Consider the following 48,621-nt stretch of genomic DNA (forward strand, 5'->3'; position numbering starts at 1 on the left):
TGTCGGTGATCTGGGTGAGGAAGCCGACGCCGCGGGGGCGGGCCCAGGCGTCGACGGTGGCCTGGAGTTCGCGTGCCCGTTCGACCTGGCCGCGCATCGCCGCGAGCAGGCCGAGATAGGCCCGGGTGTGATGGGCGAGCAGCGCGTATCCGTGGGACGACGTCAGCTCCAGGTCGCGCTGTCCGGTCCGCTCGGCCTCGTCCCACTCGCCGACCGCCATCTGGTCGAGCATGATCAGGTGCAGCATGGTCATGCTGTTGCGGACGAAACCCGTCTCGGCCTCGCGGTCGACGGTGCGCTGGAGGTGCGGCCGGTAGTGGCTGAGGGTGTCCACGTGGTAGGCGGCGACCGACAGACGTGTGATGTCCCAGGGCTCCATGGCCGACAGATCGGTGAACTCACGTTCCACCCGCTCCGCCACACCCGCACCGTGCCGGACCACGTCCCCCCACGCGTCCTGGTAGATCAGCGAGCGGGCGGGAACCGGATCGCCCAGTGAGCCGAGCAACGCCCGGGTCTCCTCCCACTGGGCGGGATCGCCCGCGTACTGGTCGATCGCGAGCAGCAGGTTCACCAGCCGGGTGAGTACGTCGGACGCCTTCCCCGGCTCCCGCTCGCCCAGGTTCTCGATCGCCGTCACCACCTGCCGGTGCGAGTGCCGTACGTCCCCGTCCTCGAAGAACGCCAGATAGGCCGAGGTGACCACGGAGGCGGGGGGCTCGTCCGTGCCCGCCGCGTGATCGGAGCGGACGAGGCGCTGCGCCTGTTCGAAGAGCCCGGCGTGCCCGGCGGCGAAGGCCGCGTCACCGAGCCTGCGGGACCGGTCCTCGCGGTTCTCGCTCAGCTCCGCGGCCCGGGTCAGCCAGGCCACGGCGGCCACGGCGCTGCCGCGCCGGGTCGCGGATTCGGCCGCCGCCTCCAGCGCCGCCGCCACCTCCTCGTCCGGGTCGACCGTCGCGGCGGCCAGGTGCGTGGCGCTCCTCTCGACGTCGTCGCGGTGCACACGTGCGAGGGCCGCGTGGGCGGCCCGGCGCTCGTTGGGCGTCGCCGTCTGGACGACCGTCGAGCGCACCAGGGGATGCCGGAAGACGAAGTCGCCGCTGACCGGGTCGATGCTCAACAGGCCCGCCGCCAACGCCTCTTCGGCGTCGCGCATGCGGTAGCGCCTCGAACCGGGCGCGAGCGCGGTTCCCGGCGTCGCTCCGACACCGTCGAGGGCGCCGCGCAGCAGTTCCTGACGCACGTCGTCACCGAGGGCTTTGATCCGGGTGCCGTACACGTGTTGCAGACGCCGGGGCACCGGCAGCCGTACCGAGGCATCGGGCGAGCCGAGGAGCCGCGCGGCCCCGCCTCCGGTGCGGTCGCCGTCGATGTCGGCGGAGAGTTCGAGCAGTGCCAGTGGGTTGCCCCGGGCCTGGTCCAGCACCAGACGGCGGACGTGTGTGTCCAGGCCCGGGCGGCGCAGGTCGAGCAGGCGTCGCGCGGCCTCGTCAGGGAGGGAGCCGACCGGCAGTACGGGCAGGGCGGCGGTGTCGAAACCCGACGCCACGTCCGAGCGCAGGCCGACGAGGAGCTTCACCGAGCCGCCGTTGAGCCGGCGCCCCACGAACCCGATCACCGCGACACTGGAGGCGTCCAGCCACTGGCCGTCGTCGAGGAGCAGCAGCAGCGGCTTCGCCGAGGAGACCAGGGACAGCAGGTCGAGGACGGCGATGCCGAGCGACATCACGGACGGTGGCTTTCCACCACTGCGCCCGTAGACGGTGGCGAACACGTCGCGGTGCACCTGGTCAAGGCCGTCGACGGAGGGAAGCAGGGGATGGACCAGCTGGTGCAGGCCCGCGAACGGCAGACCGGACTCCGCCTCGACCCCCGCGGCCCGGATCACTCCGTGTCCCGCCCCCGATGCCAGCTTGGCGACATGGTCGAGCAGGGCGCTCTTGCCCACCCCCGTCTCCCCTCTGAGGACGAGGGCCTGCCTCTCCGCGGCCGTCACGAACGCGGACAGCTGCCGCAGCTCGTCGTCCCGGCCGATCATCGTTACGAGCGACTCCACGGCGCCCCACTCCCTTTCCCACCGGACCCGCCTCGTGCGTTCACTTTCCGAGCCTATGTGTGCACAGTCCTGATCTCACGGCGAACAGTCCTGCTCTCCTGGTGAAGAGAACGGAAATACGTAGGCGCGGATCGCGTGAGCGAGTGTGACGCGATGGTGTGAGCGACTGTATGGGGATGACGTGGGAGCGGTGGGACGGCAGCGGGCTGCCGTACGTTGTCGGCCACCGACAGGTCGGGTCCGAGGGCCGGCAGTGGACGGCCGACGCGAGCAACGGCTACCTCGTGAACGCCGCGTCCGGCCTGTGCCCGGAGAACTCCAACGGCGGCACGGCGGACGGCAATCCGCTGATCATCTGGGCCTGCAACAACGGCGAGGGCAGGTTCCGTCGGATGCGGTGTCGGGCCCGCCGGGTCGTATCGCGGGTTACAACGGCAAGCCTCCGCCAACCAGCTCTGGAAACTCCCTGTCTGATCCGCACCTCCTTCGGCGGACGCCGGGCCCGAGCCATGTCACCGTCCGGACCTCCGCCTCAGGACGCTCCCACGCCGTGCAGGAACGTGTCGACCACCACGTCGGCGGCCTTCCCGGGTGCCAGGTGCTTCTGCTGGTGCGCCACCAGGTTCACCAGTTCGGGCAGCAGCGGCCCCGCCCATCCTTCCGGCTGGTCCCGGCGCAGGAGCCCTTCGTCGGTGGCCCGGCGCAGAAAGGCGTCGACCTCTGCGATACAGGCGTCCCGGCGCCGGCGGATGGTGTCGTCGGCGAGCATGCGGGCGAGGTCGACGGGCCAGGTGCGGTTGACGGCGATGATGTTCTCGACGTAGCGGTGCAGGGCGACGGCGACGGGTGCCTCGCGCAGCCGGGCGTCCTCGATGGCCCGCTCGATGGCGGTGACGCGCGACTCGTAGATGGCGGCGAGGAGATCCTCGCGGCAGGCGAAGCGCCGGTAGACGGTGCGCCGGTCCACGCCCGCCTCGGCGGCGATGCTCGCGATGCTGGCGCCGGGGTCGGCGGCGAGCATGCGGGCTCCGGTGGTCAGAACGGCTTCCAGGTTGCGTGCAGCGTCGGCTCTCATCCCCTAAGAGTATCTCCAGTGAGGCCAATCGGAACTATGTCACCACGCTTATGTGCAGCTAACCAAGACAAGTGCTACATTGAAGTGGCGGTTGGACGAGAGGTCCGAACGAACCGAGAGCACGGAAGAGAGAAATCGCATGATCACCTACGACCGGCTTTTCATCGCAGGCTCCTGGGTCGAGCCGAGCAGCCCGGAGCTGCTCGACATCGCCTCGCCGCACGACCAGTCGGTGGTCGGCCGTGCCGCCCAGGCGCGGCCGGCGGACATCGACCGTGCGGTGGCCGCGGCACGGAAGTCGTTCGACGCGGGCGAGTGGCGTCTGACCCCGCCGGCGGAGCGGATCGCGGTCCTGCGGCGCTTCAACGCGCTGCGCGAGGAGAACGCGGAGAAGATCGCACAGCTGATCTCGCTGGAGAACGGTTCGGCCGGCTGGTTCACCCGCGCCGGACAGCCCGGCCTGACCAGGCAGGCGAACGCCTACCTGAAGGCGGCGGAGGAGTTCGGCTGGGAGGAGACGCTCGTCCCCTCCGACCCGGCGTCCCCGGTGCGCAGCGTGGTGCGCCGTGAGGCGGTCGGCGTCGTGGCCGCGGTGATCCCGTGGAACTCGCCGTTCTCCTCGGCCACCTCCAAGATCATCCCCGCGTTGGTCGCGGGCAACTCCGTGGTCCTCAAGGTCTCCCCGGAGAACTCGCTGAGCATGGGCTTCCTGGCCGAGCTGCTGGAGCGGGTGGGCCTGCCCGAGGGCGTGATCAGCGTCCTGCCCGCGGACCGGGAGACCAGCGAGTACCTGGTCTCGCACCAGGACGTCGACAAGATCGCCTTCACCGGCTCGACGCGGGCCGGGCGCCGCATCGCCTCGATCGCCGGTGAGCAGCTCAAGCGGGTCAGCCTGGAGCTGGGCGGCAAGTCCGCCGCCATCATCCTGCCGGACGCCGACATCGAGAAGGCGGTCGCGGGCCTGAAGTTCGCCTCCCTGCTCAACAACGCGGAGTCCTGCATCGCCCAGACCCGCGTGCTGGCCCCCCGCGAGAAGTACGAGGAGGTCGTGACCGCGCTGAAGGAGCTGGTGGAGTCCCTGAAGGTCGGCGACCCGAACGACCCCGACACCTTCATCGGCCCTATGATCCGCCCCGACCAGCAGCAGCGGGTGCGCGACTACATCCAGCTCGGCATCGAGGAAGGCGCCCGTCTGGTCACCGGCGGCCCGCAGATCCCCCAGGGCCTGGAGAAGGGCAACTACGTCACGCCCACCGTCTTCGCCGACGTCGACAACTCCATGCGGATCGCGCAGGAGGAGATCTTCGGCCCGGTCCTGGTGGTCATCGCCTACGACGACGAGGACGACGCCGTCCGCATCGCCAACGACTCCGAGTACGGCCTCTCCGGCGGCGTCTGGTCCTCCGACGAGGAACACGCCCTGGCGGTCGCCCGCCGGATCCGCACCGGCACCATCACGGTCAACGGCGCCTCCGTCGCCTTCGACGGCCCGTTCGGCGGCTTCAAGGCCAGCGGCATCGGCCGCGAGTACGGCGCGGTCGGCCTCGGCACCTACACCGAGTACAAGACCATCACCGTCTGACTCCGGTCGTACGGCCCCGACGACGGCGGAAACCGCCGGCGGACGAGCCACGGACCACGGACGAACCACGTAAACGACCGCCGGCGGCGGCAGGTGGATCCGGCCACCTGCCGCCGGCGCGGCGTTTGCGGTTGCCTGCGAACGCCTCAGGTCTGCGGGCTGTTCCGGGTGGCGCGGGGCCACCTGTCGGTCGCCGGGGGCCGTGACCGCCGGGTGGCGCGGTGGCCACCTGCCGGTCGCCGGAGGCCGTGACCGCTTCCGTTGGGGCGGGCCCGAAAGCGCGGCGCGGGTCAGGCCGGGGGCAGTACCTGACGGCCCCGGTAGGTTCCGCAGTGCCGGCAGGCGGCGTGCGGTGGGGTCGGCAGTCCGCAGGCGGAGTTGGCGCACTTCACGAGCACCGGCGAAGCCGCCTTCCAGTGGGCTCGGCGGTGACGTGTCCGTGCGCGGGACTTCTTGTGCATCATGGGCGATGGTCCGATTCCGTGTGTCATCGCTCTGACCGGGCAGGGCACGCCGGAATCCGACGGGCCGCGCACACATGTTCCTCAGGTGTCCTGATCGGACACGTTGTCCTGAGGTGGCGCGAAGGCTCGTGGGAGCAGGGGCCGGTGAAGGTCAGAGCCGCTGGGCGCGGGCACAGTGAGCCCGCCGGGCGTGGGCGAGTGAGCGCGCGTCCGCCATGGCCGGGTCCTGACAGGGTTTCGGCCGTCCGCCACCAGTGGGGGAAACCCGCGACGCGGGCGAGGTGTGCGAAGCGGCTGGGCTGTCCTCAACCGCTGGTAACCAGCGTGAAGCCTGGACCGGCGCCGATGGGCGGTGGGCTCAGGCTAGGCTCTGTCGACTTCGATCAGCACGTCGACGAGGCTAGCAACTGCCGGGCGTGCCCGCAAAACACGCACACTCTCCTGCTCGGCAGGCGCCCGTACGGGACCTCTCCGCCACCCGCACACGTTCTCCCGCGTCGAGTGTCCCCATGGCGCCGACCATCCTGTCTGAACACACTGTATGGTTGCCCGCAGATGTCTTGGCGGAAGCGGCACGTGTGCGACTCAGGCCACGTGTGCGACGCACGCCAAGCGAGACCACCCTTCTGAAAGCAGGGCACAGGTATGACGCTGACAACCACTCCGTTCGGAATGCGCGCCACCGCCGCGGAGGTACTCAACGGAGTCGATCTCGGCGGGCGCCGGATGATCGTCACCGGAGGGTCCTCCGGTCTCGGTGTCGAGACGGTGCGCGCGCTCGCCGGGGCCGGTGCGCAGGTGACCGTCGCCACCCGGAACCCCGCCGACGCCGAGCCGCTGGTCAAGGAGTTCCCGGGCACGCGGGCCGTCGCGCTAGACCTCGCCGACCTGGCTTCCGTCCGTGCCTTCTGCGACGCCTGGAGCGGGCCGGTCGACGGCCTCGTCGCCAACGCCGGCGTGATGATGCTCCCGACCCGCGAGGTCAACGCACAGGGCTGGGAGATGCAGCTCGCCATCAACTACCTCGGCCACTTCGCCCTGGCCGTCGGCCTGCGCACCGCGCTCCAGGCGGCCGAGAAGCCGCGCGTGGCCGTGGTCAGCTCCGGCGCCCAACTGCGGGCGGGGTTCGACTTCGACGACCCGCAGTTCGAGCGACGCCCCTACGACCCGTTCGTCGCCTACGCGCAGTCGAAGACCGCCGACGTGCTGCTCGCCGTCGGAATCAGCCGTCGGTGGGCCGAACACGGCATTGCCGCCAACGCCTGCGCGCCGGGGTGGATCCACACCAACCTGACACGCCACCTCGACGCGGCGACCATGCGGGCTTTCGGTGCCATGGACGCGGACGGAAACCTCCTCACCCCCGACTACTACAAGACCCCGGCCCAGGGTGCCGCCACCACGGTGCTGCTGGCCGCGTCCCCGCTCCTCGACGGTGTGACCGGGCGGTACTTCGAGGACAACCAGGAATCGGAGGTCGTCGACGGGGGCCCCGACGTGATGGCGGGCGTCGCCAAGTGGTCGGTCGACCCTGCCGCCGCGGACCGGCTGTGGGACCTCGCCCTCACCGTGGTGAGCTGACCCCCGCGACCCCTGTCGACCTACCCCTGTCGACGACGCGGGCCGGACCCCCACGGCCGCGTGGACCGGAGGAACGAGATGAAGGAAACCGCGGGACGCCCCCGGCTCCTCCTGGCGCGCGGGGCATGGCACGGCTCATGGTGCTGGCGGGAGCTTCAGGACGTCCTCGCCGACCGGGGCTGGACCAGCCACACGGCCGACCTGCCGAGCGTCGTCCCGGAGGGGTCCGGCGGGAGGCTCCCCGGTCTGGACGAGGGGGAGAGCCTGATGACGTGCTTCGGCGGCGAGCAGCCGGACCTCGCCGCGGTGGAGGGCGTCATCCCCGTCCGGGAGGACCCGGCGGAGACGCTCCACCACGACGTGCCCGAGGACAAGAGGAAGGCCGCTGCGGCCCGGCTGCTGCCCCAGAGCGCGCTCTCCTTCGCCGAGCCGGTGAGCCGGGCCGGCTGGAAGACCGTTCCCACCGGCTACGTCCTCTGCGACGACGACCGCAGCCTCCCTCCGTCCTACCAGGAACCGTTCGCCGAGCGGGCCGGTGCCGTCCACCACCTCCCCAGCGGCCACACCCCGCTGCTCTCCCTGCCCGGAAATCCGGCTGATCTCCTGGAACGGATCGCGCACGGCGGCCCGGCATAGGGTGCTGGAGCGGCCTGCCGAGCCGCGGAACCGCACGATGACGGAAGGTGCCCGATGAGACCCGTGACCCGCCGCCAGGCCGACCACCATGCCGCGCGGTCGGCCGCCACCCGGGCGCAGGTGATGTCCACCCTGGAGCGGCTGCTCGATTCCGGCGAGGCCTTCTCCGAGATCAGCGTCCAGCGGATCCTGGAGGAGGCGGGCGTGTCCCGGGCCACGTTCTACGCGCACTTCCAGAGCAAGTCGGACGTCCTGGTGCGGCTCACCGACGAACTGCGGGAGTCGCTGCTGACGCTGGCACGGCAGTGGGACCCGGGCGCCGGTGCGGACCGGTTCGCCCGGTTCTTCGAGGAAGTGATCAAGATCCACCGCGCCCATCAGGGTGTGCTCACCGCGGTCCGCGAGGCGGCGTCCTACGACTCCGCGGTGGGCGATTTCTACACCGCCGATCTCGAAGGCTTCGACGAGGCGGTGCTGAGGACCCTGCTGTCCGAACAGGCCGCGGGCGCGACGCCGGCCGACCTCGACGCCGTCGCCGCGAGCCGGATCATCGTCTGGGGAGGCGCTCAGGCCATCGCGCACCACATCCGTGTCGACGACGGCAGCGGCGACGCCGTCTTCGCCCGCGAACTCGCCCGCATCTGGTGGCACGGCGCCTACCGACGCCCGGCGGGGGCCCGGTAGCGCCTCGTCAGGCCGTGGTTCTCGACGCAGCCCTCACGGTCGGCGAAGTCACGGCGGACCGGGCCCTGGAGGTCCTTGGTCCGGTCGCCGCGGACCGCGTTCCGCGGCCCACACACCCTGTGGTGCACACATGGACGGCCGGCGGTGTACGGCACGGCCAACCCTCCCTCACCGCCCGGCGGTTCCTTGACAGCGGGGTCTGACGTGGAGATCCTCGTTACCACTTAGAGCGGTGACGCATGGCAGGTGTGCACATGTGTCTCGCACGCTCCGGACCGAACGCGAGGAAGCGACATGATCAGCAGGCGGAGACTGACCCAGGCCATGACAGCGGCAGCGGCGACGGGGGCCGCCGGTCTCGCCGGGGCCGGCCAGGCATCGGCGGACACGGGCACGGCAGCCGTCAAGGCGTCGACCGGACCGACCGCGGACGGCCTGGGACCGGTGCGCACCGTGCGCACCGACGTCCTGGACATCGCCTATCACGCGGTCGGCCCGGCCCACGGGAAGCCGGTGATCCTCCTGCACGGCTGGCCGTTCAGCCCCGTCGGCTCCTACGCCGAGGTGGCCCCCGCGCTCGCCCGGCGCGGATACCGCTGCTACATCCCCTACCTGCGCGGCCACGGAGAGACCCGGTTCCTGCACGACGACACCTTCCGGTCCGGTGAGCAGGCCGCGCTCGGCGCGGACCTCGTCGCCTTCATGGACGCGCTGCGCATCCCGCGGGCCCTGTACGCCGGGTACGACTGGGGCGGACGGGCCGCCGACGTCGCCGCCGCGCTGTGGCCGGGGCGCTGCACCGGCCTGGTCTCCGTGAACGGCTACCTCGTCCAGAACCTCGCCGTCGCCGAGGAGCCGCTGGCCCCCTCGATCGAGTCGGGCTACTGGTACTTCTTCTACTTCCTCACCAAGCGGGGGCGGAAGGGGCTCCTGCGCAACCGGGAGGACCTCGCCCGCGTCGTCTGGCACCGCAACTCGCCCGAATGGCAGTTCACCGAGGCGGAGTTCGCGCAGGCGGCCGAGCTGTGGACCAACCCCGACTACGTCGACGTGGTGATCCACAGCTACCGGCACCGCCTGGCCGACGCCCCGGGCGACCCCCGGTACGCCGAACTGGAGCGCAGGCTGCTGGACCAGCCGAAGATCACCGTCCCCACGGTCACCCTGGACGGGCAGGCCGACGGCGTCATCCCGGCGACCGACGGCAGCGGCTACGCCGCCCACTTCACGGGCCCCTGGACGCACCACGTCGTCCCGGGCGCCGGCCACAACCTGCCCCAGGAGCGGCCCGAGGCGTTCACCGCCGCGGTCCTGGAGGTCGACGCCATGAGGTGACCGGCGGCACATGCGTCACCGCCTTGACAGGTGACGGGAGGCGGTGCACGCTGATAGTCGTCCCCGGCAGGAACGAGGACGACATCCACGATCGACGAAGTGGAGCACGGTCATGAACAAGGAACTCACCAGCGATGCCGCCGCCGCGGCGGTGCGGCAAGCCCGTTTCGGCCGGCTTCCCGAGCGCATCCGCTTCGAGGACATGACCCAGGAGGTGGAGGTCGAGAAGGACAGCGGGGCCAACTCGTACAACCCCGAGGGCTCGTGGCAGTACTACTCGTGCCTCGCGTTCGACCTGGGGCTGTAGACCGGTCCCAGTGCCCTCCCCGGGAGCGGCCCCCCACCGAAGCGACGGTCGGCGCGCCACCGCGTCGCCCGCCGCGTCGGCGAGGACACGGCCGCACACACCCGGCCCGCGTCACCGGCGACATACCGATACGTCAGGTCGCCAAGCGGACACACGGGGCCGGATGATCGGCTACGCTGTCGGGCCGCATGTTTACACTGAGTGAACCGATGTACAACACGGGGCTTCCCTCTTCCTCGCGACCCTTGGAGACAGCAGCCCGATGAGCGACCTGGACCACCCGGCCGCTCCCGCCGCAGGACGGCTGATCGGGCGGGACCGGGACCTGGAGTTCATCCGGTCCCACCTCAACGGTTCCGCGGTCCACGGCGCGTCCCTGCTGCTGTCGGGCGAGGCGGGCATAGGCAAGACGGCACTCCTCGACGCGGTGGCGGCGGAAGCCAGGCAGCTGGGCACCCGCGTACTGCGGGCGAGCGGCGTGCAGTTCGAGGCGGACATCGGCTACGCCGGTCTCAACCAGCTGCTCGTGCCGCTCTTCGACTCCTTCGACCTGCTGGACAGCGCCCACCGCGACGCCCTGCGGGTCGCCGTGGGCATCGGCAGCGGCCCGCCCCCCAACCGCCTGCTCACGTCCACCGCGGCCCTGATGCTGCTGCGCCGGATCGCCGACGACACGCCGTTGCTGATCGTCGTCGACGACCTGCCCTGGCTGGACCGGGCCACCACCTCGGTACTGGGCTTCGTGGCACGGCGGCTCATCGGCAGCTGCATCAGCTTCCTGGCGGCCTCCCGCGTCACCTCCGACAGCTTCTTCGAGTCGAGCGGCCTCACCGAACACCGGCTCCAGCCACTGGACGAGGCGTCGTCGGCCGAGCTGCTCCATCGCACGCACCCCGAGATGTCCCTCGCGGTGAGGCGTCGCGTCGCGGCGGCGGCACACGGCAACCCCCTCGCGCTGCTGGAGCTGTCCGCCGCCCTGGAGGCCGAACAGCGCACGGCACCGACGGCGGTGCCCTCCGTCCTGCCCCTCAGCGAGCGCCTCCAGACCCTGTTCGCCGCGCGCGTGGCCGATCTGCCGGAGCCGAGCCGGGAGTTGCTGCTGATCGCGGCGCTCGAAGGCACGGGCGACCTGGCCGTGATCGAGGCCGCCGGGACCGGACGTGCCGTGATCGACGACCTCGAACCCGCCGAACGCGACCGGCTGATCACGATCTCCGCCCCCTCCCGGCGGCTGTCCTTCCGGCATCCGCTGATCGGTGCGGCGGTGGTGGCACAGGCGACAGCCGCGGACCGCCGCCGGGCGCACCGGGCGCTCGCCGCCGTGCTCACCGACCAGCCGGAGCGCCGCGCCTGCCACCTCGGAGAAGCGGCGACCGGCCCGGACGAGACGGTCGCCGGCCTGCTGGAACAGGCCGCCCTGCTGCGCCTGGCGCGCGGGGACGCACTGGGCGCGGTAGCGGCGCTCACCCGCGCCGCGGGGCTCAGCCCCGCGCCGGCCGACGAAAGCCGCCGGCTGGCCCAGGCCGCCTACATCGGCGCCGACTCCGGCGGCGAGCTGGCGGACGCCTCACGCCTGCTGGCCGGAGCCCGGCGGGCCGATCCCAGCGCCGGGGAATCGCTGTACGCGGCAGCGGCGTTCGCACTCCTGCTGATCAACAAGGAGGGCGACATCGACACCGCGCACCGGCTGCTGGTCGGCGCGATCGAGACGGGGGGACACGGCTGGGACGCGTCCGACGGCGCCCTCGTCGAGGCCCTGTTCACCCTGATCACCCTGTGCTGGTCCAGCGGCGACCCGCAGAAGTGGCGGCCCCTGTTCCGGGCCCTCGACCGGCTCACTCCCGGACCCCCCGACCTGCTGTGGGTGTGCGCCCAGACCGTGGCGGACCCCGCTCGCACCGGGCACCGGGCGCTGGAGGCGCTCGACGCGCTGCTGGCGGACGTCGGCGAGAACGCGACCCGCGTCACCCGCATCGGCACCTGCGCGACGTACCCGGAGCGGCTGGCGGACGTGCGGGAGGCGTGCCAACGCCTGGTCGAACAGGGCCGGGCCGGCACCGCACCCGCCCGCCGGCACCTGGCGGCCCTGCTGCACCTGTGCACGGACCACTACCGCACGGGCCGCTGGGACGAGGCCGTACACCTGGCCAGTGAGGGCCTCGTCCTGTGTGAGCAGCACGGCTATCGCTTCTTCGCCCGCAAGTTCCAGTACGTGCAGGCACTGGTGGCCGGGGCACGCGGCGACACGGAGACGAGCACGGCCCTGTCCGAGGAGGTCGTCGGCTGGGCCGTCCCGCGCGGCGCCCATGGTGTACAGGTCCTCGCCTTCCACACCCGGGCGCTGACCGCGCTCGGCGCCGGCGACTTCGAGGCCGCCTACCGGCACGCCACCGCCCTCGGCCCGCCCGGAACCCTCCCTCCCTACCTCCCGCAGGCCATGGCCGTCACCCTGGACCTGGTGGAGGCGGCCATCAGGACCGGGCGCCCCGCCGAAGCCGCCGCCCACGCCGCGGCCGTGCGGGAGTCGGCGATGGCGGACCTGGCGCCGCGCCTCGCCATGCTCGTGCTCGCCTGCGAGGCCCTGACCACGCCCGGCGACCACGCCTTCGACCTGTTCGACCAGGCGCTGCGCCGGGCCGAACCCGGCGCCTGGCCGTTCGACGTCGCACGGATACGCCTCTTCCTCGGCGAGCGCCTTCGACGCCGGCGCTTCACGAAGGAGGCCCGCGAGCAACTGGCCCAGGCGTTGCGGGCGTTCGAGAAGCTGGGCGCGGCCCCCTGGGTGGCCCGTGCCACGGCCGAACTGCGTGCCGGGGGCCCTGGCGCGTCGGCCACCGCGCAGCCGGGGAAGGGCGCACTGACCGCCCAGGAGTGGGAGATCGCCACCCTGGCGGCCACCGGGCTGACCAACAAGCAGATCGCCGAACGGCTTTTCCTGTCGCATCGCACCATAGGCACGCACCTGTACCAGATCTACCCCAAACTCGGGATCAACTCCCGAGCCGCGCTGCGCGACGCCCTGGCCGGTCTCGACCTGGACGACGCCGACTGAGGGGCCCGTACGACCGTACGGTGACGGGACGGGCGCGACGGGCGTACCGGACTCAGCCGGTGGTCAGCAGGACGCCCGCGTACGACAACCCGGCCACCACGACCCAGGACGCCGCCCCGAGCACCAGCATGCGCCGGCCGGACGTGCTCGCGAGGGTGCTCGGGTTCACCGCCGCGCCGAGGCCGAAGAGAGCCGAGGCCAGCACGAAGTGCTGCACCGCGGCGGCGTGTTCGAGCACCGCGGCGCCGAGCAGCCCGGTGCTGCGCAGCAGGATCATCGCCAGGAAGCCGGCCACGAACAGGGGGAGCGCCGGAGGCCGCTCGCCGCCCGCGTCCGCCCCCGCGCCCCGGGACCGGCGCAGGACGACGGCCGTGCCCGCGGTCAGCGGGGCGAGCAGGACCACCCTCATCAGCTTGACCAGGACGGCGTCGCGCAGGGCGAGCGGACCGGCGGTCTGCGCGGTGGCGACCACCTGGCCGACATCGTGGACACTGGCCCCCGCCCACCGGCCGAACCGCACGGGGTCCATGCCGAGGACGGTGTGCAGCACGGGCAGTACCGCGATCGCGAGTGTGCCGCACAACGTGACCAGCGCGACCGCGCCGGCGACGTCGTCCTCCTCGCTCCTGGCCACCTGGCCCACCGCGCCGATGGCCGAGGCACCGCAGATCGCGTAACCGGCGGCCACCAGCAGCGGGACATCGCCGGGCAGGTCCAGCCGCCGGCCCAGCCAGTAGGTACCGCAGAAGGTGGCGATGACGACGCACACCACCATTCCCAGCGTCGGCAGCCCGAGCCCCGCCACATCGGCGAGCGAGAGCTGGAGCCCCAGCAGGACCACACCGACCCGCATCAACCGCTTCGCCGCCACGGCCAGTCCGGCCTTGGCCGACGTCCGGACGAAGACCCGGATCCCGGGCAACTGGCCGGCCGCGACACCGAGCACCACCGCGATGGTGAGCGTCGGTACGGCGGGCAGCGCCCCGTGCAGCGCCGTCGCCAGCAGCACCCCGGCCGCCGCCAGCGCCAGACCGGGCACGGCGCGATGCCGGGACCACTTGCCGCACACGTACGGGATGAACGATCTGTCGTGGATTCCGCTCACGGCGTCAGTCGCGCTCGCCGGCAGGGCGCTCGTACACGCGTCGCACACTGCTGCCCAGACGCACCACGTCGGCGCCGTAGACGTGGAGGGAGATCGCCGTGCCGGTTCCGCAGTTGTGCACCTCGTGGATGTCACCGGGCGGGGCGAAGCCGCAGACGGAGCCCACCGGGTTGGTCACCACCTCCGTGGCGACCAGGCGGGCGCCCGCGCCCTCGGGCACGAGGCGGTAGCGCTGCTCGCTCTCCGTCCCCTGGTGGACACCCGTCACGCACCAGGAGACGTGGTCGTGGACCGGGGTGCGCTGACCGGGCAGCCAGACGAGCGCCACCACCGAGAAGCTGCCGTCCGGTTCGGCGTGCAGCACGTGCTGCGTGTAGCGCTCGGGCGAACCGACGCACTGTTCGGCGGTGAGCAGTCCGGGATCCGCCAGGTAGCCGCGCAGCGCCCGGGCGGCCAGGCCGGCGGACCGCGCGGGACTCAGGCCACGCGCCACCACGGCCCGGATGTCCGCCGTCAGGGCCGCCGCCGTCTCGGTGATGCGCGCACTGCCGGTCGTGTGAGCGGTGGTTGTTGTCATGTACGGCAGCTTCGGGGCCGTCGCGCACCGGCGTCCAAGCAGCGTTTCTTCGCTCGTCCCAACCACCGCTTATGCGAGCCGGGAGGTGGCGGGCGCCGAGCCGGTCATACGCCGGCCGGGCGGACGGTCGTCGTGGTGGGGTCAGCGGCCATTCCCGGCGGAGGGGTGCCTGGTGGGGTCAGCGGCCGTTCCCGGCGGAGAGGTGCCTGGTGGGGTCAGCAGCCGTTCCGGGCGGCGGCGGCCGAGCGTATGTGCTCCAGCACCAACTCGGCGGCCGGCAACTGCACATGCTCGCGCAGCGCGTAGGCACTGACCCGGCGGAACACGTTCGGCTCGACCAACCGGCCGGTCACCTGGCGGAGGTTGAGGAAGGAGAGCACCAACGAGGGGACGACCGCGATGCCCACCCCGGCAGCCACCAGGCTCTGCAACGCGAGATTGTCGTCGGTGGTGAAGACGACGTCCGGTTCGAACCCTTCCTCGGCGCAGATCTGCAGTAAGTTCGCCCGGCACCGGGAGCACCCCGCCACCCAGCGCGCCTGGGCCAGCTCGGCGAGGCGCACGGCACGCCGGCGGGCCAGCGGGTGGCCGACCGGCAGCAGGACCACCAGCCGGTCCTCCAGGAGGTCGATCTCCGCCAGCTCGGGCGGGACTTCGGGGCGCAGCCCCGGATAGCTGAAGGACAGGGCGATGTCGCAGGCGCCGGACAGCACCCGGTGCAGGGACTCGGGCGGCTCGGCCTCCTGCAACTCCACCCGTACGGCGGGGTGGTCCGCCAGCAACCCGGCCACCGTTTCCGGGATCAGTGTCGCGTTGGCGCTGGGGAAGGCGCAGACGCGGACGCGGCCGGCACGCAGTCGCGCCAGTGCCTGGAGCTGCTGCTCGGCGTCGCGCAGTCTGCCCAGGATCTCCTCCGTGTGACGGGCCAGCGTCCGCCCGGCCTCGGTGACGTACATCCGGCGGCCCTTGCGGGTGAAGAGCGGTACGCCCGCCTCCCGTTCGAGCGCCCGGATCTGCTGTGTGACAGCGGGCTGGGTGTAGCCGAGGGAGCGTGCGGCGGCGGTGAACGAACCGGTGGTGACCACCTCGTGGAAGGTGCGGAGGCGTCGGGAGTCCAGCATGCGCCGATCATAAGCAGAAGTTTGGCGGCGGCGACCGAACATGTGCTCCGGCGATGCCTGCACGCTCCCTGTCCGTCAGGGCGTCGGACCGCGGACGAGGCGTTCCGAGGCGCCCGCGCCGGGCGGCGCGGACGATTTCTCGCCGCCGTCACGAGCAGGGATGTCCGAAACACCTATGCCACTGGATCACCTTGACGCAGATATGTTCCAACATAGGATGTGTGTCGGTGCACGCTTCAGGGCGGCTCGCGCGGAATGGCCCGGCCTGGCGCCACGCGTAGAACACACGTGAGGGACCACTCAGCGAGGAGCGAGCTTTGCCCGAGAACAACCAGAGGCCGTTGACCACGGCTGCCGGCGCACCGGTTCCCGACAACCAGAACTCCCTGACGTCCGGTCCGCGTGGCCCCATGCTCCTCCAGGACGTGTGGTTCCTGGAGAAGCTCGCTCACTTCGACCGCGAGGTCATTCCGGAGCGCCGTATGCATGCCAAGGGCTCCGGCGCGTTCGGGACCTTCACGGTGACCCACGACATCACGCGGTACACGAGCGCGAAGATCTTCTCCGAGGTCGGCAAGAAGACCCCGCTGTTCGCCCGCTTCTCCACCGTCGCGGGCGAGCGCGGCGCGGCCGACGCCGAGCGTGACATCCGCGGCTTCGCCCTGAAGTTCTACACGGACGAAGGCAACTGGGACCTGGTCGGGAACAACACCCCGGTGTTCTTCTTCCGCGACCCGCTGAAGTTCCCCGACCTCAACCACGCGGTCAAGCGCGACCCGCGCACCAACCTCCGGGACCCCGAGAACAACTGGGACTTCTGGACCAACCTCCCCGAATCCCTGCACCAGGTCACGATCGTGATGTCCGACCGGGGCATCCCCGCCTCGTACCGGCACATGCACGGCTTCGGCTCCCACACCTACAGCCTGGTCAACGCCGAGGGCGAGCGGTTCTGGGTCAAGTTCCACCACCGCACCCAGCAGGGCATCAAGAACCTCACCGACGCCGAGGCCGAAGCCCTCATCGGCAAGGACCGCGAGTCGCACCAGCGTGACCTCTTCGACGCGATCGAGAGGGGCGACTTCCCGAAGTGGAAGCTGTTCATCCAGGTCATGCCGGAGGCCGACGCGGAGAGCTACCGCTTCCACCCCTTCGACCTCACCAAGGTCTGGTCGAAGAAGGACTACCCGTTGATCGAGGTCGGCGAGTGGGAGCTCAACCGCAACCCCGACAACTACTTCGCGGACGTCGAGCAGGCCGCCTTCAGCCCGGCGAACGTGGTTCCGGGCATCGGCTTCTCCCCCGACCGGATGCTTCAGGGCCGTCTCTTCTCCTACGGTGACGCCCAGCGCTACCGCCTCGGCGTGAACCACCACCAGATCCCCGTCAACGCCCCGAAGAACCCGGTGAACTCCTACCACCGCGACGGCGGCATGCGCGTCGACGGCAACCAGGGAGCGACGCCGGGCATCGAGCCCAACTCCTACGGACGCTGGCAGGAACAGCCCGCCTACCGTGAGCCGAGCCAGGCTGTGGGCGCCGTGGCCGACCGCTTCGACTTCCGCGCGGACGACGCCAACTACTTCGAGCAGCCCGGCGACCTGTTCCGCCTGATGAGCCCCGAGCAGCGGCAGGCCCTCTTCGAGAACACGGCCCGCGCGATCAACGGCGCGTCCCGGCCGACCGTCGAACGGCACATCGCCAACTGCACCCAGGCCGACCCGGCCTACGGCGAAGGGGTCCGCAAGGCCATCGAGGCGCTGGCCGCCGGCGACCTCTGACCCCTGCGCCCCAGACATCGCCCCCCCCGGCCCGGTGCGAGCACGGAACACGCTCACGCCGGGCCGGGGCATGAGGGGAACCGCCGGGACCGCACGATCCGGAGAAGGGGTACATGACCAGCGGTGGACTGACTCCTGAGCAGACGCGACGCGTCATGGCCATCGCCATGGACCTGGCCCGGGAGGGCAGCACCGGAACACTGGTGGAGTTCGTGGAGCACGGGCTCCCGGTGGACGCCCGCGACGAGGCCGGCAACACCCTTCTGATGCTCGCCGCCTATCACGGCCACGCCGACACCGTACGGGCCCTGATCGCGCTCGGTGCCGACCCGGACCTGCGCAACGCCCGCGACCAGTCACCCATCGCCGGCGCCCTGTTCAAAGGCGCGGACGACGTCGTGGGGGTACTGCGGCAGGCCGGCGCGGACCTGGACTCCGGAACGCCGACCGCGCGGGCGGCAGCCGCCCTGTTCGGCCGTGCCCACCTGCTGGCGGACTGATCCGCGAACGCACCGGCACGATGGACCGGCTGTTCCATTCCCCGGGGTTCGGTATCGGGACGCCCGGCAAATCCTGGACTTGCCGGTCCAAAAAGTGCTCTCTACGCTCACATCCGTGATGCAGGCGGGCCGCCGCGGCGAAGACGCGGCGGGACCGCCCTCTTCGCTCACGACCCCGAGACAACGAGGCCCCGTCCGATCGGCGGATTCCAGGGGCCCTCCGACACGCTCGACCGCCGACCGGCGAGCGTACCCACGGAAAGAGGTGAGCACCATGCGGGCTGTGGTGGTGGAAGAGCTGGGCGGGCCGGAAGTGCTCCGGTTGAAGGAGTGGCCCGACCCCGTGCCCGAGCGGGGTGAACTGGTGGTGGACATCGACTTCGCCGGCATCAACTTCATGGACACCGGCACCCGCGCCGGCTTCTCGGTGCCCGGCGAGCCGCCCTTCGTTCCCGGGGTCGAGGGCGCCGGCCGGGTCAGCGCCATCGGAGAGGGCGTCAGCGGGTTCGCGATCGGCGACCGGGTGGCCTGGGTCTCGGTCTACGGCAGCTACGCCGAGAAGATCGCCGTCCCTGCCGACCTGGCCGTTCCCGTCCCGGACGACATCCCGAGCGACATCGCCGCCGCCACGATGATGCAGGGACTCACCGCGCACCACTTCGTCACGGAGTCCGCGCCCCTGGCCGAGGGCGAGACCGCGCTGGTCCACTCCGCCGCCGGCGGTGTGGGAGGCATCGTCACCCAACTGCTCGCACTGCGCGGCGCACGGGTGATCGGCCTGGTCTCGCGGGAGGAGAAGGTCGCTGCCGCGAAGGCGGCCGGCGCGGACGAGGTGCTCGTCTCCTCCGGCGGCGACTTCGTGGACCGGGTCAAGGACCTGACGGACGGCGAGGGAGTGCACGCGGTCTTCGACGGCGGTGGCGCCACCACGTTCCGTCCCTCGCTGGAGGTGCTGCGCAGGGTGGGCACCCTGGTCTACTACGGCCCGCTGATCGGCGACATCCCCACCGTGCGCATGCTCGACCTTCCCAAGAGCGTCAGGATCACCTACGCGGTGTACGCGGACCACATCCACAACCGGGAGCTGCTGCTCCGGCACACCGGGGACCTCTTCGACAAGATCCGTGAGGGCAAGCTGCGGATCGACATCAGCGAGCGCTACCGGCTGGGCGCCGCCGCCCAGGCACACGCGGACATCGAATCGCGGCGCACCTCCGGCAAGCTGCTGCTCGACCCGAGCCGCTGAACCGACCGCGCGCCGACCGCCCTTCGCCCACGGCTCCCCCTCGGCTCCCCCTCGGCTTCCCCGAGCGGGCTCAGAAGCCCGGGCGGGTCAGGCCGGTGCGTTTGACGGTGGCCAGGACCGGGGTGGTGTCGACCGAGGTGATCTGCTTCATCGCTCCGATGGTGTCGGTGAGGAAGCGGTAGAGCGCGTCCAGGTCGGTGGTGGTGACCATGACCAGGAGATTGGCGGGTCCGGTGGTCGCGGCGGTGAAGCGGACGGCGGGTTCGCGGCTGAGCTGCTCGCCGGCGGCCTGGAGGGCGCTGGGTTCGACGGACAGCCACAGTTGGGCCTTGGTGCGCAGTCCGAGCAGGGCCAGGTCGGTCTCGGTGACCAGCCGGACCGTGCCGTCGTCCAGCAGTGCTTCCAGGCGGCGCCGTGCGGTGCGTGGTGTGGTGCCGGACCGCTCCGCGAGCGTGGCGTAGTCGGCACGGGCGTTCTCGGTCAGGGCCTGGATCAGGGCCAGGTCCGCGGAGGGCAGAGGAGCCGGTGGCGGGGAGCTCAGCGGGAACGGCCGCACTCCGAGGCGCGCGGCCTCCTCGTCGTCCAGCAGTCGGGCACCCCAGTTGAGGGAGGCGGGGAAGACCCGCAGCAGGGTGTGGGAGGTCCAGCCGTGGACGGCGTCGGTGGCCGGCAGGTCGCGCAGCAGGAGGCGATTGCGTGCCTCGGTCCCGTCCAGGAAGACGATGGTGCTGATCTCGTCGCCGCCGTCGAGGATGTCGACCCAGAGGGTGTCGGTGCGGCGCGCCAGGGTCGAGGCGACCGTTCTGATGCGCTCGGGGCGGCAGCGGATGCGCAGGGCCATGGGCACCAGGTGGGGGAAGCGGATCGGATTGCGCTCCGCGGTGGCGCGCAGCGTGCCATCGGCGTACAGCGGGCCGGCGCGGCGGACCACGGTGCGTTCGGACAGCCCCAGGCACGCGGCGACGGCCCGCCAGGAGGCACGCGGTGAAGCGATCAGAGCGGCGGCGATCCGCTGATCCGTCTCATCCAGGCTCTGGCGCACAATCGGCATTCTATACGGCCTACTTGGCGCCCCATATGAATTTCGAAGGCCGGTTCTGGCGTTGTATCGCCGTGCCGTCGAGGATGGATCACGCGCAGGCCGATGGGCCCGCACACCACCGACCATCCGTCCCCGCCGCGGCACACCCGGCACCTCCCGGCCCCCGGACACGGCCACGAGGTGACCCCCGTTGCGGCCGCGGACGGCCCGAACCGCGAAGGAGACACCGTGACCCCCCTCAACGTCCTCGCCATCTCGGGGAGCCTGCGCCGCGACTCCCTGAACACCACCCTGCTGCGGGAGGCCGAGCGTCTGGGCCCGCACCACCGCTTCGACCACTACGACGGGCTCGGCCGTCTGCCCCACTTCAACGAGGACGAGGAACACCCCGCGCCGTCCGCCGTCAGCGACCTGCGCCGCCGCGTCCAGGAGGCGGACGCGGTGCTGATCGCCTCACCCGAATACAACGCCTCGGTACCCGGAGCGCTGAAGAACGCCCTCGACTGGCTCTCCCGCCCGGCCGGTGACGACGGCCCGGCGCTCGCGCTGAAGCCGGTCGCCGTCGTCGGGGCTTCCCCCGGTCCTTTCGGCACCGTCCGGGCGCAGCTGGCCCTGCGCCAGGTGCTGCACAAGATGAACGCCCGCGTCGTGCAGCAGCCCGAGTTCCTCCTCTTCCAGGCCCACCAGCAGTTCGACGACGACGGCCGCCTGCCGGAGGACTCCCCGGCCCAGCAGCTGCTGCGCGCGGTGCTCGACGCCCTCACCCAACTCGCCGCCAGCGAGCGGCAGCAGGCCCTGACGGGCGCATCCGTCCACTGACCTCGGTGCGGCCCCGTCGCGGCCCGGCACGGGAGGGCGGAGCCGATGACCCGCACAAGGAGGGGAAACGACATGCACATCGGAACGCTGAACCGGCAGTCCGCCGTCCGGTCGCTCGTACTGGGTGACGTACGTCTGACCTATGTCGTGGACGGCGCGATGGCCATGCTGCCGTCGGGTTTCTTCCCAGGTTTCGCCGAGGACTACTGGGACGCCCACCCGGAGCTCCTCGACGAGGAGGGCCGGGTGGCCATGTCGGCGGGCGGCCTGCTGGTCGAACGCGACGGCCGCCGCCTGCTCATCGACGCCGGCATGGGGCCCGTACGCGGGCCGGTCCACGTCTCCGGCGAACCGGTGGGACACAGCGACTGCGGTGCGCTCCTCCAGGTGCTCGCCGCGCTCGGGCACACACCCGAGGATATCGAGGCGGTGGCCTTCACCCACCTGCACGTCGATCACACCGGCTGGGCGTTCACACCGGGGAAGACCTTCCCGAAGGCCCGCTACCTCGTCGCCGCCCGGGAATGGGCCCCGCACAGCTGTGGCACGACCGTCCCGGGCGCCCCGGCGGCGGACATCCTCACCCTCATCGGTGCGGCCCACACCCCCATCGACGACGGCGAAGAGGTCTTTCCCGGGGTGCGTGCGCTGGTCACTCCGGGCCATTCCCCGGGACACACCTCGTACGTCATCACCGCCGGCAGCGAGCGGCTGGTCGTGCTCGGCGACGTGTTCCACACGCCGGCGCAGCTGGCGCATCCCGAGTGGCCGTCGCGGCCCGACGTGGACCAGGGCGGGGTGATGGCCGCACGCAAGCGCATCGCGGCGGAACTTGAGCGGCCGGGAACGCTCGGCTTCGCGTTCCACTTCGGCGACCAGGCCTTCGGACGCCTGGCGGGCACCGACTGGGTGCCGGTCCCCGCTCGGGCACTCCTCCCGACTCCCCGGACGGTGTGACGGAAGCACGCGGGCCGGGACGACGGCGTGGCAGGCGTTCGCCGGCACCTCGGGCCGGACCGGCGTACCGGCCCCGGGCCGTTCGCCTGTCTCAAGACAGCGGGCGGCGCGCGCCCCACGCACAGCGGAGGCCGGTCCGGTACAACGAGGTACCGGACCGGCCTCCGCGTGGGGTCAGCGGTGCCAGGAGTGACGTGGGAGGGCGGTCTCTACGGCCGAGGCCATCACGCGCTCACCCGTGGCGTTCGGGTGCACCGGCGCCGCCGGCGTCTCGGGGGCGAAGGTCTCGATCCACCGCTCACCGGTCGGCTCGCAGAGGTCGTGACCGACGGTCGGCGTGTACGTGTTCACGTACCGCGCCCCGCCCTTGACGGCCTGACGGGCCAGCATCGCGTTGAGTTCCTTCTCCTTGTCGCGAAGCCAGGCGAAGTCACCCATGGCGAGCGGCACCGTCTTGCTGGTGCAGCCCACGCCGTCGTCGGGGAAGAGGTCGGGGTAGCCGACCACCACGACCCGGGCGTGCGGCGCACGCTGGTGGATGCCACGCAGCACCTGGGCGACCTTGGGCCCGGTCCGGGCGATCGCGTCCGAGATCCGGTCCGCCCCGGTGCCCGTGAAGTGGGTCCGGCAGGGGGTGCCGGCCGGATCGGTGGCCGTGAGCTGGGCGCAGGTGCCCAGCACGGTCGAGAAGCCGATGTCGTTGCCGCCGATCGTCAGGGTGACCAGGTCGGTTCTCCGGTTGACGGCGTCGAGTTGGGCCGGCACGCCGTCGGCCTGAGGGGCCGTCAGGTCGGCGGTGGTGGCGCCCGAGCAGCTGACGTCCGTCAGCGTCGCGCTCCTGGACTGCGCGATCAGCGAGGGGTAGTTCTGGCTGGAGCGCAGGCAGGTGGCGTCGACCTGGGTGGGGACGAGCGGCGCGGAGGCGTACGAGTCGCCGAGAGCGACGTAGTCCACCGTGGTCCGGCCCGCCGTCACCGTGCTCGCCGCGGCCGTTCCGGCCGGGGCGAGAGCGGCCCTGGCGAAGAGCAGTGCGGCACCCACCGTGAGTGCGCGTCCCGCGCGGGAGGTGGGAAGCGGTTTCCTCAAGATCTGTCCTTCCGTGATCGGTCGCGGGGGCTCCGCCGGGCATGGTCGTCAGGGGCCGGGCGGAGCACCCACCCTTCACACGTATCCGAAGGCGCTCAGGTGCCGGGTGCTCGGATAACGAATCGGACACTGCTGTTCCGTCGACGGCAGGCTGTACACACCGCACCCGACGCGGGCCGCCCGGGTGCGGTCGCGGCGGTGACGGCCGACCCCTGCGCACTGATCGACCACCGGCCCGCCCGGCGCGGCCCACGAAGGGGCGAGACGGACCGAGCTGGTGAACCGGCCCGCCGTCGGCGTCGCTGTCGCCGTCGACCGTCCGGCCGGTCTGGAGGGAACTCGGGCGTCCTCAACTCGCCTTGCTCCACACGGCCGTCAAGCACATCGATCGGGGGCACGGCTGTACGAGGGGCGGCCCACTCGTCCCGCGAACGCGGCGGTGTCCGGCTGGTGGACAGCCCGCTCGCGGGACGAGGGCGGAGGTCAGGCGTCGGGCGTCAGCAGGGTGTACATGACCGAACGCTGCTGCTTGTGACGCTGGATGCGACCCTTGGCGACCAGCGACTCAAGGGTGTTGCGCACCACCTGCGGGGTGGGGGCGCGGTCCGGGTACTTCGCCATCAGCTCGTCCCGCAGTTCCTTCGCCAGCCGCGGCTCGTCGTGGTGGCTGAGCAGATCCGTGAGCAGGTCACCGAGCAGAGGCTGGCGCGACTTCCCCTTCGCGCCAGCCTGCGCCGCGCCTGCACCAGGAGCGCGCTTCGGCTTCCCGACGGCCGGCTCGTCCTGTAGCTGCTCCGGCAGACGCGATGCGTCCGCGAAGCCCTCGTACCGCTCGGTGAGGTTCAGGATGTCGGCCAGGAGTGCCTCCTCCTGCTTCAACACCTCGATCTTGGACGCCAGCTCCTGCTGCCGTCGGCGGTTCTCCTCCAGGTCCGATGCGGCTTGTTCCACGTACCGCGATCGGAGTGTGGCGGCTGACTGTGTGGTCAAGACCATTCACTCCTCGATATGGATGACGTTGCGCATGGTACCCACGCCGGAGGCCCTGTGCGGGAAAGTGTCAACGCCGAATGGTTCGCCGGGCATGTTCACTGTGCCTTCGGGTGGAAAAGTGATGCCGACGTCTTCTACCCGCATGAGTCGGCTCCTGAACAGGAAAATGCCCGGTAGGTGTGCCGACGGACCGCGCGCCGCTCCCGCGTCGGACCTGCCGGCCGTATGACAACGTTGCCGGACACGTGGGTCCGTTCGGAAGGCCGTCGTGACGGCAGGGTGCTCGCCGGCGGAGGGCGGCGGCACTTCTTCGCAGGGCGATATGTGTGCCAGGATACATGTGACCGAGTAACGGACGGGTGAACTCCGCGTAAGGCTCATCCGTTCATCCTCATGGCGGGCTCCGGCCCGCCGGGCGACCGCTCCCCGAGGCCCGCGTCACCGGCGGGCCGGTCCGGCGCGGCACGATCGACCCGCTCGCCTTCACGAGGCGACGAGCTGGTGAGAGGAGGGGCCCCTTGCACGTTCTCATCCCCGACGATCCGGTGTTCTTCGCGAAGTTCGAGAGCCTTGAGGAGCCGCTCCTCCGGCACCTCCACCGACTGCACAGCGAGGGGCTTGAGACCGACGACGAGGACGTCATCTCGGACGCCTACGACAGTTGGGTGCACGTACTGGTGCAGCTGCCGCTGTGGTTCGAGTGGTACGCCACGAGCCGGTCCGCCGGCCCCACGCCGGGTGACCGGGCCCAGACAAGGTACGTGCTGTACGGTCCGGGCGGCGACCAGCTGACGAGCCTGTACCCGGTGGAGGTCGCGGCGGCCGACCTCGGGAACCTGATCGCCTGCCTGGAACTGTTCGCCGCGGCCGACCAGACGCGGAGCGCGGCGGCGAGCGAGGCCGGCACCGGGACACCTGCCCCACCGCCGGGACGGGAGCAGGTCCTCCCCGACGCTCTCCGGCGGGTCCTGGACGTACTGCTGCTGTCGCCGTCGGACGGGCTGCTGGACACCCTGCGGCAGGCCGGTGCCCTGGAGCCGGTCGTCTCGGTGACGCTGTCGGCCGAGCAGGAGACGGACTACCGGCGCTTCTGCGAGGACATCGTGGCCATACTCAGCTCCGGCGACGCGTTCGCCTACCGCAACCACCGCGCCCTGTACTTCTGAAGGCGGAGCGGTACGGGGGAGAGCGCAGGGCGGCCACCGGCGTGGGGCGCCGGTGGCCGGATGTGTCCTGTGCCGGGCGGGTCCGGGACCTGCCGCGCAGGGGATCGCCATGATCACCAGCAGCGCCTGCCCTGCGCACGGAGCACGTCGAAGCCTCGGCGAGCATCACGTTCTCGTCCACGGTCCGGTACGGCGGCAGGGGGAAGGACTGGGAGACGAATCCGATACGGCTGCATGACCGACAGGCGCTCCCCGCGACGGACCGTCGGGTCCACCTCCCGCAGGGCGTGCACCGGGGGTCGGCGTCGAAGACCCGGCCGACCGAGTCGAGTCGGAGCACGACGTCCGAGTCCGGTGCCTCGTCGCGCGGAGGGCGCCCAGCCGGACGCCGGCCAGGCTCACTCCGACCTCTGCGGCTCGTACCCCTCGCGGCTGCCGTCCGTGCGAGTCATGTGTGATCACCAGGTGTGTCCGGACCGGCGCGGGTACCGCGCATCACGTTCGACTGCCTCGACAAGGCGGGAGGCGGGGCGGGTTGTACCGCGTCCTCACATGTGACAGGTGTGAAGCCACCTTCGGGAACAGGAGCGGAATGAGCGCGGCGTCCGGCGGTTGCCGGCGCGGCAGCGGGCGGTGGTGGTCCTGCGGTACTTCGGGGAACTGAGCGTGCAGGAGACCGCGCACGTGCTGGGCTGTCACCCGGGCACCGTGAAGCCAGGCGGCCAAGGCGCTGAAGACGCTGTGAGCGGAACTGGACACCGTGCCCGGGGTAGGGAAGGGGATCAGTATGGCCGCCGAGCCCGATGAGGAGCAGTGGGACGAGACGGAGCGCGCGGTCCGCAGCCTCCTTCAGGCCGCGGTTCCGGCGCTCCGCCCCTCGTCCGAGCGGATGGCCGGCATCCGGCGGAAGGCGCGGCCCCGGCGCACCGGTGCGTCTGCTCGGGCCGGCACGGGCCGTTGAGGTCACACTGCCGCGAGGGTGGTACGCCGTGTCCGTCGACGACGCGCGCGGGGGACCGGTGGCGTTCCTCGCGTCCCAGCCCCTGTCACGGCCGGCCCGCGGCACGTGTGTGAGCGGCACACCTGACGCCGTGGGCACCTGCCGGCCGCTCGCGCACCCCGGTCCCCGAGGCGACGAGTGCCGCCCTGTCCGGCCTTCCGAACAGCATCAGCCTGACCGACGGCACCTGACCTGCCCGGCGCACGATCATGCCGTGCCGGTCCGTGGCCGGGCGAGAGCCCAGCGGACCCCGCCCCGGAGCGGACGCGCCCGGCCGGGTGTCGTGTCAAGGCGCGGAGGACGGCCACGGCCCCACTCCGCTCCGCGAACCCGGCACCGCGGAGCGCGCCCCCGCCGAGGTACCCGTGCGCCGGCCGGGGCGGGCCGGCGCACGGCGCGTCGGGGGACGCGGTGCTATGCGGCCTGGCCCCGCGGCGCCGTCTCCCTGACGAAGTCGCGGACCGCGTCCGCGAACCTCTCGGGCTCCTCGATGTGCCCCATGTGACCGCTGTTCTCCAGCACCAGCAGCCGGGAGTCGGGGATCAGGTCGTCCAGTTCCAGACCCCAGCGCAGTCCGCAGATCACGTCGTGTCGGCCCACGACGACCAGGGACGGTACGGTCAGCTCCTTGAGCGCGGCCCGGTCGTCGACGACGTCGGGGGTGAGGTTCTCGTCCAGGCCCGAGATGTAGGTGGCCCGGACCGCGTCCCGGAAGGGCGCGAACTTCTCCTCGTCGCCCCAGTAGTCGGCGAAGTAGGACGGCAGCACGCCCCGGGCGACCGCCACGGTGTCCTCGTCGCTGGACATGCCGGACATCGCCTCGAACGCGGCCAGCACGTCGGGCAGCCCCGGGTGGCCGGCGTGCTTGGCCACGAACGCCTCCACCATGCGGGCCGCCTCCGCGCCGTGTTCGGGCCCCGTGACGGGAGCGCCCTCGTAGAGCACGACTCCCGCCAGCTGTCCGGGGCGGTGCAGGGCGTGGTAGGCGGCCACGAAGGCGCCGTGCGAGTGTCCCAGCAGGTGCACCTCGGGCACCCCGAGCCGGTTGATCAGTGCCTCCAGGAAGCTGCTGTAGCGCTCCCGGGTGTAGCCGTGCGGGTGCGAGGGCAGACGGCTGTCCTCGGCGGTGCCCACGGGCTCGACGTACACCATGGTCAGGTGGTCCTCCAGGGCGGGCATCCGCAGGTACTCCCAGAAGATGCCGGGCCCGCCCGAGTGGGCCACGCACACCGGGCCGGTGCCGTGGACGTGATAGCGCTGTACCACTCCGGCCAGCTCGTAGGTGTGCGTGCCGGGGGAGAGGGGGTCGGTGTCGGGGGTCATGCCGTCGTGGTGGGCGTTGGACGCGGTCATCGGGGCCTCCATGAGCCTGTGAATGCGGGATCGCACCGACACGACGCCGCCCGGACGGGAAAGTTGGATCGTGCTGATGTGATCCGGGCCACATGACCGGAGGGGTGCGGTTCAGGCCGCCACGGGCTCGGCGGGCGTCTCCGGGCGGGGGCTGTGGTACAGGGAGACCCGGTCGACGCGTCCCGCGTCCAGCGTCATGATCCAGGCGACTCCGGGCGGGCAGTGGTCCGGGTCGTCCGCCGGGCTGATCAGGTCCATCTCCCACACCACCAGGGAGCGGCCGGCCACGATGTGACGAGGCCGCTGGCGCACCCCCGCCGACAGGTCGCAGTCCATGCCCGCCAGCAGCAGGTCGGCACCGCCGAGCCGTTCCCCGCCCACCAGCAGCGCGACCCCGGAGGAGTAGCGGTCCCTGACCACCTTGCCGAACTCGCCGCGCTCCGCTGCCGCGAGCGTGTCGTGCGCCTCGCGCCAGCTCTCCGCCGTACGGCGCAGCACGTCTTCGTGCCCACAGTCCACCGTGTCCGCCAGGGTCCGGGCCAGTGCGGCGCGGGCCTGGTGCAGGCGGCTGCGCACGGTACGCACCGGCACCGCACAGGCCTCGGCGATCTGCTGGTAGGAAGTGATCCCGGTGGAGAAGTAGCGCAGGACCACCGGCAGCCGCAGGGTGGGGGACAGCGACTCGACCGCCTCCCAGATCCAGTCCCGCAGCGCATGGCTCTCCAGCACCTGCTCGGGAGTGCCGCCGTCCTGCGGCAGCGGCACCTCGTCCGGCGGCACCTCGTCCAGGGACCGCGTCCGCCAGGAGGCCCGCAGCAGGCCGCGGCAGTGGTTGCGTACGACCATGCGCAGCCACGGTCCCACGGCTTCGGGATCGCGTACGTCCACGATCCGCCGGAGCGCCACCAGCGCCGCCTCCTGCATGACGTCGTCCACGTCGGGTCCCGGCCCCAGCAGGCTGAGTGCCACCGCGCGCATCCTGGGCCGGTGCCGCTCCAGCAGCAGGGCCAGGGCCGACACATCGCCCGCCTGCGCGGCCCGGGTCAGGGCTGCGTCTTCCCACGCCCCGGCGTCCTCCCGCAACCCACCCATACCTTGTCCTTCACACCGAGGCACCTGAGTCCCTTCGACTCTAACGTTCCGAAGAGCGTGTCCGCCCGTTTCCTCGCCCCCGACTGACACGTGTGAGGATAGGGTGTGGCATCGGCCGGTGGCCGTGGCGTACGGAAAGGCTGGCCCGTGACATGTCCGAGGAACCGACGAGGTCCTTCGAGGTCCGCTGGGACGACATCGACCTGAACGGCCGTCCGCGGAACACGAGATGCCTGGAGTACGCCGCCACGGCATGGCTCGGCTTCCTGACCGGCTCCGGACGGGGGCCCAAGGAGCCGGCGAAGGCCGGGGTCGCGGCCGTCTCGCCCGGCGAGGAGGTCCGCTGTCCGCGCGAGGTCTTCCCGCTCGCAAGGGTCGTGGTCGGCTCGCGCGTCGTCGGTCTGGCGAGGAGGGGGGGCACGGTGGCGGTTCGAACACCGCTTCGCTCGGGAGAGCGGGGAGGAAGTGGCCGTCGTGCGCACCCTGGGGGCGTGGACCGACCTCCGTGCCCGCAGGACCGCCCCGCCGCCGTCCGGCCCGCCGGCCGTGGTGTCCTCCGCGCGGGCGGACGACTGCGAAGTGATCACGTCGACGTCACGAAAGGCTTCCGAGGGGCGGGCGTGGGTGGAGCAGCCGTCCCCACGTCAGGGAAGAACGTGGGGACGGCCGCTCCTTTCCTGCGGCCGGGCCAGCCGATGAACACACCGGCCACAGGAGTCCTTCTCTGGATGAACGGACTTGCGAGCGGCGCGGGTTCACGGATCGGGGGACGAAATTGCGCCCGGAGCGTTTCCCTCCCGTCCCTCGTCCCGGCGGCCGGGTGCCCGGCTCCCGGCCGCCGCGCCCTCCTCGATCCCCGCGGTGATCGGAGTACCGGATGACGAACGACCCGACGGCGGTGCCCCGCCGGGACCCCCGACCGGATGCCGGCAGGCTCCGGCGGCACGTGGAGTTCCTCGCCGCCGAGCCGCGCAGCCGGCTTCGGGCGCCGGACATGATGGAACGCGCCGAGGCGTACGTGCACGACGAACTGACCGCGGCGGGCTGGCTGGTGCGGCGACAGCCGTTCGACGTGCGCTGGCAGGTCGGCGCGACCGACCGGCACGGACATCGGGCCCTCGCCCTCAAACCCCGGCTCCATCCGCGGCTGCGCGGCGCGAACCTCATCGCCGAGCTGCCCGGCCGCGGCGCCGGGCCGGCCGTGGTGATCGGCGCGCACCTGGACAGCGTCAGCGGCAGTCCGGGCGCGGACGACAACGCCTCGGGTGTCGCGGTGGTCCTGGAGACGGCACGGCTGCTGGCCGCCTCGCCCGTCGCCCCGCGCGTCGTCCTGGCGGTGTTCGACATGGAGGAGCTCGGTCTCATCGGCGCCCGCCAGGCCGCCCGGGAGCTGGTCCGCGACGGCGGTGTGCGCGGGATGATCTGTCTGGAGTCGGTCGGCTACTTCGCCGGCGACCCGGGGACGCAGCGTCTGCCCGCCGGCTTCGCACGGATCTTCCCCGAGGCGTCCGCCGCGACCCGCGCCGAGGGCTACCGGGGCGACTTCACCCTGGTGGTGCACCGCCGTTCCTCGGCCGCCGCCGCCGAGACCTGGAAGCGGGCCGCCGCGGCGGCCTCCCCGTCCGTCAGCGGACTGCTGCTGCGCGACCCGCGCCCCGACGGACTGCTCGGACTGCTGATCGGACTCGCCGTGCCGCCGGCCAACCACCTGGGACGCAGTGATCACGCGCCGTTCTGGAACCGGGGTGTTCCCGCGCTCATGCTCACGGACACCGCGAACTTCCGGAATCCGCACTATCACCGGTCCACGGACGTGCCGGGGACGCTCGACTACGACCGGCTCACCGCCGTCACCGAGGCGACCGCGGTGACGGCGGTCTCGTGGGCGTCACCATGACGGGGAGCGGGCGATCCGGCGGGTGGCCCGGTCTCCGCTCATGCCGGTCGGCGCGGGGTCACAGACCGGCGTGGGCGAGGTCCCAGTCGACCCCGGCCAGCTCGTGCTGCGCCGGAACCAGCTCATAGGTGTGCTCCAGCCACTCCGCCAGCGCGGGCGCCGGCAGCTCGAACAGGGCCGCCATGTCGCCGGAGGCAAGCTGGAGCCAGGCGGTCGCCCGGGCCTGCGGCTTCGAAGGCCACATCCGGACGTCGCCGAGTCCGCTCAGCGCGTACAGACCCTGCTGAAGGACGTCCCGCCCGATGCGCCACGAGGCCCGCGGCCCGCCTTCGACGAGGAACTCCACGGCCACGACCCAAGGGGACCGCGGGTCGAACCGGAACTCCGCTCTGACGGCCTGCCGGGTCGCCACGTCCAGCACGCGCTCGATGTCCAGCGCCAGCTCGTGACAGTCGTGCGATGCCGCTCGACGGGTCCGTACCCCTGGGTGCTTGCCGCTCATGACGCGTGGATCCTTCGCTGTGGGGGAGGGTGACCCCACCTACTGTCGCCGTCCCGGGTGCGTCGTACATAGGTAACTTGACGGTTCTCGTGCACCCGACCGCTGAGTCGGTCCGTGGCGGCCGTCCGTCAAAAGGACGTCCACCCGCTCTCCCGGCGGCCTTCTCCGGCCCCGTGCCGGGGACCGGTGCCGGTGATCGTCTTGCTCGGAGGAACCAGCCGTGAACCGCACTCCCGTCGTCTTCCTCCATGGCGCGTGGCTGCACGCGCTGTCCTTCGAGTCGTGGGCGGACCGCTTCGCCGGCAGAGGGTTCCTCGCCGTCGCCCCCGGATGGCCGGGCGAGGCGGCCACCGTCCGCGCGACGCGGGCGCTTCCCGAGGCACTCGGCGGCCTCGGTCCGGACACCCTGACGGACCACTACGGCGGGATCGTGCGGGCCTTCGACACCCCGCCGGTGATCGTCGGACACTCGGTCGGCGGCCTCATCGCCCAGCACCTCCTCGCCGTCGGATGGGGCCGGGCCGCGGTGTCGATCGCGCCCGCGCCGATCAACGACGTCCCGCTGCCCCACTGCCCGGCCCGGCCGTGGACGCCGGACCACGCGGACCCCGGGGACCGGCTGGTGTCCCTGTCCCCCGAACGGTTCCGCGCGGTGTTCGCCGACACCGCGCCGGCGGAGGAGTCCGGCCGGATCTTCGAGCGTTACGCGATGCCCGCACCACGCCGGCTGCTCGCCGACCTCGGGTGCGCTGGCGTCGACGTCGCCCGGGCCGGCCGCGGCCCGCTCCTGTTCATCTCCGGGCGGGAGGACCGGCTGGTACCCGGCGCCGTCACCCGTGCCGTCTCGGCCGGCTCGGCGGCCAGGACGTCCGCGCGTTCGGCCGGAGACCGACACCGCACCTGCGCGGCGCGGTCACCCGCCGTCCCGGCCGGTCCCTCACACGCTCTGCTCGTCGCGGAGCTTGCCCAGCGCGTCACGGAGCGCGGCCCGCGAGCTGATGCCCAGTTTGGGGAAGACCCGGTAGAGGTGGGAGCTGACCGTGCGCGGCGACAGGTGCATCCGCTGGCCGATCTCCTTGTTGGTCAGGCCGCCGGCGGCGAGGTCGGCGATCCGGCGTTCCTGCCAGGTCAACGCGGCGAGGTGGGCGGTGGACGCCTGGGCGGGGGTGCCGGTGGTCCTGAGTTCGGCACGGGCCCGTTCGGTCCACGTGGTGGCGCCGAGGCGTTCGAACGCCTCCGCCGCCAGGGTCAGGGGCGGACGCGCGGCCTTGCGCCCCTGGGTGTGGCGCAGCCGGATGCCGTGGGCGAGACGGATCCGGGCCAGCTCGAAGGGGAAGCGGGTCCCGGCGGGGTGGTTCTCGACCCGGTCGTAGCACCGGTCGGCCTCGGCGGGGTCGGTGGCGGTCATGGCGAGGGCGCCGTAGGTGACGAGGGCGAGGCGGGGGGAGATCTCGGGGAGTCCCGCCTGCTGGGCGGCCAGGGCGTGACCGCGTGCCTGCTCGGAGCGGCCGGTGTGCAGGGCGGCCTCGACGAGGTCGAGCAGGGTGCGGGACGCCTGGTGGGCGTAGGGCTCGAAGGCGCTGGGCGGTGTGATGCCGATCGCGTGGAGGTAGGCGGCTTCGTAGTCGCCCTCGCTGAGGGCCGCGGCGGTGCCGATGGCGTCGGCGATCTGGGTGAGGAAGCCGATGCCCCGGGGACGGGCCCAGGCGTCGACGGAGGCTTGCAGTTCCCGTGCCCGTTCGACCTCGCCGCGCATCGCCGCGAGCAGACCGAGATACGCCTTGCTGTGGTGGGCGAACAACGTGTGCTGATGGGATGTCATCAGCTCCAGCCCGCGCCGTCCGGTGCGGTCCGCCTCGTCCCACTCACCGACGGCGATCTGGTCCAGCATGATCAGGTGCAGCATGGTCATGCCGGAGACCAGGGCCCCGGTCTCCAGTTCGCGGTCCACGATGCGCTGGAGATGCGGCCGGTACTGACTGAGCGTGTCCACGTGGTAGGCGGCGACCGACAGCCTGCTGATGTCCCAGGGGTCCAGCGCGCCGAGGTCGGCGAAGGCCCGCTCCACCCGCTCGTGCACACCCGCTCCCCGACGCACCACATCGCCCCAGGCGTCCTGGTAGATGCGCGAGTGCGGGGACACCAGGTCGCCGAGCGAGTCGATGAGCCCATGCGCCCGCTCCCAGGACGTCGCGTCGCCGGCGTACTGGTTGATGGCCAGCAGCAGGTTCACCAGCCGGGTGAGGACCTCGTTCGGCCCCCCGCCGTCACGGAGGCTCTCGATGGCCGCCAGCACCTGGTGCTGGGAGGACCGGACGTCTCCGTCCTCGTAGAGCGCCACGTAGGCCGACGCCACCACCGAGGCGGGGGAGTCGGTCCTTCCCGCCGTCGAGTCGGCGCCGATCAGCTGCTGGGCCTGGTCGAGCCGGCCGGCGTGCCCGGCGATGAACGCAGCGTCGCCGAGTCTGCGGGACCGCTCCTCGTGGCTCTCGCTCAGCTCCGCGGCCCGGGTCAGCCAGGCGACGGCGGTCTGCGCGCCGCCCCGCCGGGTGGCCGATTCCGCCGCCGCCTCCAGCGCGGCGGCGACCTCGTCGTCCGGGTCGACCGTCGAGGCCCCGAGGTGGTACGCCCGCCGTTCCACGTCGTCGCGGTGCACCCGCGCGAGGGACGCGTGCGCCGCGCGCCGCTCGTTCGGGGTGGCGATCTGCACGGCGGTCGACCGGACCAGGGGGTGCCGGAACACGAAGTCGCCGTTGAGCGGGTCGATGTCCAGCAGACCGCAGGCGGCGGCCTCGTCGGCGTCCTTCATCCGGTAGCGCGCGCCACGGACGGCGCCGGCCGTCGTGCCCGCCGCCACACCGTCCAGGGCGCCGCGCAGCAGCTCCGCGCGTACGGCCTCCCCCAGGCCCTCGATACGAGCGCCGTAGACGTGCTGGAGCCGCAGGGGCAGCGCGACCCCGTTGTAGCCGAACGACTCCCCGGAGCCGCGGGCCGAGCGGTTGCCGCGCACATAGGGCGGCAGTTCCAGCAGGGCCAGCGGGTTGCCCTGGGCCTCGTCCAGGACGAGACGGCGGATCCGGGGGTCCAGGCCGGGGTGGTGCATGTCGAGGAGTTGCTCGGAGGCCTTCTCGGACAGGGTGGTCACCGGCAGGTGCGGCAGCGCGGCCGTGTCGAAGCCGGAGGCGAGGTCAGAGCGCAGGCCGACGGCGAGCTTCACCGAGCTGCCGGTGAGCCGGCGGCCCACGAATCCGCACACCTCGATGCTGGAGGCGTCCAGCCACTGGCCGTCGTCCAGCACCAGCAGGAGGGGCTTCTGCGACGCCGCGAGGGAGAGCAGGTCGAGGACGGCGATGCCGAGGGTCATGACGGACGGAGGTGTTCCCTCGCTCCTGCCGAAGACGACGTCGAAGACGCCTCGGTGGGTGTCGTCGAGCCGGTCGATGTAGGAGAGCAGCGGGTACAGGAACTGGTGCAGGCCGGCGAAGGGCAGCTCGGACTCGGCCTCGACCCCGGCGGCCCGGATCACCCGGTGCTTCTCGTGCGCCGCGAGGTCGGCGACGTGGTCCAGCAGGGCGCTCTTGCCGACACCCGTGTCGCCCCTCAGGACGAGGGACCGGCCCTCGGAGGCGGCCACGAACGCGGACAGCACCTCCTGCTCGTGTTCGCGTCCGACTATCGCTGCGAGTATCGGTTCCACCGTCCCCCACTCCCTTCCCCGCTGACCTCACACCCGGTGCGGACCGGCACACCTGTGCGCACGGGTGTGCCGGGCGCAGTGCGAGGCTACGCCGCCGTGTCCGCTCCGTCGCGGCGACGGCCGCCGTGGCCGTCCGTCTCCGGATCCGGGCCGGCGGCGCGTGCGATCCGCTCGCGGACGGCGGCCGGGTCGGTGGCGTCCGTGCCACCCGCCCCACCCCACCCGCACAGCAGCCTAGATGCCCCCGGGGGTTTCCGTCACGCGGTATGGCCGAAATGTTTCTTGTGTTCCTGAAAGACATCCGCCCGGCATGCTGTGCTGGATCCGGAGCACATGGCCCGGATCCAGCGGCTTGCTCACCGCGGCCGGCCGTGCGTCACGCCCCGTTCCCGTCCGCGGGTGGTGAGTCTCACGTGAACTCGTGCCGCCGGGGCATACGTCCACTCAACGGAATGAAACGATCACGCGGGAAGAAACTGAGGCAGCGATGAAGGACGGCGCGACGGTGTGGCTCCCGTACCGGAGGAACCGGATTCCGGGCCTGCCCGAAGGGCTCTCCTACGGGTACTGGGACGGAACGGGTCCGCTGCCCGGGGACCCGGCCGAGGTCCGCTTCCTCGTCGGCCCGCCGGTGCCCGGCGCCGAACACCTCCTGGGTCACGTCCTGCCGGGGATGCGCAACCTGGAGATGCTCCAACTGCTCGGCTCCGGCTACGACCACGTGATGCCGTTGCTTCACACGATGCCGGCCGGCACCCGGCTGGCCACCGGCTGCGAGGTGCGCCGCGTGGCCACCGCCGAACGCGCGGTCACGCTGCTGCGGGCCCTGTGCCGGGGACTCGACCGGTGCGCGGGCCACCCGTCCCCGGAGGAGTGGCGGCCACAGCCGTACACCACCCTGGTCGGCAAGCGCGTCCTGGTCATCGGCTACGGCGCCGTCGGCGCGGACGTCGCCGCCCGGCTCGGCGCGTTCCGCTGTGAGACGGTCGTGGTGGCCCGCACGGCCCGCACCACCCCGGCGGGGCGGGTGTACGGGGCGCAGGACCTGCCCGTGCTGCTGCCCACGGCGGACGCGGTCGTGGTGTGTGCGTCGCTCACCGGCCTGCCGGGCGGCATGTGGGGGGCGAACACGCTGGAGCTGCTGAAGGACGGTGCGCTGCTGGTGCACGTCGCCCCGGACGACCCGATGGACACGCAGGCGCTCGTACGGCAGGTGCGGGCGGGGCGGCTGCGCGTCGCACTCGACGCCACCGACCCGTGGCAACTGCCACCCGGTCATCCCCTGCGGCAGCTGCCCGGTGCCCTGATCACTCCCGATGCCGGGTTCGGCGACGCCTTCTCCCCGGCGAGCACGGACTTCCTGCGCCGCCAGCTGCACCGCTACGCACGGGGCGAGCAACTCGACAACGTCGTCCTGACCAACACCCGCCCCCGGACCGGCGAACGGGCTGCCTAGACACGGACGACACGGGGACAAGGCCCGGCAGCCTCGGCACAGCGGACGGGCCGGTATCCACACGCGGCACACGTGTGTATTTCGCCAGTATGTGAGACGGCCCTGCCCGAATGAACGGTCGGGTGTGTCCGGCTCGTTCCAGTGACGTCAGGGTGTGTCCCTGTGCGTCCCGCGTGTTCGGGCACGGATGGCCGACGGGACGCTCCGTATGTGTGCAGTGAGGTTGTGATCAGCGTGGCGAGTGTCAATTTCCGGCCGGAGGACCTGGCGGACCTGCGTGAGTCCGTGCGCGGGCCCGTCCTGGAGCCGGGAGCCGAGGGGTACGAGGAGGAGTGCGCCACGTTCAACCTGATCTGCGCCCTCCGTCCGGCCGTGGTGGTCGGGGCGACCGACGCCTCCGACGTGCGTGCCGCCGTCCGGTTCGCCGTGCGGCACGGCCTGCCCGTCGCGGTGAAGTCCGCGGCCCACCAGGTGGTCTCGTCGGCCGAGGGCGGCCTGCTGATCTCGACGCGGCGGATGCGGGGCATCGTCGTCGACGCGCCGGAACGCCTCGTGCGGGTCGAGGCGGGTGTCCGGTGGAACGACGTGCTGCCGCGCACCGCCGAGTTCGGCCTGGCCCCCCTCGTGGGCTCCGCCCCCGGCGTCGGCGTCGTCGGCTACACCCTGGGCGGCGGCCAGAGCCCGCTGCTGGGGCGGAGCCTGGGTTACGCGGCCGACCACGTCCGCCGGCTGACCATGGTCACCGCGGACGGAGAACTGCGCGAGGTGACCCCGCGCACCGAACCCGACCTGTTCTGGGCCGTGCTCGGCGGCAAGGGCAACTTCGGTGTGGTGACCGAGATCGAGTTCGAGGTGTTCCCGGTCTCCCGCTTCTACGGCGGCTGCGTCTACTTCCCCGGCGAGCACCTGGCCGAGGTGCTCAGCGCCTGGCGCGCCTGGCTGCCCACGGTCGGGGAGGACATGACCTCCTCCGTGGCCGTCCAGCGACTGCCCGACCTCCCGGTGCTGCCCGAGCCGCTCCGCGGCGCCTTCGTCGTCAGCCTGCGGATCGGCTACCTGGGATCGGCCGCCGACGGCGCCGACCTGATCGCGCCGCTGCGCGCGGCGGCACCGGCGCTGATCGATCTGGTGGGGGAGAAGCCGTTCTCCGCCATCGGGGAGATCCACATGGACCCGGTCGACCCGATGCCCTACTGCGACCGCAGTGCCTGCCTCACGGAGTTCTCCGAGGAGACGGAACGGGCGCTGGTGGAACTGGTCGGCCCGGAGTCCGGGTGCACGCTGGCGAACGTCGAGATCCGGGCCCTCGGCGGTGCCTTCGACCGGGAGCCGGCCGTCCCCAACGCGGTGTCCAGCCGTGGCCTCCCGTACGTCGTCTTCGGTTTCGCGGTGGGGGCGCCGGGCCAGGAGGAGGCGCTGCGGGCCGGCCTCGCGAAGGTGGTCGACGGGCTGAGCCCCTGGGCGGCGGGGCGCAACATGGTGAACTTCCTCTCCCCGGACGAGGCGACCGACGCCGAGGGAGTGCGCGAGGTGTACGGGCCGGAGCGGTTCGAGCGGCTCACCGCGGTGAAGAAGCAGTACGACCCGACCAACGTCTTCCGCTTCAACCACAACGTCCTGCCCGCCTGATCCGGGCGGTGACGGAGCGTTCCCCCCGGTGGAGGTGGTGCGCCTGCACCCGGGGGTCGCTCCGCGGCGAGGCGGCGGGTTCGGCGGCCGAGACGACACCGCCGTTGCCGAACGGAGCCGTGCCCGGCCGGGTGAACCGGCGGACCCCTCGCATACGTGTGGAAGACGATCCGGACACGTGTACAACGCACCTGTCCCCGCGCCTACCCGGGAAGCAGAACCCATGTCCTCTCCGCAGCCGACACCCGCCCTCCTCACCCGGCAGGTGGAGGAACTCCTCCAGCACGACGGCCCGTTGCCCATCGTCGCCGCGGGCGACCCGGTGCTGCGCCGGATCGCCGAACCGTACGACGGCCAGCTCGACGACGCGCTGCTCGACCGGTTCGTGGCCGCGCTGCGCGAGACGATGCACGCGGCTCCGGGCGTCGGACTGGCCGCGCCCCAGGTCGGCGTCCCGCTGAGCATCGCCGTGATCGAGGACAAGGCGCGCGGGCGGAAGGAGGCGCTTCAGGCGCGGGACCGGGCTCCGCTGCCCTTCCGGGTGCTGGTCAACCCCGTGTACGAGCCCGAGGGTGAGGCCAGGGCCGCCTTCTTCGAGGGATGCTTGAGCGTGCCGGGCTGGCAGGCGGTGACGGCCCGGTACGCCCGGGTGCGGCTGCGCGGGCAGGACGAGCGCGGCCAGGCCGTCGACGAGGTGTTCACAGGCTGGGCCGCCCGTATCGTGCAGCACGAGACCGACCACCTGAACGGCACGCTCTACCTGGACGTGGCCGAACCGCGGTCGCTGTCGACCGATCAGGCGGTCGCGGCGCACTGGTCGCAGCCCACTGCCGAGACGGCCGCCGAGGTGCTGGGGTTCGAGCTGCCGTGACCGCCCGTCGGGGTCCCGGACACACCCGGCGCCCCGCCGTCACGTGACTGACGCGCGGCGCTCGCCCCCACGGGCAGGCCGCGGTCGGCCGACGAGTCCGGCAGCCGGCCCCGGCGCTGGTGGGGCTGCTCCTGCCCCGGGCCGCAGTGCGGGCGCCGGGGCGGGCGGAAGACGGCGGTCCGGGACCCGCGTGCCGGGATTCCCCTGGCCCTGTTGACCCCCTGCCCCGGCGACGATTTCCACTGAGCCCCGATCAGCACCGTGGCCGACATCCCAGCGCACCGGCCCCCGAACCGCTCGCCCGGGGAGGAGAACTCCGCCGGCGTCGGCCCGGGAGGCCGTATGCCTTTCGGAGAGGTCAGAGCACCGCGTTGTCGGCGGCACCCGGGAAGTCCGTGCTGAAGGCCAGCTCGCGGCCGGCCTCGAACTCGGCCCGCAGTTGGTCGAGCTTCACGCCGATGCGCCGCTGGGCGTCGCTGCCCAGGACGACCCAGTGGGCCGGCTGCGGCGCGTTGACGGACTCGTAGACCGCCTCGGCGGCGCGCTCCGGGTCACCGGGGAACATCTCCGGCGTGAGGCTGCCCATCATCGCGCGGAAGGCGCCGGCCGTGGCGGCGTAGTCCTCGATAGCCTCGCCGGACACCTTCGTCCGGTTCTCGATGCCGGTGCGGAACGAACCCGGCTGGATGATCATCGCGTGCAGGCCGATGGGCTCGATCTCCTGCCACAGGGCCTCCGTGAAACCCTCCAGCGCGAACTTGCTCGCGGAGTAGTAGCCGTTGGCGGGCAGGCTCGCCAGGCCGTCCATGGAGGAGACGTTGACGACGGTGCCGTTGCGCCGGCTGCGCATCCCGGGCAGGACCGCCCGGGTGAGGGCGACCGCGCCGAAGAAGTTGACCTCGAACAGCCGGCGGTAGTCGCTCTCCTCCTGCTCCTCAAGGGCGCCGACGAAGTCGATGGCGGCGTTGTTGACGAGGACGTCGATGCCGCCGAAGCGCTCCTCGGCGGCACGTACCGCGGCTTCGCGGTCGGCGGGTTCGGTGACGTCGAGTTTGACCGCCAGCGCGGTCTCCGGATAGCGCGCGGCCAGTTCGGTGGTGGCGCGCGTCGAGCTGGCGGTCGCCACCACCTGGTCGCCGTGGGCCAGCACGTGTTCGGCCAGGGCCTTGCCGAGGCCGCTGGACGCCCCGGTGATGAGCCAGGTCTTGCGAGACATGAGGTGATCTCCTTGGTTCCGTCTGAGCAGGGTGTCGGGGGGAGGTAGGGAAGGGAGAGGAGCGGAGGGGTAGGGGGAAGGGGTCCGGGACGACGGGTGCGCGTCCCGTGCGGTGTGCCTACTCCCCGGCCGGGAAGTCCGCCGCGCGGCTGGCCGCGGCCCACTTCCGGGTCTCCGCGGCGCGGGCCTCACCCGCTTCCAGGGCCATGGTCACGGCCTGGGCGCCGAGCAGGAGCCGGCGCGGCGGGTCGTCATCGCGTACGACGTCGATGAGGACCTGGGCGGCACGGACCGGGTCGCCGGGCTGGTTGCCGCTGTTCTTTGCCCGGTACCTGTTCATGGCGCCGACCGTCTCCTCGTAGTCGGGCCCCACGGCGTGCAGTTCCATCGACGAGCCCTGCCAGTCCGTGCGGAAGGCGCCCGGTTCCACGATGACGACCTTCACCCCGAACGGGGCGACCTCGCCCGCCAGGACCTCGGAGAAGCCCTCCACGGCGAACTTGGCGCTCTGGTAGGCGCCCATGCCCGGGGTGCCGCCGACCCGGCCGCCCAGCGAGGAGAACTGCACGAACGTGCCCGAGCGCTGTGCGCGCAGCACCGGAAGGGCGGCCCGGGTGACGTTGACGACCCCGAAGAAGTTCGCCTCGAACTGGGCGCGGAAGTCGTCCTCCGCCATCTCCTCGATGGGGGCGCTGTTGGCGTACCCGGCGTTGTTCACCACCACGTCCAGACCGCCGAAGGCGTCGACGGCCGTCCGCACCGCGTCCCGGGCGGCGACGGTGTCGGTGACGTCGAGGGCCACCGCGCGCACCTGGTCGCCGTAGCGGGAGACCAGGTCCGCGAGCTGCTCCGGACGTCGCGCCGTCGCCACCAGCCGGTCACCGGCCGCCAGAACCGCTTCCGCCAGTGCGCGTCCGAACCCTCGGGACGCGCCCGTGATCAGCCATGTGCTCACCATGTGTGTCCTCTATCCGTTTGATCGGCAAATGAGATGGCTCAAATGAGATGACTCTGTGCGAGTAAGGCATCCCGAGCAAGGCACGCAGGACCGCACAAGACGCCTGCACACGGGGCGTCTCGCCCGACATACGTATCAACGGGACGTTTCTCAGTCTCGTCCCGCGGCCCGCCGACGGGCGACCGTCGTTTGACTGCCGGTCCCGGCGGCATGGGCGGTCCCCGGTTCACCTAAGTCACGGGCGCGGTCGCCGTCCGGCGGGGCGGAGCTCCGGCGCGAGAAAACACAAATGCCCGGGCCTACGCCATCGAAGGCGCCGGCCCGGGCACGGGGCGGTTTCCGCTACGCGGGGACCACCCGGTAGCTCAGCATCGGACGGGGCAGGTCGGTCTGGGCCAGCGAGCCGCTGCGCCACGCCGTGGCGCTGCCGCAGTCGGCCGAGGAGTACAGCTCGACGGACGCCGAGCCGTTGGCGATCTGGATCGACCGCGCCGCCTGGGACAGCGTGTGGCACGTTCCGAGGTCGCCGAGGTCGACCTTCGTCACCGATCCCGTCCCGGTGGTGCCCGAGTAGAGGTAGGCGCCCTCCTGGAGCGGAGGCCAGCCGGCGGCGTTCGCGGCCCCGGCACCGAGGCCGATGAGGGCCGCCGCCATGGCCGCGGCAGCGGCAGTGCTACGAAGCTGCACCTGCATCCTGGTGGTGGACATGCAATCCGCCCTTTCGTCGTGCGCCGCAGCCGGTAGCGGCAACGGCGCTCCCATTCGGTCGAAACGCGGCCGACCGAGCAGATCCTTGCATATTCAAACATGTACAGGGGAGTGCAGATCCGGTCACCCGCACATGTGTGTCCGGCCACAGGGCCCGCTCCGGGGAGGCGGGAACGAGCGCGGTGGCGGCGGCGTTGGTGGCACCCGGCCCGGAGAGGTAGACGCATTTGCCGCCGTACCCGGAGATGCCGCCGCTCGGACCGCCGACGGGCAGCCGCCACACCTTGCCCGGGACCACCGGACCGCAGGTCCACGGACACAGCACCGCGCCCACCGCGGAGGAGGAACGGGCCGACTCCCGAACACGCACGGCCCTGCACGGGGTTCGCACTGGTAGCCTGCCCGCAGCGGGCGGCCCCGGGTGCCGAACGAACACTTGACGAGCGGCAGTTGCCCACCGCAGCCATGAACACATGTCTCCCGATGAACGGGAGCCGGCGCTTCTGCTCGACGGCCCCGGGTGATGCCGCACCGCCGTCTGCCACGCCTGCTCACCGGAGAGAAGAACCGTGACACCTCTCGACGAAGCCCCTCTCGACGTCCTGGACGCCTACCGGACCTGCGAGTTCGCCACCCTCGGACGCGACGGCACCCCGGCCGCCTGGCCGACGGCCGTACGCCGGAACGACAACGGCACCCTGTTGCTGACCACCTCACTCGCCTTCGCGCAGAAGGCACTGAACATCCGCCGCGACGGACGCGTCGGCCTGCTCTTCTCCGACCCCACGGGCAGCGGTCTCACCGACGCGCCGCAGATCTTCGTGGGCGGCAGGGCGGAATGCCCCGACGAGATCATGACGGGCCCCGACGGAGCCGAGGACTACTGGCGGATGCTCTTCGAACGGCAGCCGCACAGCCGGTCGTACGTCTCCGCCCCCGCGCGGTGGACAATGGACTGGTACTACCTGCGCCTGCTCATCACGGTGACGCCCGAACAGGTCGTCGTCAGGCCGCCGTTCACCGCGCCCGGGCCGCGGGAGAGCCGGCCGGACGCCGGCCCGAGCCCGCTGCCGGGCGCCGAGCAGCTGTCCCGGTACGCCGACGCGGTGCTGGCGGCCCGCGACGCGTCCGGAGCACCCGTCCTCGCCCGTACCCGGCCGGCGCCCGCCGACGGCGGCTACGTCATGGATGTGCCCGCCGACTGCGGCGCGGTCCCCGGACCCGCCTCGCTGCTGGTGCACCGCCACGACGAGTCGATGAACAACATGCACAACGCGCTGGTCCGCGGCCGGCTGGAGACGGCCGGCGACCGACTGCTGCTGGTTCCGCAGAAGGTCGTGGAACCGATGGGCTCCGGGCGCGCCGCTGACGCCCTGGGCGTGCTGCGCCGTACGAAGCGGGCCACCGAGCGCTATCTCGAACGGCGCGCGCTGCCCCGGCCCAAGGTGCGCTGGGACGAGTTCCGGGCCCTGGCCGCTGCCGCTCGCCGGGGCAACAGCGACTGAGACCTGTTCGCTCCGAGCGCGGCGCCTTCGCGGGCGGCGCGGCTCAGGGCGGCAACGGGCGCCGCAGCCCGACCGGCACGGCTTCCGCGAGGGGCAGCACCCCGGCTCAGCCGAGGGAGAGGCCCCGCACCAGCAGGTCGAGCAGCGCGCACACGAACAGGGCGATGCCGATGAAGCCGTTCACCTGGAAGAAAGCGCGCTTGAGGCGGGACAGGTCGTGCGGGCGGACCAGGGTGTGCTCATAGCCGAAGGCCCCGGCCACGATCAGCAGCCCCAGCCACAGCAGCGGGCCGCCGTGGGTGGCGAGGGCGAACCAGACGAACAGGGCCGTCGTGATGGTGTGGCAGGCCCGCGCCCCCCAGACGGCGGCCGGGACGCCGAATCGCGCCGGCACCGACTTCACACCGATCGCGCGGTCGGTGTCGACGTCCTGGCAGGCGTAGACGAGATCGAAGCCGCCGATCCACACACCCACCGCGCCGCCGAGGATCACCGCGTCCCAGCTCCAGGCACCGGTCACGGCCAGCCAGGCTCCGATCGGCCCCATCGACTGGGCCAGGGCGAGGAAGGCCTGCGGGAAGTTCGTGAAGCGCTTGGCGTAGGGGTAGACCACCATCGGCACCACGGCGACGGGTGCCAGCGCCAGGCACAGGGGGTTCAACAGGGCCGCGGCAGCGAGGAAGACCACGGCGGCGATCAGCGCGCCGGTCCGCGCGTTGCGCACGGACACGGCGCCGGTCACCAGCTCACGGCCGGCGGTGCGCGGGTTGCGGGCGTCGATCTCCCGGTCGATGATCCGGTTCGCGGCCATCGCGAAGGTGCGCAGGGCCACCATCGCCACGGTCACCAGCAGCAGGGTCACCCACCGGACGGCGCGGTCCCGCTCGTACATGGCGGTGAGGGCGGCGATGTACGCGAAGGGCAGCGCGAACACGGAGTGCTCGATCATCACCAGGCGCAGGAACGCCCGGGTGCGCCCCGGGCCCGGGGCCGCCATGGAAGCTGTGCTCACCCGTTCATACTCCTTGCTCCACCGTAGGTCGCAAGGTGGCGACAGGTGTGAGGGTCGCATCGGTATGTCTGTGGCCGCTCATACTAGCCATGTGTGCCCGGGGCACACACCCACCGCCGGCCACCCTCACGCGGACGGCGCGGCCGGTCCGTCGAGCAGTTCCCGCAGGAACCCGTCCCAGTTCAGGCCCGCCAGCTCCGCCTCGGCCGAGGCGACCCGGTACGTGGCCTCCAGCCACTCGGCCAGCGCCGACGTGGGGACCTCGAACAGCGCCTCCACCTCCTCGGACTCCAGCAGCAGCCAGGACGACGGCTGATCCCCGGGCAGCGTCGGCCACATCCGCACATCGCCGGACCCGCTCATCGCGGTCAGACCGTGGTGCAGCAGCTCACGGCCGATCCGCCAGACGAGACCCGGCCCGCGCTCCGCCAGGAACTCGACCGTGATCAACGCCGGCATCTCCGGATCGAAGCTGAACTCGGCCTGAAGGGGCAGCCGGGTGAACTCATCGAGCATCTGGTCGAGGTCCACGACCAGTGAAGGGACGAGCTCGGGCGCCGAACGCGCCCGGGGCGGTGACTGATCACGGTGCATGACGGGAGTTCCCCTCCGTGGGACGAAGCCTGCGTGCTCCTACTCTTCGCCCGGAAGGCAACCCGCACATCTGTCAGTTGACGGTCGGCGAGAGGGGGCCGGCGGCGGGCGTCGGAGTGTGCCGGACGGGCCGCGGCGGACATGACGTAAGTCAGCGTGGCGTCCCCGCGCCCCGGGGCCCGCACCACGGCCGCACCCGGCCCGGCACCGCCGCTCACGGTCCCGACCGTGCGCCCTGACGACGGCGTGGCCACCGGGGACCGTACCTCGCGGCAGGCGCCGTCGACGTCCATCGGACGGACGGTCACTTCGGTCCCTGTCCGGGCCCGGTGACATGCCCCGTACTCCGCGGGGGCCGGACCGGTCGAACCATCCGGGGCCTTCGGACCGTACACCTCATGTAGGAGAACCGGCGCGGTGCCGCACCGCGCCGGTCCGCTCGGACCGAGGTTTGGAGTTCGTCGATGAAGGCCTTCCGCTACGTGGCCCAGGGCACGCCCCTACGGTTGATGGACGTGCCGGACCCGGTGCCGGACGCCGGCTGGGTGGTGGTGGACGTCGAGGCCGCCGGTCTGTGCCACTCCGACGTCCACGCCCTCGACGGCACGATCGAGCTGAGCAGGCGCCCGCCCTTCACCCTCGGCCACGAGGTCGCGGGCACCGTGTCCGCCCTCGGCGAGGGCGTGCGGGAGTACGAGGTGGGCGACCGCGTCGCCGTCGCGATCATCGCGCACCCCGAGGTCCAGGCCCACTACGCGCCGGGCATCGGTGTCGACGGCGGCTACGCCGAGCGCCTGGTGGCCCACGCCTCCACCCTCGTCCGCATACCCGACGGCGTCTCCACGGTCCACGCGGCCGTCGCCACGGACTCGGTCGTCACCGCCTACCACGCCGTCCGCACCGAGGCCCGCGCCAGACCGGGGGAGGTGATCGCCGTCGTCGGACTGGGGGGCCTCGGCCTGAACGGGGTCCGAACCGGAGTGCTCGCGGGAGCCACGGTCTACGGTGTGGACATCAACCCGGACACCTTCGACGCGGCCCGCGCCGCGGGGGCGAGCGACTGCTTCACCGACGTCGCCGCACTCGCCGACCTGCGGCCCGACGCCGTCGTCGACTTCGCGGGCGTGGGGTCCACGACGTCCGCCGCGGTCGACGTCGTACGCCGCCGCGGCCGGGTGGTCGTCGTGGGGCTCGGCACGAGGACCACGGGCTTCTCCACCGGCAACCTGGTCCGCAAGAGCGTGGAACTGCGCGGCTCGTACGGCGCGAGCAAGGACGAGTACCGGCAGGTGCTCGACTTCATCGCCCAGGGCCGCATCGAACCGGTCGTCGAGGAGATCCCGTTCGCCGACCTGGGCGAAGGCCTGGACCGCATCCGTCGCGGCGCGGTCCGGGGCCGTCTGGCCGTCCGACCGGGCAAGTGACCCCCGATGCCCTGCCCCCCGACCACAGCACCGCGAGCGGGAAGGACAGCCGCATGACCCGGACCAACGCCCAGTACCGCCTCGTGGCACGCCCCGTCGGCCTGCCCGCGACCTCCGACTTCCGGTACGCCGAGGAACCGGCCCCGCGGCCGGGCGAGGGGGAGTTCCTCGTACAGGTCGACTACCAGGTCATGCGCGCGGCCGGCATCGGCCGCGTCGTCGAGTCCCGGCACCCCGCACACCCGGTGGGCGAGGTGGTGAGCGGTACCTTCGGCGTCCAGCGGTACGCGCTCAGCGACGGCAAGGACGTCGCCCCGGTCGACCTGTCCCTGGGCGAGGCGCCGGTCCACCTCGGCGCGCTCGGTTACAGCGGACTGACCGCGTACTTCGGTCTGCTCGGCATCGGCCGGCCCGAGCCCGGCCAGACGGTGGTCGTCTCCGCGGCGGCCGGTTCCGTCGGCGCGCTGACCGGGCAGATCGCCCGGATCAAGGGGTGCCGCGCGATCGGTGTCGCGGGGGTCCCGACAAGTGCCGCTTCCTGGTGGAGGAACTCGGCTTCGACGGGGCCGTGGACTACAAGGCCGGGAACGTGCGGGCACAGGTGAGGGACCTCGCGCCGGACGGCGTGGACGTGTTCTTCGACAACGTCGGCGGCGACATCCTCGACGACGTCCTCACCACGCTCGCCCACGGCGCCCGGGTGGTCATCAGCGGTGCCGTTTCGCAGTACAACTCCGAGCGGGGTTTCCGGGGACCGGCGAACTACATGCAACTGCTCGTCAACCGGGCCTCCATGACGGGCTTCGTCATCTTCGACTACGCGGCGCGCTACGGCGAGGCCCGCGCCGAACTCGCCGACTGGCTGCGCTCCGGGCGGCTGAGGGAACGCACCCATGTGATCACCGGTGGCGTCGAGCGGTTCCCCCAGGCACTGCTCGGGCTCTTCACGGGCGAGAACATCGGCAAGGCGGTCCTGGCCCTGTGAGCCCGGTCGTCGCCACCGGAGGGTGAGCGCGGCCGAAGGGCCGCGCGGTGCCGCCGACGCGTCCGGCCACCGGGGGCCGGGGCGGCTGCGGCGAGACCGCCCCTCGGTGGCGACGACCACGTGTTCCGGACGCGGGCCGTGCCTTCAGCGGGCCGGGGCCGTGCCGGAATCCGGCGCGGGCGCCGGGTCGATCCGGATCGTCGCGGCCCGCGCCTGCGGACTCGCGACGAGGGCGTCGGCGAGCGGGCCGTACTTGGCGCGGAAGGCGGCGTCGAGCCCGGCGGACAGATCCAGGTCACGGGTGTGGAGGAGGACGTCCCGGGTGACGCCGGCCACCTGGATCCGTCCGTGGCCGCGGTCCCGCGCCGCCTGGTACCAGCGGGAGCGGACTCCCCGGTAGGCGCGGACGTACAGTTCGCCGTCGACGACCACCATGCCGATCTCCACGCCGTCGTGGCCGTCGTCCCCGGCGGTCAGGGTGAGGGCGTAGGTCTCGGCGAGCAGGGCCTGGTCCTCGGCTGTCCAAGCGGTCATCGGGTCACATCCTCGGTCCGGTCGGTGCTGGGCTCCGCGGCGGTCCAGGAGGCGAGGATGCGCAGGGCGTCGTGGGAGGGGCTGCCGGGTTCGGCGGTCAGCGCCATCAGGCGTTGCCCGGAGCCGTCGGGGCTGGCCCAGGTGTCGCAGTCCAGGGTGAGGTCGCCGACCAGCGGGTGCCGGTAGCGCTTGGTGCCGTAGCCGGCGGTGCTGACACGGTGCTCGGCCCACCAGGTGCAGAAGTCCGTGTCCCGGAGGGACAACTCGCCGACCAGGCGGGCGAGTTCGGGGTCGTCGGGGTCGGCCGCGGCTTCCATGCGCAGGGCGGCCACCGCGTCGCGGGCGTCGTGGTCCCAGTCGCGGTGCATGGCTCGGAGGGCCGGGTCGGTGAACAGCAGGCGGATGTGGTTGCGGCGGGCCGGGGGGAGGGCGGCGAAGTCGGTGTAGAGGGCCGTGGCGGCGGGGTTCCAGGCCAGGATGTCCAGGCGTTTGCCGAGGACGAGGGCGGGGGTGTGGGTGAGCTGGTCGAGCAGGCGGCGCATGGGCGGCCGTACGGGTTGGGCGGGCCGGCGCCGGCGCGGCCGGTCCTCGCTCCGCCCGGCGAGACCGTACAGATACCGCTTCTGGTCGTCGTCGAGGCGCAGCGCGCGGACCAGGGTGACCAGCACGGGGGCGGAGGCACGGACGCGGCCCTGCTCCAGGCGGGTGTAGTAGTCCACGCTGATCGCGGCGAGCTGGGCGACCTCCTCGCGGCGCAGCCCGGCGACCCTGCGGGCGGAGTCCGTCTCGGGCAGGCCGCACTCCTGCGGCGTCAGCTGCGCCCGACGGGCCCTGAGGAAGGCGCCGAGGTGGGAATGGGATGCCGAATTCATGTTCTCCAGTGTCACACCCCCACCTCGACGACGGCACATGTGTGAGGGGGCAGGATCTTTCCCGGGCAGGAACTTGTCTCTTCCGCCCGGGGTGGGGGGTGGCGGAGTGTGGAGGTGTGCCCGGCAGGGACGGCCCCCTACTTCGAGGGGG

General features: G+C 72.1%; 40 protein-coding genes and 2 pseudogenes. 21 read left to right on the forward strand and 21 right to left on the reverse strand.

Annotated features, from left to right (window positions below; all coding sequences use genetic code 11):
- Positions 1-2,038, reverse strand: a 2,038-nt coding sequence (locus AQJ11_RS42275) for an AAA family ATPase (protein ID WP_244218644.1), incomplete at its 3' end; no start/stop codon positions are given.
- Between the two features lie 550 nt (positions 2,039-2,588).
- Positions 2,589-3,077: a TetR family transcriptional regulator gene (locus tag AQJ11_RS42280; protein ID WP_058084584.1), complete on the reverse strand. Its 489-nt coding sequence runs from the start codon at positions 3,075-3,077 to the stop codon at positions 2,589-2,591.
- Positions 3,078-3,270: 193 nt separating this feature from the next.
- Here AQJ11_RS42280 and AQJ11_RS42285 point away from each other — a divergent pair, with 193 nt between their 5' ends.
- A complete protein-coding gene (locus tag AQJ11_RS42285) occupies positions 3,271-4,713 on the forward strand; it encodes an aldehyde dehydrogenase (RefSeq protein WP_059267001.1) in 1,443 nt (480 codons plus the stop codon).
- Positions 4,714-5,003: 290 nt separating this feature from the next.
- Here the strand turns inward: AQJ11_RS42285 and rpmF are convergent, their stop codons facing one another.
- Positions 5,004-5,204: a 50S ribosomal protein L32 gene (gene rpmF, locus AQJ11_RS47710; protein WP_398724688.1), complete on the reverse strand. Its 201-nt coding sequence runs from the start codon at positions 5,202-5,204 to the stop codon at positions 5,004-5,006.
- Between the two features lie 618 nt (positions 5,205-5,822).
- Between rpmF and AQJ11_RS42290 the strand changes: the two genes are divergently transcribed.
- The 6 genes from AQJ11_RS42290 (at position 5,823) to AQJ11_RS42320 (ending at position 12,772) form a co-directional block, all read left to right on the forward strand.
- Positions 5,823-6,758 (forward strand): SDR family NAD(P)-dependent oxidoreductase, encoded by a 936-nt coding sequence (locus AQJ11_RS42290; protein WP_059267002.1) that lies wholly within the window; start codon positions 5,823-5,825, stop codon positions 6,756-6,758.
- Positions 6,759-6,836: 78 nt separating this feature from the next.
- Positions 6,837-7,394, forward strand: a complete 558-nt coding sequence (locus AQJ11_RS42295; RefSeq protein WP_244218642.1) for an alpha/beta hydrolase — start codon at positions 6,837-6,839, stop codon at positions 7,392-7,394.
- Positions 7,395-7,448: 54 nt separating this feature from the next.
- Positions 7,449-8,078, forward strand: a complete 630-nt coding sequence (locus AQJ11_RS42300) for a TetR/AcrR family transcriptional regulator (RefSeq protein WP_208616753.1) — start codon at positions 7,449-7,451, stop codon at positions 8,076-8,078.
- A 294-nt stretch (positions 8,079-8,372) separates the two neighbouring features.
- Positions 8,373-9,413 (forward strand): alpha/beta fold hydrolase, encoded by a 1,041-nt coding sequence (locus tag AQJ11_RS42310; protein WP_059267005.1) that lies wholly within the window; start codon positions 8,373-8,375, stop codon positions 9,411-9,413.
- Between the two features lie 112 nt (positions 9,414-9,525).
- Positions 9,526-9,720: a hypothetical protein gene (locus AQJ11_RS42315; protein WP_014669059.1), complete on the forward strand. Its 195-nt coding sequence runs from the start codon at positions 9,526-9,528 to the stop codon at positions 9,718-9,720.
- Positions 9,721-9,982: 262 nt separating this feature from the next.
- Complete coding sequence (locus AQJ11_RS42320; RefSeq protein WP_059267006.1) at positions 9,983-12,772, forward strand: helix-turn-helix transcriptional regulator; 2,790 nt, start codon at positions 9,983-9,985, stop codon at positions 12,770-12,772.
- A 52-nt stretch (positions 12,773-12,824) separates the two neighbouring features.
- Here the strand turns inward: AQJ11_RS42320 and AQJ11_RS42325 are convergent, their stop codons facing one another.
- From AQJ11_RS42325 to AQJ11_RS42335, 3 genes are all read right to left on the reverse strand, one after another.
- Positions 12,825-13,868, reverse strand: coding sequence for a YeiH family protein (locus AQJ11_RS42325; RefSeq protein WP_244218645.1), 1,044 nt, complete (start codon positions 13,866-13,868; stop codon positions 12,825-12,827).
- A 13-nt stretch (positions 13,869-13,881) separates the two neighbouring features.
- Positions 13,882-14,454 carry a cysteine dioxygenase family protein gene (locus AQJ11_RS42330; protein ID WP_059267008.1) on the reverse strand — a complete coding sequence of 191 codons (573 nt, stop codon included), beginning with the start codon at positions 14,452-14,454 and terminating at the stop codon, positions 13,882-13,884.
- 215 nt (positions 14,455-14,669) lie between these two features.
- Positions 14,670-15,575 (reverse strand): LysR family transcriptional regulator, encoded by a 906-nt coding sequence (locus tag AQJ11_RS42335; protein ID WP_058084590.1) that lies wholly within the window; start codon positions 15,573-15,575, stop codon positions 14,670-14,672.
- 317 nt (positions 15,576-15,892) lie between these two features.
- On the opposite strand from AQJ11_RS42335, the gene AQJ11_RS42340 reads away from it, so the two are divergent.
- The 3 genes from AQJ11_RS42340 to AQJ11_RS42350 all read left to right on the forward strand — a co-directional run bounded on the left by AQJ11_RS42340 (position 15,893) and on the right by AQJ11_RS42350 (position 19,102).
- Complete coding sequence (locus AQJ11_RS42340) at positions 15,893-17,356, forward strand: catalase (protein ID WP_059267009.1); 1,464 nt, start codon at positions 15,893-15,895, stop codon at positions 17,354-17,356.
- Between the two features lie 113 nt (positions 17,357-17,469).
- On the forward strand, positions 17,470-17,856 hold the full coding sequence (locus tag AQJ11_RS42345; RefSeq protein WP_041664781.1) for an ankyrin repeat domain-containing protein: 387 nt from the start codon (positions 17,470-17,472) through the stop codon (positions 17,854-17,856).
- 274 nt (positions 17,857-18,130) lie between these two features.
- On the forward strand, positions 18,131-19,102 hold the full coding sequence (locus tag AQJ11_RS42350; RefSeq protein WP_059267032.1) for a quinone oxidoreductase family protein: 972 nt from the start codon (positions 18,131-18,133) through the stop codon (positions 19,100-19,102).
- Positions 19,103-19,172: 70 nt separating this feature from the next.
- Here the strand turns inward: AQJ11_RS42350 and AQJ11_RS42355 are convergent, their stop codons facing one another.
- Positions 19,173-20,153 carry an Lrp/AsnC family transcriptional regulator gene (locus tag AQJ11_RS42355; RefSeq protein WP_208616754.1) on the reverse strand — a complete coding sequence of 327 codons (981 nt, stop codon included), beginning with the start codon at positions 20,151-20,153 and terminating at the stop codon, positions 19,173-19,175.
- A 219-nt stretch (positions 20,154-20,372) separates the two neighbouring features.
- On the opposite strand from AQJ11_RS42355, the gene AQJ11_RS42360 reads away from it, so the two are divergent.
- Both AQJ11_RS42360 and AQJ11_RS42365 read left to right on the forward strand, forming a co-directional pair.
- Complete coding sequence (locus AQJ11_RS42360) at positions 20,373-20,963, forward strand: NADPH-dependent FMN reductase (protein WP_059267033.1); 591 nt, start codon at positions 20,373-20,375, stop codon at positions 20,961-20,963.
- A 72-nt stretch (positions 20,964-21,035) separates the two neighbouring features.
- A complete protein-coding gene (locus AQJ11_RS42365; protein ID WP_059267011.1) occupies positions 21,036-21,920 on the forward strand; it encodes an MBL fold metallo-hydrolase in 885 nt (294 codons plus the stop codon).
- Positions 21,921-22,094: 174 nt separating this feature from the next.
- Here the strand turns inward: AQJ11_RS42365 and AQJ11_RS42370 are convergent, their stop codons facing one another.
- From AQJ11_RS42370 to AQJ11_RS49575, 3 genes are all read right to left on the reverse strand, one after another.
- Entirely contained in the window at positions 22,095-22,961 is an 867-nt protein-coding gene (locus AQJ11_RS42370) for an SGNH/GDSL hydrolase family protein (protein WP_059267012.1), read from the reverse strand.
- Between the two features lie 528 nt (positions 22,962-23,489).
- Complete coding sequence (locus tag AQJ11_RS42375) at positions 23,490-23,996, reverse strand: hypothetical protein (RefSeq protein WP_175252005.1); 507 nt, start codon at positions 23,994-23,996, stop codon at positions 23,490-23,492.
- 6 nt (positions 23,997-24,002) lie between these two features.
- Positions 24,003-24,143: a hypothetical protein gene (locus AQJ11_RS49575; protein WP_159061806.1), complete on the reverse strand. Its 141-nt coding sequence runs from the start codon at positions 24,141-24,143 to the stop codon at positions 24,003-24,005.
- A gap of 374 nt (positions 24,144-24,517) precedes the next feature.
- On the opposite strand from AQJ11_RS49575, the gene AQJ11_RS42380 reads away from it, so the two are divergent.
- Positions 24,518-25,165, forward strand: coding sequence for a hypothetical protein (locus AQJ11_RS42380; RefSeq protein WP_059267013.1), 648 nt, complete (start codon positions 24,518-24,520; stop codon positions 25,163-25,165).
- 603 nt (positions 25,166-25,768) lie between these two features.
- Positions 25,769-25,910, forward strand: a pseudogene (locus AQJ11_RS51950) (sigma factor-like helix-turn-helix DNA-binding protein); the annotation flags it as partial.
- A gap of 669 nt (positions 25,911-26,579) precedes the next feature.
- On the opposite strand, the gene AQJ11_RS42385 reads toward AQJ11_RS51950, so the two are convergent.
- Both AQJ11_RS42385 and AQJ11_RS42390 read right to left on the reverse strand, forming a co-directional pair.
- Positions 26,580-27,518 carry an alpha/beta fold hydrolase gene (locus AQJ11_RS42385; protein WP_059267014.1) on the reverse strand — a complete coding sequence of 313 codons (939 nt, stop codon included), beginning with the start codon at positions 27,516-27,518 and terminating at the stop codon, positions 26,580-26,582.
- A gap of 111 nt (positions 27,519-27,629) precedes the next feature.
- Positions 27,630-28,610 carry an RNA polymerase sigma factor gene (locus tag AQJ11_RS42390; RefSeq protein WP_059267015.1) on the reverse strand — a complete coding sequence of 327 codons (981 nt, stop codon included), beginning with the start codon at positions 28,608-28,610 and terminating at the stop codon, positions 27,630-27,632.
- 877 nt (positions 28,611-29,487) lie between these two features.
- Here AQJ11_RS42390 and AQJ11_RS42395 point away from each other — a divergent pair.
- A complete protein-coding gene (locus AQJ11_RS42395; protein ID WP_059267016.1) occupies positions 29,488-30,507 on the forward strand; it encodes a M28 family peptidase in 1,020 nt (339 codons plus the stop codon).
- 58 nt (positions 30,508-30,565) lie between these two features.
- Here the strand turns inward: AQJ11_RS42395 and AQJ11_RS42400 are convergent, their stop codons facing one another.
- Together AQJ11_RS42400 and AQJ11_RS42410 are read right to left on the reverse strand one after the other, a co-directional pair.
- Entirely contained in the window at positions 30,566-31,009 is a 444-nt protein-coding gene (locus tag AQJ11_RS42400) for an SsgA family sporulation/cell division regulator (RefSeq protein ID WP_059267017.1), read from the reverse strand.
- 937 nt (positions 31,010-31,946) lie between these two features.
- Positions 31,947-34,706 (reverse strand): helix-turn-helix transcriptional regulator, encoded by a 2,760-nt coding sequence (locus AQJ11_RS42410; protein ID WP_059267019.1) that lies wholly within the window; start codon positions 34,704-34,706, stop codon positions 31,947-31,949.
- 487 nt (positions 34,707-35,193) lie between these two features.
- Between AQJ11_RS42410 and AQJ11_RS42415 the strand changes: the two genes are divergently transcribed.
- From AQJ11_RS42415 to AQJ11_RS42425, 3 genes are all read left to right on the forward strand, one after another.
- On the forward strand, positions 35,194-36,162 hold the full coding sequence (locus AQJ11_RS42415; protein ID WP_059267020.1) for an NAD(P)-dependent oxidoreductase: 969 nt from the start codon (positions 35,194-35,196) through the stop codon (positions 36,160-36,162).
- A 234-nt stretch (positions 36,163-36,396) separates the two neighbouring features.
- Positions 36,397-37,791, forward strand: a complete 1,395-nt coding sequence (locus AQJ11_RS42420; RefSeq protein WP_244218643.1) for an FAD-binding oxidoreductase — start codon at positions 36,397-36,399, stop codon at positions 37,789-37,791.
- Positions 37,792-38,014: 223 nt separating this feature from the next.
- Entirely contained in the window at positions 38,015-38,662 is a 648-nt protein-coding gene (locus tag AQJ11_RS42425) for a peptide deformylase (RefSeq protein WP_059267022.1), read from the forward strand.
- A gap of 358 nt (positions 38,663-39,020) precedes the next feature.
- Here the strand turns inward: AQJ11_RS42425 and AQJ11_RS42430 are convergent, their stop codons facing one another.
- The 3 genes from AQJ11_RS42430 to AQJ11_RS42440 form a co-directional block, all read right to left on the reverse strand.
- A complete protein-coding gene (locus AQJ11_RS42430) occupies positions 39,021-39,878 on the reverse strand; it encodes an oxidoreductase (RefSeq protein ID WP_059267023.1) in 858 nt (285 codons plus the stop codon).
- Positions 39,879-39,996: 118 nt separating this feature from the next.
- Complete coding sequence (locus tag AQJ11_RS42435; RefSeq protein WP_058084607.1) at positions 39,997-40,836, reverse strand: oxidoreductase; 840 nt, start codon at positions 40,834-40,836, stop codon at positions 39,997-39,999.
- A 342-nt stretch (positions 40,837-41,178) separates the two neighbouring features.
- Positions 41,179-41,544: a hypothetical protein gene (locus AQJ11_RS42440; RefSeq protein ID WP_059267024.1), complete on the reverse strand. Its 366-nt coding sequence runs from the start codon at positions 41,542-41,544 to the stop codon at positions 41,179-41,181.
- 569 nt (positions 41,545-42,113) lie between these two features.
- Here AQJ11_RS42440 and AQJ11_RS42445 point away from each other — a divergent pair.
- Positions 42,114-43,049 carry a pyridoxamine 5'-phosphate oxidase family protein gene (locus AQJ11_RS42445; protein WP_059267025.1) on the forward strand — a complete coding sequence of 312 codons (936 nt, stop codon included), beginning with the start codon at positions 42,114-42,116 and terminating at the stop codon, positions 43,047-43,049.
- A gap of 106 nt (positions 43,050-43,155) precedes the next feature.
- Here the strand turns inward: AQJ11_RS42445 and mqnP are convergent, their stop codons facing one another.
- Both mqnP and AQJ11_RS42455 read right to left on the reverse strand, forming a co-directional pair.
- Positions 43,156-44,061: a menaquinone biosynthesis prenyltransferase MqnP gene (gene mqnP / locus AQJ11_RS42450; protein WP_059267026.1), complete on the reverse strand. Its 906-nt coding sequence runs from the start codon at positions 44,059-44,061 to the stop codon at positions 43,156-43,158.
- A 126-nt stretch (positions 44,062-44,187) separates the two neighbouring features.
- A complete protein-coding gene (locus AQJ11_RS42455; protein ID WP_059267027.1) occupies positions 44,188-44,655 on the reverse strand; it encodes an SsgA family sporulation/cell division regulator in 468 nt (155 codons plus the stop codon).
- Positions 44,656-45,119: 464 nt separating this feature from the next.
- On the opposite strand from AQJ11_RS42455, the gene AQJ11_RS42460 reads away from it, so the two are divergent.
- Together AQJ11_RS42460 and AQJ11_RS42465 are read left to right on the forward strand one after the other, a co-directional pair.
- Positions 45,120-46,079 carry a zinc-binding dehydrogenase gene (locus AQJ11_RS42460; RefSeq protein ID WP_014669090.1) on the forward strand — a complete coding sequence of 320 codons (960 nt, stop codon included), beginning with the start codon at positions 45,120-45,122 and terminating at the stop codon, positions 46,077-46,079.
- A 53-nt stretch (positions 46,080-46,132) separates the two neighbouring features.
- Positions 46,133-47,064, forward strand: a pseudogene (locus AQJ11_RS42465) (NADP-dependent oxidoreductase).
- A gap of 144 nt (positions 47,065-47,208) precedes the next feature.
- On the opposite strand, the gene AQJ11_RS42470 reads toward AQJ11_RS42465, so the two are convergent.
- Complete coding sequence (locus AQJ11_RS42470) at positions 47,209-47,598, reverse strand: DUF2255 family protein (RefSeq protein ID WP_014669092.1); 390 nt, start codon at positions 47,596-47,598, stop codon at positions 47,209-47,211.
- The gene (locus AQJ11_RS42475) at positions 47,595-48,470 is read right to left on the reverse strand and encodes a helix-turn-helix domain-containing protein (protein WP_059267034.1); all 876 of its coding nucleotides are present in this window, start codon (positions 48,468-48,470) and stop codon (positions 47,595-47,597) included. The genes AQJ11_RS42470 and AQJ11_RS42475 overlap by 4 nt, the downstream gene beginning before the upstream one ends.
- Positions 48,471-48,621: the final 151 nt, after the last annotated feature.

It is taken from the genome of Streptomyces corchorusii (genome assembly GCF_001514055.1).
GTDB lineage: Bacteria > Actinomycetota > Actinomycetes > Streptomycetales > Streptomycetaceae > Streptomyces > Streptomyces olivaceoviridis.

Excerpts from the sequence above, each read along its gene's own strand:
- AQJ11_RS42285 (WP_059267001.1), top strand. The coding sequence starts at position 3,271 with ATGATCACCTACGACCGGCTTTTCATCGCAGGCTCCTGGGTCGAGCCG.
- AQJ11_RS42320 (WP_059267006.1), top strand. The coding sequence starts at position 9,983 with ATGAGCGACCTGGACCACCCGGCCGCTCCCGCCGCAGGACGGCTGATC.
- AQJ11_RS42330 (WP_059267008.1), bottom strand. The coding sequence starts at position 14,454 with ATGACAACAACCACCGCTCACACGACCGGCAGTGCGCGCATCACCGAG.
- AQJ11_RS42470 (WP_014669092.1), bottom strand. The coding sequence starts at position 47,598 with ATGACCGCTTGGACAGCCGAGGACCAGGCCCTGCTCGCCGAGACCTAC.
- AQJ11_RS42385 (WP_059267014.1), bottom strand. The coding sequence starts at position 27,518 with ATGACCGCGTCCAACGCCCACCACGACGGCATGACCCCCGACACCGAC.
- AQJ11_RS42355 (WP_208616754.1), bottom strand. The coding sequence starts at position 20,153 with ATGCCGATTGTGCGCCAGAGCCTGGATGAGACGGATCAGCGGATCGCC.
- rpmF (WP_398724688.1), bottom strand. The coding sequence starts at position 5,204 with ATGACACACGGAATCGGACCATCGCCCATGATGCACAAGAAGTCCCGC.
- AQJ11_RS42440 (WP_059267024.1), bottom strand. The coding sequence starts at position 41,544 with ATGTCCACCACCAGGATGCAGGTGCAGCTTCGTAGCACTGCCGCTGCC.
- AQJ11_RS42295 (WP_244218642.1), top strand. The coding sequence starts at position 6,837 with ATGAAGGAAACCGCGGGACGCCCCCGGCTCCTCCTGGCGCGCGGGGCA.
- AQJ11_RS42390 (WP_059267015.1), bottom strand. The coding sequence starts at position 28,610 with ATGGGTGGGTTGCGGGAGGACGCCGGGGCGTGGGAAGACGCAGCCCTG.
- AQJ11_RS42365 (WP_059267011.1), top strand. The coding sequence starts at position 21,036 with ATGCACATCGGAACGCTGAACCGGCAGTCCGCCGTCCGGTCGCTCGTA.
- AQJ11_RS42350 (WP_059267032.1), top strand. The coding sequence starts at position 18,131 with ATGCGGGCTGTGGTGGTGGAAGAGCTGGGCGGGCCGGAAGTGCTCCGG.
- AQJ11_RS42315 (WP_014669059.1), top strand. The coding sequence starts at position 9,526 with ATGAACAAGGAACTCACCAGCGATGCCGCCGCCGCGGCGGTGCGGCAA.
- AQJ11_RS42335 (WP_058084590.1), bottom strand. The coding sequence starts at position 15,575 with ATGCTGGACTCCCGACGCCTCCGCACCTTCCACGAGGTGGTCACCACC.
- AQJ11_RS42460 (WP_014669090.1), top strand. The coding sequence starts at position 45,120 with ATGAAGGCCTTCCGCTACGTGGCCCAGGGCACGCCCCTACGGTTGATG.
- AQJ11_RS42395 (WP_059267016.1), top strand. The coding sequence starts at position 29,488 with ATGACGAACGACCCGACGGCGGTGCCCCGCCGGGACCCCCGACCGGAT.
- AQJ11_RS42425 (WP_059267022.1), top strand. The coding sequence starts at position 38,015 with ATGTCCTCTCCGCAGCCGACACCCGCCCTCCTCACCCGGCAGGTGGAG.
- AQJ11_RS42475 (WP_059267034.1), bottom strand. The coding sequence starts at position 48,470 with ATGAATTCGGCATCCCATTCCCACCTCGGCGCCTTCCTCAGGGCCCGT.
- AQJ11_RS42455 (WP_059267027.1), bottom strand. The coding sequence starts at position 44,655 with ATGCACCGTGATCAGTCACCGCCCCGGGCGCGTTCGGCGCCCGAGCTC.
- AQJ11_RS42310 (WP_059267005.1), top strand. The coding sequence starts at position 8,373 with ATGATCAGCAGGCGGAGACTGACCCAGGCCATGACAGCGGCAGCGGCG.
- AQJ11_RS42400 (WP_059267017.1), bottom strand. The coding sequence starts at position 31,009 with ATGAGCGGCAAGCACCCAGGGGTACGGACCCGTCGAGCGGCATCGCAC.
- AQJ11_RS42415 (WP_059267020.1), top strand. The coding sequence starts at position 35,194 with ATGAAGGACGGCGCGACGGTGTGGCTCCCGTACCGGAGGAACCGGATT.
- AQJ11_RS42290 (WP_059267002.1), top strand. The coding sequence starts at position 5,823 with ATGACGCTGACAACCACTCCGTTCGGAATGCGCGCCACCGCCGCGGAG.
- AQJ11_RS49575 (WP_159061806.1), bottom strand. The coding sequence starts at position 24,143 with ATGCGGGTAGAAGACGTCGGCATCACTTTTCCACCCGAAGGCACAGTG.
- AQJ11_RS42280 (WP_058084584.1), bottom strand. The coding sequence starts at position 3,077 with ATGCTCGCCGCCGACCCCGGCGCCAGCATCGCGAGCATCGCCGCCGAG.
- AQJ11_RS42435 (WP_058084607.1), bottom strand. The coding sequence starts at position 40,836 with ATGGTGAGCACATGGCTGATCACGGGCGCGTCCCGAGGGTTCGGACGC.
- AQJ11_RS42345 (WP_041664781.1), top strand. The coding sequence starts at position 17,470 with ATGACCAGCGGTGGACTGACTCCTGAGCAGACGCGACGCGTCATGGCC.
- AQJ11_RS42300 (WP_208616753.1), top strand. The coding sequence starts at position 7,449 with ATGAGACCCGTGACCCGCCGCCAGGCCGACCACCATGCCGCGCGGTCG.
- AQJ11_RS42430 (WP_059267023.1), bottom strand. The coding sequence starts at position 39,878 with ATGTCTCGCAAGACCTGGCTCATCACCGGGGCGTCCAGCGGCCTCGGC.